General features: G+C 40.4%; 61 protein-coding genes and 1 other annotated feature (1 of these 62 running past the window's edge). Of the genes, 50 read left to right on the plus strand and 11 right to left on the minus strand.

The genetic code is table 11. The features are described from left to right. Positions 1-118: 118 nt before the first annotated feature. From AC1Q59_RS10325 to AC1Q59_RS10340, 4 genes are all read right to left on the minus strand, one after another. Positions 119-304 (minus strand): hypothetical protein, encoded by a 186-nt coding sequence (locus AC1Q59_RS10325; protein WP_492365747.1) that lies wholly within the window; start codon positions 302-304, stop codon positions 119-121. A 204-nt stretch (positions 305-508) separates the two neighbouring features. Next, complete coding sequence (locus tag AC1Q59_RS10330) at positions 509-1165, minus strand: DUF2642 domain-containing protein (RefSeq protein WP_492366077.1); 657 nt, start codon at positions 1163-1165, stop codon at positions 509-511. A 262-nt stretch (positions 1166-1427) separates the two neighbouring features. Further along, the gene (locus AC1Q59_RS10335) at positions 1428-1988 is read right to left on the minus strand and encodes a hypothetical protein (protein WP_492365748.1); all 561 of its coding nucleotides are present in this window, start codon (positions 1986-1988) and stop codon (positions 1428-1430) included. A 66-nt stretch (positions 1989-2054) separates the two neighbouring features. Then, positions 2055-2543, minus strand: a complete 489-nt coding sequence (locus tag AC1Q59_RS10340) for a hypothetical protein (protein WP_492365749.1) — start codon at positions 2541-2543, stop codon at positions 2055-2057. Positions 2544-2787: 244 nt separating this feature from the next. On the opposite strand from AC1Q59_RS10340, the gene sigK reads away from it, so the two are divergent. After that, on the plus strand, positions 2788-3504 hold the full coding sequence (sigK, locus tag AC1Q59_RS10345) for an RNA polymerase sporulation sigma factor SigK (RefSeq protein ID WP_492365750.1): 717 nt from the start codon (positions 2788-2790) through the stop codon (positions 3502-3504). Positions 3505-3639: 135 nt separating this feature from the next. Here the strand turns inward: sigK and AC1Q59_RS10350 are convergent, their stop codons facing one another. Then, positions 3640-4614, minus strand: coding sequence for a F510_1955 family glycosylhydrolase (locus tag AC1Q59_RS10350; protein WP_492365751.1), 975 nt, complete (start codon positions 4612-4614; stop codon positions 3640-3642). A gap of 187 nt (positions 4615-4801) precedes the next feature. Here AC1Q59_RS10350 and AC1Q59_RS10355 point away from each other — a divergent pair, with 187 nt between their 5' ends. Continuing rightward, complete coding sequence (locus tag AC1Q59_RS10355) at positions 4802-6604, plus strand: M3 family oligoendopeptidase (RefSeq protein WP_492365752.1); 1803 nt, start codon at positions 4802-4804, stop codon at positions 6602-6604. A gap of 273 nt (positions 6605-6877) precedes the next feature. Here AC1Q59_RS10355 and pssA read toward each other — a convergent pair whose 3' ends face one another. Beyond that, a complete protein-coding gene (gene pssA, locus AC1Q59_RS10360; protein ID WP_492366078.1) occupies positions 6878-7417 on the minus strand; it encodes a CDP-diacylglycerol--serine O-phosphatidyltransferase in 540 nt (179 codons plus the stop codon). 143 nt (positions 7418-7560) lie between these two features. Between pssA and AC1Q59_RS10365 the strand changes: the two genes are divergently transcribed. Then, on the plus strand, positions 7561-8346 hold the full coding sequence (locus AC1Q59_RS10365; RefSeq protein ID WP_492365753.1) for a phosphatidylserine decarboxylase: 786 nt from the start codon (positions 7561-7563) through the stop codon (positions 8344-8346). Between the two features lie 45 nt (positions 8347-8391). Here the strand turns inward: AC1Q59_RS10365 and AC1Q59_RS10370 are convergent, their stop codons facing one another. Next, positions 8392-8532, minus strand: a complete 141-nt coding sequence (locus tag AC1Q59_RS10370) for a sporulation histidine kinase inhibitor Sda (RefSeq protein ID WP_492365754.1) — start codon at positions 8530-8532, stop codon at positions 8392-8394. 393 nt (positions 8533-8925) lie between these two features. Between AC1Q59_RS10370 and AC1Q59_RS10375 the strand changes: the two genes are divergently transcribed. The 8 genes from AC1Q59_RS10375 to AC1Q59_RS10410 all read left to right on the plus strand — a co-directional run bounded on the left by AC1Q59_RS10375 (position 8926) and on the right by AC1Q59_RS10410 (position 14143). Further along, positions 8926-9441, plus strand: coding sequence for a YqeG family HAD IIIA-type phosphatase (locus tag AC1Q59_RS10375; RefSeq protein WP_492365755.1), 516 nt, complete (start codon positions 8926-8928; stop codon positions 9439-9441). A 2-nt stretch (positions 9442-9443) separates the two neighbouring features. Then, positions 9444-10547, plus strand: coding sequence for a ribosome biogenesis GTPase YqeH (gene yqeH / locus AC1Q59_RS10380; RefSeq protein WP_492365756.1), 1104 nt, complete (start codon positions 9444-9446; stop codon positions 10545-10547). Positions 10548-10571: 24 nt separating this feature from the next. Beyond that, positions 10572-11402 (plus strand): shikimate dehydrogenase, encoded by an 831-nt coding sequence (gene aroE, locus AC1Q59_RS10385; protein ID WP_492365757.1) that lies wholly within the window; start codon positions 10572-10574, stop codon positions 11400-11402. A 5-nt stretch (positions 11403-11407) separates the two neighbouring features. Further along, a complete protein-coding gene (yhbY, locus tag AC1Q59_RS10390; protein WP_492365758.1) occupies positions 11408-11698 on the plus strand; it encodes a ribosome assembly RNA-binding protein YhbY in 291 nt (96 codons plus the stop codon). Positions 11699-11916: 218 nt separating this feature from the next. Further along, positions 11917-12486 carry a nicotinate-nucleotide adenylyltransferase gene (locus tag AC1Q59_RS10395; protein ID WP_492365759.1) on the plus strand — a complete coding sequence of 190 codons (570 nt, stop codon included), beginning with the start codon at positions 11917-11919 and terminating at the stop codon, positions 12484-12486. After that, positions 12476-13042 carry a bis(5'-nucleosyl)-tetraphosphatase (symmetrical) YqeK gene (gene yqeK, locus AC1Q59_RS10400; RefSeq protein ID WP_492365760.1) on the plus strand — a complete coding sequence of 189 codons (567 nt, stop codon included), beginning with the start codon at positions 12476-12478 and terminating at the stop codon, positions 13040-13042. The genes AC1Q59_RS10395 and yqeK overlap by 11 nt, the downstream gene beginning before the upstream one ends. 4 nt (positions 13043-13046) lie before the next feature. Then, entirely contained in the window at positions 13047-13403 is a 357-nt protein-coding gene (gene rsfS, locus AC1Q59_RS10405) for a ribosome silencing factor (protein WP_492365761.1), read from the plus strand. Next, positions 13400-14143 (plus strand): class I SAM-dependent DNA methyltransferase, encoded by a 744-nt coding sequence (locus AC1Q59_RS10410; protein ID WP_492365762.1) that lies wholly within the window; start codon positions 13400-13402, stop codon positions 14141-14143. Before rsfS ends, AC1Q59_RS10410 begins: the two co-directional genes overlap by 4 nt. A 79-nt stretch (positions 14144-14222) precedes the next feature. Here AC1Q59_RS10410 and comER read toward each other — a convergent pair whose 3' ends face one another. Then, positions 14223-15053 (minus strand): late competence protein ComER, encoded by an 831-nt coding sequence (gene comER, locus AC1Q59_RS10415; protein ID WP_492365763.1) that lies wholly within the window; start codon positions 15051-15053, stop codon positions 14223-14225. A gap of 87 nt (positions 15054-15140) precedes the next feature. Between comER and AC1Q59_RS10420 the strand changes: the two genes are divergently transcribed. The 3 genes from AC1Q59_RS10420 to AC1Q59_RS10430 all read left to right on the plus strand — a co-directional run bounded on the left by AC1Q59_RS10420 (position 15141) and on the right by AC1Q59_RS10430 (position 18737). Beyond that, positions 15141-15788: a helix-hairpin-helix domain-containing protein gene (locus AC1Q59_RS10420; protein ID WP_492365764.1), complete on the plus strand. Its 648-nt coding sequence runs from the start codon at positions 15141-15143 to the stop codon at positions 15786-15788. 84 nt (positions 15789-15872) lie between these two features. Beyond that, on the plus strand, positions 15873-16328 hold the full coding sequence (locus tag AC1Q59_RS10425; protein WP_492365765.1) for a ComE operon protein 2: 456 nt from the start codon (positions 15873-15875) through the stop codon (positions 16326-16328). A gap of 81 nt (positions 16329-16409) precedes the next feature. After that, positions 16410-18737, plus strand: a complete 2328-nt coding sequence (locus tag AC1Q59_RS10430; protein ID WP_492365766.1) for a DNA internalization-related competence protein ComEC/Rec2 — start codon at positions 16410-16412, stop codon at positions 18735-18737. A 75-nt stretch (positions 18738-18812) separates the two neighbouring features. On the opposite strand, the gene AC1Q59_RS10435 is transcribed toward AC1Q59_RS10430, so the two are convergent. Then, positions 18813-18947 carry a YqzM family protein gene (locus tag AC1Q59_RS10435; RefSeq protein ID WP_492365767.1) on the minus strand — a complete coding sequence of 45 codons (135 nt, stop codon included), beginning with the start codon at positions 18945-18947 and terminating at the stop codon, positions 18813-18815. Positions 18948-19286: 339 nt separating this feature from the next. On the opposite strand from AC1Q59_RS10435, the gene holA reads away from it, so the two are divergent. Further along, positions 19287-20297, plus strand: coding sequence for a DNA polymerase III subunit delta (gene holA / locus AC1Q59_RS10440; protein WP_492365768.1), 1011 nt, complete (start codon positions 19287-19289; stop codon positions 20295-20297). Positions 20298-20389: 92 nt separating this feature from the next. On the opposite strand, the gene rpsT is transcribed toward holA, so the two are convergent. After that, positions 20390-20656, minus strand: a complete 267-nt coding sequence (rpsT, locus tag AC1Q59_RS10445) for a 30S ribosomal protein S20 (protein ID WP_492365769.1) — start codon at positions 20654-20656, stop codon at positions 20390-20392. Between the two features lie 268 nt (positions 20657-20924). On the opposite strand from rpsT, the gene gpr reads away from it, so the two are divergent. The 13 genes from gpr (at position 20925) to deoC (ending at position 36496) form a co-directional block, all read left to right on the plus strand. Further along, on the plus strand, positions 20925-22049 hold the full coding sequence (gene gpr, locus AC1Q59_RS10450; RefSeq protein WP_492365770.1) for a GPR endopeptidase: 1125 nt from the start codon (positions 20925-20927) through the stop codon (positions 22047-22049). A 121-nt stretch (positions 22050-22170) separates the two neighbouring features. Beyond that, complete coding sequence (gene spoIIP, locus AC1Q59_RS10455; protein ID WP_492365771.1) at positions 22171-23376, plus strand: stage II sporulation protein P; 1206 nt, start codon at positions 22171-22173, stop codon at positions 23374-23376. 167 nt (positions 23377-23543) lie between these two features. Further along, entirely contained in the window at positions 23544-23888 is a 345-nt protein-coding gene (locus AC1Q59_RS10460) for a YqxA family protein (RefSeq protein WP_492365772.1), read from the plus strand. 202 nt (positions 23889-24090) lie between these two features. Next, positions 24091-25926 carry a translation elongation factor 4 gene (lepA, locus tag AC1Q59_RS10465; protein WP_492365773.1) on the plus strand — a complete coding sequence of 612 codons (1836 nt, stop codon included), beginning with the start codon at positions 24091-24093 and terminating at the stop codon, positions 25924-25926. Between the two features lie 175 nt (positions 25927-26101). Then, positions 26102-27235 carry a radical SAM family heme chaperone HemW gene (gene hemW, locus AC1Q59_RS10470; RefSeq protein WP_492365774.1) on the plus strand — a complete coding sequence of 378 codons (1134 nt, stop codon included), beginning with the start codon at positions 26102-26104 and terminating at the stop codon, positions 27233-27235. Between the two features lie 94 nt (positions 27236-27329). After that, positions 27330-28361, plus strand: coding sequence for a heat-inducible transcriptional repressor HrcA (gene hrcA, locus AC1Q59_RS10475; protein WP_492365775.1), 1032 nt, complete (start codon positions 27330-27332; stop codon positions 28359-28361). Between the two features lie 91 nt (positions 28362-28452). Next, entirely contained in the window at positions 28453-29064 is a 612-nt protein-coding gene (gene grpE / locus AC1Q59_RS10480; RefSeq protein WP_492365776.1) for a nucleotide exchange factor GrpE, read from the plus strand. Between the two features lie 35 nt (positions 29065-29099). Beyond that, the gene (gene dnaK / locus AC1Q59_RS10485) at positions 29100-30935 is read left to right on the plus strand and encodes a molecular chaperone DnaK (protein ID WP_492365777.1); all 1836 of its coding nucleotides are present in this window, start codon (positions 29100-29102) and stop codon (positions 30933-30935) included. Positions 30936-31412: 477 nt separating this feature from the next. Continuing rightward, the gene (gene dnaJ, locus AC1Q59_RS10490) at positions 31413-32531 is read left to right on the plus strand and encodes a molecular chaperone DnaJ (protein ID WP_492365778.1); all 1119 of its coding nucleotides are present in this window, start codon (positions 31413-31415) and stop codon (positions 32529-32531) included. A gap of 20 nt (positions 32532-32551) precedes the next feature. After that, on the plus strand, positions 32552-33490 hold the full coding sequence (prmA, locus tag AC1Q59_RS10495; protein ID WP_492366079.1) for a 50S ribosomal protein L11 methyltransferase: 939 nt from the start codon (positions 32552-32554) through the stop codon (positions 33488-33490). Positions 33491-33577: 87 nt separating this feature from the next. Further along, positions 33578-34339, plus strand: coding sequence for a 16S rRNA (uracil(1498)-N(3))-methyltransferase (locus AC1Q59_RS10500; RefSeq protein WP_492365779.1), 762 nt, complete (start codon positions 33578-33580; stop codon positions 34337-34339). A gap of 8 nt (positions 34340-34347) precedes the next feature. Continuing rightward, on the plus strand, positions 34348-35703 hold the full coding sequence (mtaB, locus tag AC1Q59_RS10505; RefSeq protein WP_492365780.1) for a tRNA (N(6)-L-threonylcarbamoyladenosine(37)-C(2))-methylthiotransferase MtaB: 1356 nt from the start codon (positions 34348-34350) through the stop codon (positions 35701-35703). 121 nt (positions 35704-35824) lie between these two features. Continuing rightward, the gene (gene deoC / locus AC1Q59_RS10510) at positions 35825-36496 is read left to right on the plus strand and encodes a deoxyribose-phosphate aldolase (RefSeq protein WP_492365781.1); all 672 of its coding nucleotides are present in this window, start codon (positions 35825-35827) and stop codon (positions 36494-36496) included. A 107-nt stretch (positions 36497-36603) separates the two neighbouring features. Here deoC and AC1Q59_RS10515 read toward each other — a convergent pair whose 3' ends face one another. Continuing rightward, positions 36604-37524 (minus strand): Na/Pi symporter, encoded by a 921-nt coding sequence (locus AC1Q59_RS10515; protein ID WP_492365782.1) that lies wholly within the window; start codon positions 37522-37524, stop codon positions 36604-36606. A 189-nt stretch (positions 37525-37713) separates the two neighbouring features. Here AC1Q59_RS10515 and rpsU point away from each other — a divergent pair, with 189 nt between their 5' ends. The 22 genes from rpsU to rpoD all read left to right on the plus strand — a co-directional run. Further along, positions 37714-37887, plus strand: a complete 174-nt coding sequence (gene rpsU / locus AC1Q59_RS10520; RefSeq protein WP_019154564.1) for a 30S ribosomal protein S21 — start codon at positions 37714-37716, stop codon at positions 37885-37887. 15 nt (positions 37888-37902) lie between these two features. After that, positions 37903-38346 (plus strand): GatB/YqeY domain-containing protein, encoded by a 444-nt coding sequence (locus tag AC1Q59_RS10525; RefSeq protein ID WP_492365783.1) that lies wholly within the window; start codon positions 37903-37905, stop codon positions 38344-38346. A gap of 123 nt (positions 38347-38469) precedes the next feature. Continuing rightward, entirely contained in the window at positions 38470-39789 is a 1320-nt protein-coding gene (locus tag AC1Q59_RS10530; protein ID WP_492365784.1) for an NfeD family protein, read from the plus strand. Between the two features lie 14 nt (positions 39790-39803). Further along, positions 39804-40805, plus strand: a complete 1002-nt coding sequence (gene floA, locus AC1Q59_RS10535) for a flotillin-like protein FloA (protein ID WP_492365785.1) — start codon at positions 39804-39806, stop codon at positions 40803-40805. A 36-nt stretch (positions 40806-40841) separates the two neighbouring features. Further along, positions 40842-41345: a YqfB family membrane protein gene (locus AC1Q59_RS10540; RefSeq protein ID WP_492365786.1), complete on the plus strand. Its 504-nt coding sequence runs from the start codon at positions 40842-40844 to the stop codon at positions 41343-41345. An 80-nt stretch (positions 41346-41425) separates the two neighbouring features. Next, positions 41426-41710: a sporulation protein YqfC gene (yqfC, locus tag AC1Q59_RS10545; protein WP_492365787.1), complete on the plus strand. Its 285-nt coding sequence runs from the start codon at positions 41426-41428 to the stop codon at positions 41708-41710. An 81-nt stretch (positions 41711-41791) separates the two neighbouring features. Beyond that, positions 41792-42988, plus strand: a complete 1197-nt coding sequence (gene yqfD, locus AC1Q59_RS10550) for a sporulation protein YqfD (RefSeq protein WP_492365788.1) — start codon at positions 41792-41794, stop codon at positions 42986-42988. After that, positions 42981-43943 (plus strand): PhoH family protein, encoded by a 963-nt coding sequence (locus tag AC1Q59_RS10555; protein WP_492365789.1) that lies wholly within the window; start codon positions 42981-42983, stop codon positions 43941-43943. Before yqfD ends, AC1Q59_RS10555 begins: the two co-directional genes overlap by 8 nt. 191 nt (positions 43944-44134) lie before the next feature. After that, entirely contained in the window at positions 44135-46327 is a 2193-nt protein-coding gene (locus AC1Q59_RS10560) for an HD family phosphohydrolase (RefSeq protein ID WP_492365790.1), read from the plus strand. Further along, positions 46324-46794: an rRNA maturation RNase YbeY gene (gene ybeY / locus AC1Q59_RS10565; protein ID WP_492365791.1), complete on the plus strand. Its 471-nt coding sequence runs from the start codon at positions 46324-46326 to the stop codon at positions 46792-46794. Before AC1Q59_RS10560 ends, ybeY begins: the two co-directional genes overlap by 4 nt. Continuing rightward, on the plus strand, positions 46772-47143 hold the full coding sequence (locus tag AC1Q59_RS10570; protein ID WP_492365792.1) for a diacylglycerol kinase family protein: 372 nt from the start codon (positions 46772-46774) through the stop codon (positions 47141-47143). The genes ybeY and AC1Q59_RS10570 overlap by 23 nt, the downstream gene beginning before the upstream one ends. 241 nt (positions 47144-47384) lie before the next feature. Next, positions 47385-47786: a cytidine deaminase gene (locus AC1Q59_RS10575; protein WP_492365793.1), complete on the plus strand. Its 402-nt coding sequence runs from the start codon at positions 47385-47387 to the stop codon at positions 47784-47786. Next, a complete protein-coding gene (era, locus tag AC1Q59_RS10580; protein ID WP_492365794.1) occupies positions 47779-48693 on the plus strand; it encodes a GTPase Era in 915 nt (304 codons plus the stop codon). Before AC1Q59_RS10575 ends, era begins: the two co-directional genes overlap by 8 nt. A gap of 206 nt (positions 48694-48899) precedes the next feature. Next, positions 48900-49043 (plus strand): YqzL family protein, encoded by a 144-nt coding sequence (locus tag AC1Q59_RS10585; RefSeq protein ID WP_492365795.1) that lies wholly within the window; start codon positions 48900-48902, stop codon positions 49041-49043. Positions 49044-49073: 30 nt separating this feature from the next. Continuing rightward, positions 49074-49826, plus strand: coding sequence for a DNA repair protein RecO (gene recO, locus AC1Q59_RS10590; protein WP_492365796.1), 753 nt, complete (start codon positions 49074-49076; stop codon positions 49824-49826). A gap of 70 nt (positions 49827-49896) precedes the next feature. Beyond that, positions 49897-50064 (plus strand) — a binding site (T-box leader). 247 nt (positions 50065-50311) lie between these two features. Further along, on the plus strand, positions 50312-51193 hold the full coding sequence (gene glyQ, locus AC1Q59_RS10595) for a glycine--tRNA ligase subunit alpha (RefSeq protein WP_492365797.1): 882 nt from the start codon (positions 50312-50314) through the stop codon (positions 51191-51193). Between the two features lie 2 nt (positions 51194-51195). After that, complete coding sequence (gene glyS, locus AC1Q59_RS10600) at positions 51196-53268, plus strand: glycine--tRNA ligase subunit beta (RefSeq protein WP_492366080.1); 2073 nt, start codon at positions 51196-51198, stop codon at positions 53266-53268. Positions 53269-53460: 192 nt separating this feature from the next. Continuing rightward, complete coding sequence (ccpN, locus tag AC1Q59_RS10605) at positions 53461-54084, plus strand: transcriptional regulator CcpN (RefSeq protein WP_492365798.1); 624 nt, start codon at positions 53461-53463, stop codon at positions 54082-54084. Positions 54085-54107: 23 nt separating this feature from the next. Continuing rightward, complete coding sequence (locus tag AC1Q59_RS10610; RefSeq protein WP_492365799.1) at positions 54108-54926, plus strand: pyruvate, water dikinase regulatory protein; 819 nt, start codon at positions 54108-54110, stop codon at positions 54924-54926. 445 nt (positions 54927-55371) lie between these two features. Further along, complete coding sequence (locus AC1Q59_RS10615) at positions 55372-55512, plus strand: hypothetical protein (RefSeq protein ID WP_492365800.1); 141 nt, start codon at positions 55372-55374, stop codon at positions 55510-55512. 127 nt (positions 55513-55639) lie between these two features. Continuing rightward, complete coding sequence (gene dnaG, locus AC1Q59_RS10620) at positions 55640-57451, plus strand: DNA primase (RefSeq protein ID WP_492365801.1); 1812 nt, start codon at positions 55640-55642, stop codon at positions 57449-57451. A 33-nt stretch (positions 57452-57484) separates the two neighbouring features. Continuing rightward, a protein-coding gene (gene rpoD / locus AC1Q59_RS10625) for an RNA polymerase sigma factor RpoD (RefSeq protein WP_492365802.1) crosses the window boundary here: on the plus strand, positions 57485-57671 show its 5' portion. Its footprint extends 944 nt past the window's final position; the window shows 187 of its 1131 coding nt (coding positions 1-187); its start codon is at positions 57485-57487; the stop codon falls past the right edge of the window.

Below are 57671 nucleotides of genomic sequence, written 5' to 3' on the forward strand. Positions count from 1 at the left end.
TGTGGCTTTAGCCCACAACATACTGAAAGTAGCAGGCATCCGCCAGCTACTTTCAGAGAAAAATTCAAAAGATAAAATTAAGGGTGGAGAAAATTTGTTGATTTTCTTCCACCCTTATTTAATTTAGGGACTTATCAGACAGCCCCTTTTTTTGACCGCGATTCCATAAGAATAAAACCAGAACAGCAGATGCAATAAATAGCAAGATAGGTTTTAGAGAAAGACCGTTAAAAATTAATTCAACAATAGTTGAAATTAAAACAATCAGGAATACTAGCGCCAGAATAAATCGTTCAGGTGCCATACACACAGACCTGCCTTTTTAAGATAATACATTTATTTTAACATAAAATCTTCTGGCATATGAGCGCACTTTAGTGCTACTTCAAACAAAAAAGCCGTGTAAGACGGCTTTTAAAAGAATTAGCAGTGTTAAAGCATAATGTAGATGTAACCGCTTAGTTGATCTTCGCTGCAATCAACGGCCAAAATTAACAGAGCCAAAGAATTAAAGGTTGGTAAAGTGTACGGTTTGAACATGCTGCATATTTAGATACACCGTTTCTTCTCTTGCAGTAATTAGTTCTATGAAATTATTTTGCAAACTGTTTAACTTTCCGATAAAGTTTGGGTTTTCGCCAATATTTAAAATGACCAGCTCATTAGTCATTTTTTCGATTTGCACTTCTAACGTCCTGGCTAATGAAATATTTAAAGGATTGAGCGGGAGCTGCTGATTGGTTAAACTGTATGGCCTTTGGCTGGCAGTGTATGGAATAAGCCATTTAAGATGATTGAGGGAAACAAGCATTGTTTTATAAACAGGCGAATAGAATACAAAATAGTTATTCATGATGCTGGAAATATAGCCGGGAATTGGCTGATTCCCTGTAATGTAAATTTCTGTAAACATCCCTTTGCCTAAATTTAAAACTTTTCTTAATGAAAGCTCTTCGTCATGGTCAATATTAGGCGTACCGGTTGGAGCGGAGATTTCATCCTCGTTAGGATCTAGTTTAGTTGTTATATTTTGAATATGAACGATGGGAAGGTAAAGATAATCCTTCCCGTCGAACAGAACCAGCACATCACTTCCTACTTCAATGAGCATTCCGGCAAGAGTTTTTTTTCCAGGAAGCTGTAATTTGATTTTTTCACCGATCATTTTTTTCAGAATACTTTTCAAATATTATCCCTCCTTTCATCCTCCGAGACCTTGTTAGTCCATAAATTTATAGACTTGAAAGGATAATAGAGATTGTCTGAAAAATAACCGAATCTATTGGAGGTCTTCTTCTTTAATTGATTCAAATAAATGAAAAAGTAATGTTGAATTTGAAGTGATGGTAAAGATTTCTTTTGGTCAAGGTCATATTTGGCGGCAGCTGAGGTTAATAGAAGCATCTTATTTTACGGTATTGAACTTTTTAGCGTCCGCCGAAGATTGAATTAACGCCGATTGCTCTGATAGTGCTATAGCTGCCTGAGTCTTCCTCTTGGCTGTTATTGTTATTATTATTGTTGTTATTTGATTGCATACTGGCTTTGGCAATATTGTTAATGTGATCGATATTTAGATGAACTTGCATTTCTTTGCCGATGATAATCACGTAGTCATCTTCGATTTCAGCAAGGAATCCGCTATAACCATTATTATTTTGATTGTTCCCGTTATTTTGGCTGGTATCTACGTTGACAGTTACCCAAGAGGACCGAAGCCCTTCGAGAACCTCTCTTAATGTCATTCCTTCTAGTGAATAATCGTTATAGTAGTTTGTTTGTTTTTTCTTTGATTTCTTGTTCTTATTGGTGTATTTTAAAAATCCCTTTACATTTTGCAGACTGTGATAAATAACCGAATTATCTGACTCCATGATAAAATAATCATCTTTGATATCTGCAAGGAATCCTGTAAGTGAGTTCCCATCGGCCATCATAATATTAACTTCACTTCCAACTAAAGAAGCTAGATGCTGATTCATTTCCATATTGATAAACTCCTTTTCATTTTTATTAAACCAGTTTGGTGCAAGGCGGTTTCTTCCCTTTTAAGATTAAGACTCATTATCCTCTTCTTCTTCTTCTTCCAATTGAACACCATAGCTGATGCTGCGAATATGATACATGGATATACGAAGCATTTCATCATTGCCGAAAAGGGCTACAAATTCACCATTTGAATCGTGAAGAAATCCTTCAACCTTTTCAGGACCTCCGCGGTTAATGGTAACCCATTGATATTTTAAATCTGCAATTAACTCATCGAAATAGTCAGGGGCCACATAGTCTAGTGTGCTAAGCTGATCGAGGCTGTAATTCTGATTGTTTTTATTATTGTTTTTGTTATTGTTTTTTCCGTTATTAGAGCTTTCTGTTAAGCTCTTAATGTGCTGATTTTTGAAGTAGACCACTCCATCATCTTCGCTGTAAAGAATTAAATAATCTTTCCTTACGCCCAATAAGATGCCATAGCCCGATTCCGGCCCTCCCCGATTGATCTTGATGACTTTATTTACTAAAGATTCCATCATATCCATACTCATGAAACTACTCCTCCTTAGGATTTATAAGCTTATTCAATGCATATATATGTATCACGGGAGGACATTGTACTATGGAATACGCCTGTTTTCCTGCAAATATTGGAAAATAGGCAGATAAACTTAGGGTAAATATGGAAATACTTCCCTAACAAAAATATGGAGTGGACAGACAAAAACAACTTCTTTTACTCATAGGAATTAGTTAAGGCTAAAGTGTAACTACCGACTTAGGGGGTGTGCGAAAATGTCAGGAATATTAACAGCACTTGGCTACTTAGTGAAGGAAATTGTATTTCTCGTTTCATACGTCAAAAATAATGCTTTTCCGCAGCCGCTGTCTGCTGCAGATGAAAAAAAATACTTACGGAAGATGGCTGCAGGAGACACACATGCCCGTAATATGCTGATTGAGCATAATCTAAGACTTGTCGCGCATATTGTAAAAAAATTCGAAAATACCGGAGAAGATTCAGAGGATCTGATCTCTATTGGAACGATCGGGCTGATTAAGGCGATTGAAAGCTATTCTGAGGGAAAAGGAACGAAACTGGCAACCTATGCGGCCCGCTGTATAGAGAATGAAATTTTGATGCATTTGCGCGCATTAAAAAAGACACGAAAGGACGTTTCCCTTCATGACCCGATCGGCCAGGATAAAGAAGGAAACGAAATTTCCTTAATCGATGTCCTTAAATCTGATTCGGAAGACGTGATTAATACTATTCAGCTCAACATGGAGCTTGAAAAGGTGAAGGAATATATCGGTGTTCTCGATGAAAGAGAAAAAGAAGTTATTATCGGCCGCTTTGGCCTTGACCTGCAAAAGGAAAAAACCCAAAGAGAAATCGCCAAAGAACTTGGAATCTCCAGAAGCTACGTATCCCGCATAGAAAAACGAGCACTAATGAAAATGTTCCACGAATTCTACCGCGCCGAAAAAGAAAAAAGAAAAAACAGCTAAAGGAATAGAACTTCATTACACCAACGCTTTAAACTCATGGGGGCCTGACCCCCAGCGCGGTGACGCTTTAAAGGGGTGGGGGTCAGGCCCCCGGTGCGGGAAAGCTTTCCCGCACCGAAGGGCCAGATCCCCGTTTTATTCTTCGATTTTTCCGTTTTCCATGACGAGGTCCCATTTCCCGCCGTTATTAGCAGATTGGTAGACATCAAATAAATAGGTTGAAAAAGCGATGGTCTGCTGATTCTTTTGGTTAACGGTTATATAGGTGATAGGGTTGTCGTAATTTAAAAATGGAATGTCAATGCTCGCAGACTCCATTGTGTCTAAATTAATACTCCTGAAAAGGACATTGTTGTTTTCCACCGATGAATAGTAAAGGCTGTCATTTGAAAAGGCAATAGCTGTTACCATAATTGAATCAGTAATTTTCTTCATGTGATTTCCTTTATCTTCAGACAGATAGATACCGCTTCTTGTAGCCATGGCCATAAGATTATCATCTGTTGGATGAACAGCGATCATTCCCAATGAATCGGCATCAAAATCGTTAAGCTTTACGGGATTCCACGAAGCTCCCAGGTCATCTGAGGAATAAACTCCAGGATCTAAAGCGTCAGAATCGGCATTGTTAATAATGTACATAACATTTGATTGGTAGCCTGCAGATAAGAAGTGGAAATCTAATTCGCCATCAAAGGCAAGATGATCCAAAGTTGCCCCTTTATCTACGCTTTTTACAATACCAAGGGGGTCTTTTAAATCTGAGCCTTCTTGCGGGTGGCCGCTCGTAATGAATCCATCATGTACGGCCTGAAAACCTGTATACTCATGTTTTTGCGAGTTGCTCTCCAACCACTCGCCATTGGAGAAAATTTTTATACCGTCATCTGAGGCAATATAAAGACCTTCATCATTCCCTGGGTACCCAAGGCCATAAATTTGATCAATACGCTGTGGCGCTGCATGTTTGATTTCGTATGGAATGACCTCAGCTTTCTTTTCATCCTTTATAGGCTTTGCACTTTCTCCTTGTTCGCCATCTGCACAGCCTGCCATGGTTAAGACGAGGGCGATGGTTATTGGAAGAAATGCATTTTTTAAGATTTTCATTTTTTTCACTCCAGCTGCTTTATTCATAAATTGTCACCTTCCCAATAGTAACGGATAATCCATACCAGAAGCAAAGAAAACACATTATTCTCATCATTGCCATTACTGCATCTTCTATATAATAGAAACTTCGAAAAAATTGCCTTATAATAAGGCTGTAACAGATTTTGGCAGAGGAGGAAAACCCATGGCTGCGAGCGCTTACTATAATGTTTGGAACCTTGATGTCTTTTTTAAAGGCGGAAGCTCATCACCAGCTTTTGCCGAGCACCTAAAAAGTACAGAAAAGCAAATTGGGCAATTTAATTACAAAATACATAACTGGATACCAGCAAATACACTAGCAGACTGCGAAAGTCTATTAGATATCTTGAACGCCTTTGAAGCAGTTACGAAAAAGATTAGAGAAGCGGGAGCGTATGTTAGCTGCCTGCAGGCCCAGAACACCGCCGATAAAAAGGCAAGTGAGCACCGTTCGGTTGTGACAAATCTAAGTGCGTTATTTCAATCTGCACTTACAGTATTTGACCAAAAGCTGACAACAATAGACGATGCTGTGTGGGGAGAAATTTTAATAACAGCCCCTCTAAATGAATTATCTTTTGTACTAGCAGAGCGGCGAAAAGCTGCCTTAGAAAAATTATCTCAGGAAGAGGAAAGTTTAATAAATTCGCTTGCTGTCGATGGATACCATGGATGGGGCCAATTTTATGATCTTGTTGTCGGGAAAATGAAAATACCTTTTCAGGAAAACGGCAAGCAGCAGCAGCTTTCAGTTGGGCAAGCTGCCAATAAATTCTCAAGTTCTGACCGCGAGATTAGAAAGCAGATATTTGTTAATTGGGAGAAATCATGGAAAGAGCAGGAGGATTATTTAAGCAAGGTCTTAAATCATCTGGCGGGATTCAGGCTCAATGTGTATAAACAGCGGGGCTGGGATAAAGAAGTGCTGAAAGAACCTCTAGCCGTAAACCGCATGGAAAAGGAAACGCTTGATGCCATGTGGCAAGTCATTGCGAAAAATAAAGAACCATTTGTTAAGTTTTTAAAGCGAAAAGCAGAGCTGCTCGGTTTAGAAAAATTAAACTGGTATGACTTAGATGCCCCAATTGGAGAGGCTCAATCAAAGCTTTCCTATCAAGAGGGGGCAGCATTTATTATTGATCAATTTGCCCGCTTCGGCAAAGAGATGTCATCGTTTGCACAGATGGCCTTTGAAAATCAGTGGATTGAGGCTGAAGACCGTCCAGGAAAATCACCTGGCGGGTTTCATACGTATTTTCCTCAGTCCAAGCAATCAAGGATCTTTATGACTTATTCAGGAACACCTTCCAATGTATCAACATTGGCGCATGAGCTTGGGCACGGCTTCCATACGTATGCCATGAGAGATTTACATCTGCTGAACCGAAACTACGCAATGAACGTGGCTGAGACTGCTTCTACCTTTGCGGAAATGATCGTTTCTGACGCATCTTTAAAAAACGCTAAAAGCGAAGAGGAAAAGATCGCTCTGTTAGAAGATAAAATTCAGCGGTCGGTTGCCTTGCTGATGAATATTCATGCCCGTTTCTTATTTGAAACAAGATTCTATGAAATGAGGAAAACGGGAACGGTCAGCACAGAAGAGTTAAACAGGCTGATGGAAGATGCGCAGAAGGAAGCTTACGGCGATGCACTAGGGGAGTACCATCCTTTATTCTGGGCCTCCAAGCTTCATTTCTATATCACTAGCGTCCCGTTTTATAATTTCCCATACACCTTTGGGTATCTCTTCTCTCTAGGGATTTATGCACAGGCCCTTAAAGAAGGAAATGGCTATGAGGAAAAATACATTGCCCTGTTAAAGGACACCGCTTCGATGAAGGTCGAGGAACTAGCTTTGAAACACCTGAATGTGGACCTGACGAAGCCTGGCTTCTGGGAACAAGCCGTCCAGCTATGTATTGATGATGTGGAAGAGTTTTTATTATTAACAGAAAATAGGTAGATTAGTTTTTTGGTGGTTGCAGCAAAAATGCCTGGAGCAAAAATTATCTAGAAAGTGCAAAAAAATAGGGGTTCTGACGCTCGGGATGAATTTCCATACTGAGGTGTCAGGGCCCCTATTTTTATTGTTTAGCTCCAGGCGCCATCGGCTAGTGTACTTCGCTCTTCTCCCTACGATAAGTCAAGCACGGATCGCTCACGCTCTCCGTGTTTCCTTTAACTCAGTCAAAGCGCTCCAGTCCATACGCCGATAGGCGGGCGCCTTGCGCTTTTCTTATACTTTTTTTAATTTAAATGGGCTTATCATTAATAAAGAAAGGGTCACCATAACGAATAGGAAGAACGGTGGAGGAAAATAGGGAATGGCAAGGAAGCTGAGCGTTGCTAGACAGCCAGCCGCAGTAATCGGCAAACCTGTAAAGTAGCCATTATTCTCACTGATGTTAAACCGCGCAAGCCGAAAAGCCCCGCACCCAATATAAAAAATCGTGAAAAATGACCCAGGAGCACCAAAATCTGATAGAATACCTTGATATAATAATAGAGCTGGTGCAACCCCAAATGATATAATATCACTCATGGAATCAAGCTGCTTGCCTAATTCAGATTCAATGTTAAGCTTTCGTGCAGCCATACCGTCAAATCGGTCTGCTAAAGCGGCAACAAAAATTAGCAATAAACAAAGATTCAAATTGCCCTTTATGCAAAAAATAATAGCAAAACCGCCAAGCGACAGGTTTATTAATGTAAGCACATTGGCTGTCTGGCTTTTAATTCTTTTGATTGTTTGGTCAACAACATCTAATAACATAATCACACTCCTTTTTAAAAAGAACCATTGTTGTTAAAGATAAGGTTAACGCGCTATTTTTTTAATTGTTTTTATTATTAATATTTAATTTTAAGCTTTTTATGACCTATCGTAAAGGGTATATTTACATAATTGGAGGTTCTAAAGTGCTAAAACCTATTTACCGCCTGATGATTGAGTTAACGAATGGAAGATGGACATCAGGTTTGCTGAAAAAATATGCCCAATCAAAAGCAAGCAGGGCGGTTGTGCCTTCTTTTTCAAAAATTTATCAAATCAACACCGAAGAAATGGAAAAGGAATTGTCAGATTATGAAACCCTTCATGATTTTTTTACACGCAAGCTAAAAAAAGGTGCCCGTCCTTCTGATTTGGAGGAAAGTTCCGTCGTCAGCCCTGTGGATGCGGTGATTGAAGACATTGGAACCATTCAGCCGGATTCCGTGATTGTTGTCAAAGGCAAGGAATACTCCATTAAGGAAATGCTTGGGACGATAGAGAAGGCGGAAAAGTACACCGATGGACAGTACATCATTTTTTATCTCAGCCCAAGCCACTATCACCGGATTCACAGTCCGATATCCGGGACGGTAATCGACCAGTGGACACTTGGCAGAAAATCATATCCTGTGAACAAATATGGGCTCAAATACGGCCGCAGTGCATTATCTAAAAACTATCGGACGATCACAGAGGTCAGGCATCAGGGTGGCAGGATGTCAATCGTCAAGGTCGGGGCCATGTTTGTCAATTCCATTGAGGTCATTCATGAGGGAGAAAAGCTTGTCAAGGGTGAAGAAATGGCGTATTTTTCCTTTGGCTCAACCGTCATTCTTCTATTTGAAAAGAATAGTTTCGAGCCCCTGACATCTATTAAAACACCGCATGATATAAAGGCAGGGGAAAGGATTGGCTCCATCATTGGTTCATGATAATTTTAGCGCAAAAAAAAAGCCCAATAAAGGTTGGACTATGGATCATGATGATGCTTTTATTTTATTGGATAAAGAACGTCTATGAATTTCGGATTCAATAAGGCGGATGAAATCAGTGCTTAATTTTAATTCGATAGCTTTATAATAGGATTCAATTAATAATTCATCTGAAAGCTTTCGCATCTATTAATCACCTCCGGAAAAAATGGATGTTCTATTTCAAAGTTTTGATTCAAAATGAAATATTTATGCTGTAACTTTACTCTAGCAAAATTAGACAATTAGAACAACCGTTCTTGATATCCACAATTACCAGTGGATAACTTGTGGTTATGTTGTTAATAAAAGATAAAAAAGCAGGAAAATGAATGTGTGTTTTGTGTATAAAGTTATCCACAACTAAGGTATTGACAAAAAATGTCGAAAAATTTTTAGCATACTAAGGAAAAATACTTTTATCAGACCTTTTAGTAGAACGCCCTTTCTTGTTTCATTTGGTAAAATTGGGTATGATGATTACAAATTACAGGTCTTTAATATGGAATTGATTATTTGAAAACTTGAGGTGTTTAAATAGTGTTAAAGCATTTTATGCCAAACCAGCATGTAAAAAGTATTTTTGAAATAACACCAGAATCCTTACTTGATAATGGCATTAATGGGATTATTACTGATTTGGATAATACATTGGTTGAGTGGGACAGGCCGCACGCCACCCCAAAGCTAATAAGCTGGTTTGAAAATATGAAAAATAGTAATGTGAAAATTACTATTGTCTCAAATAATAATGAGGCACGTGTAAAGGAATTCGCGGACCCTTTACAAATTCCGTTTATTCCTGCTGCAAGGAAACCTCTTGGCCGTGCTTTTAACAAGGCTGTCAGGGATATGGGGTTGAAAAAAGAAGAAACGGTTGTCATCGGTGACCAATTGCTGACAGATGTTTTAGGCGGGAACCGGAGCGGATTTCAAACGATTCTTGTGGTCCCAGTTGCACAGACGGATGGCTGGATGACACAGCTAAATCGGAGGGTGGAAAGACGCATTTTAAATTGGTTTAGGAAAAAAGGGATGATTCAGTGGGAGGATTAAATGTGACAGAACCTAGTATTTGTATTGGGTGCGGTGTAAAAATACAAACCGAAGATCCCAATTTGATCGGATATGCACCAAAATCAGCGTTAGAAAAAGAAGTTATAACATGTCAGCGATGCTTTCGCCTCAAGCATTATAATGAAGTGCAGGATGTTGATCTGACAGATGACGATTTTCTAAGGATTTTAAATCAGCTTGGTGAAAAGGATGCTTTGATTGTAAAGATTGTTGATATTTTTGATTTCAATGGAAGCTGGCTCCCTGGACTTCATCGTTTTGTAGGGAAAAACCCAATCCTCTTAGTTGGCAATAAAGTTGATCTGCTGCCAAAGTCAGTCAAGCACAATAAGCTGATTAATTGGATGAAACATGAAGCAAAAGAACTTGGACTGAAGCCTGAAGATGTCTTTTTGATCAGTGCAGAAAAAGGCTTGAACATTAAGGAAACAGCAGAAGCGATTGATCATTACAGAAACGGCAAGGATGTATATGTGGTTGGCTGTACGAATGTCGGGAAATCAACATTTATTAATAGAATTATTAAGGAAGTAACAGGTGATGGCGATATCATTACGACCTCCCATTTCCCTGGAACAACCCTTGATATCATTGAAATACCTCTTTCCGATGGAAAAGCGCTTGTGGACACCCCGGGAATTATCAACCATCATCAGATGGCTCATTATGTAGATAAACGGGATTTAAAGGTCATCACACCGAAAAAGGAAATTAAACCAAAGGTCTTTCAGTTAAATGAAGGACAGTCCCTGTTTTTTGGAGGGTTAGCGCGATTTGATTATATTGCTGGAGGAAGGCGGTCCTTTGTCTGCCATTTTTCCAATGAGCTAACCATCCACAGGACAAAGCTTGAAAATGCCGATGAATTATATGAAAAGCATGTGGGAGAGATGCTGACTCCGCCAAGAAAAGATCAGATTGGCACATTCCCGGAATTAATCAAGCATGAATTTATGATTAAGGAAGGAAAAACGGATGTGGTTTTCTCAGGTCTGGGCTGGATTACGGTCAATGAACCAGGGACTATGGTTGCGGCCTATGTGCCTAAAGGGGTGCATGCCATAACAAGAAAATCACTCATTTAAATCCTAGGCTAAGGGGAGAGCAGGATGAAAAAGTTTTTTGCTGTAATTGGCGATCCAATCGCACATTCGATGTCGCCGGCCATGCATAATGATTTATTCCAAGCCAATGAGATTGACGCTCATTATTTGCCCCTTCATGTAAAAGGGGAGAATCTTGAAGCTGCAGTTAAAGGCTTTAAAGCGATTGAGATCGCTGGCTTTAATGTGACAGTTCCGCATAAAGAAGCGATTATCCCTCTTCTGGACCGAATCGACCCGCTTGCCAAAGCCATTGGCGCTGTCAACACGGTTGTTAATGAAAATGGGGAGCTTGTCGGCTACAATACGGATGGAAGCGGCTATGTTGAAGGGCTGAATAGAGAGTTGGATCTTATAGAGGATCAAAAGGTTTTAATGATTGGAGCGGGCGGGGCTGCAAGGGCGATTTATTTTACTATGTCCAAACAAGGAGTAAAGAGAATCGACATCTGCAACCGAACGGTATCCAAAGCAGAAGCCCTTATAAAGGAGTGCCCATATCCGGTGCCTTCACATGCCTTATCTATTCAGGAGGCTGAAGAAGCGTTAGGGGAGTATGACCTAATTATTCAGACGACACCAAAAGGAATGCTGCCTGCGATTGGGGAATTGCCAATATCCTTACATAATCTGAATTCAAACGCATTTGTCAGTGATATCATTTATAATCCGCTTGAAACAAAGATTTTGCGGGATGCTAAAAAGAAAGGCGCGCGTATCCAGAATGGATTGGACATGTTTGTTTTTCAGGGAGCACTTGCTTTTGAAAAATGGACAGGGATTTTTCCGGACACGAATCGCATGAAAGAAATTGTGCTTAAACAGCTGGGAGGATAACACATATGTTAACGGGAAAACAAAAACGGTTTTTACGCTCAAAAGCTCATCACCTGAATCCAATTTTTCAGGTGGGCAAAGGCGGCGTGAATGAAAATATGATTAAACAGGTAAGTGAGGCTCTTGAAGCTAGAGAATTAATGAAAATCTCTATTCTCCAAAATTGTGATGAGGATAAAAACACTGTAGCAGAGCAGCTGGTGGAAGGAACCAAGGCTGACCTTGTTCAACTCATTGGACATACAATTGTATTATATAAAGAGTCCAGGGAAAATAAACAAATCACTTTGCCCTAAAGCGCTTTTTATTGAAAAGCTATACTAAAGGCCGATGTTGATTTAGTAACTTAGTTGATTGGAGTGGGAGGTGCGTAGACTCCTAGGGGATCAGTGTTGAAGCGAGACGTGCGCAGGAGCGAAGGCGACGAGGAGGCTCGCAAAACGCCCCCCGGAAAGCGAAGCGCCTGGAACGGAGATCAACGATTAATTTTATCAAGTTTAAAGGAGGAAAGGGTTTGAAAAAAATCGGCATTCTTGGCGGCACATTTGATCCTCCGCATCTTGGCCATTTGATTATTGCCAATGAGGTCCTCGAATCGCAAAACCTGGATGAAATTTGGTTCATGCCTAATCAGGAGCCTCCGCACAAAAAGAAATCAAATGCAATTAGTGACGAAGACCGGATTCAATTAGTAAAGCTCGCCATAGCTGAACATCCTAGATTCCGCTTGGAGCTTCTGGAAATGGAAAGATCCGGGCCCTCCTTTACGTACGAGACAATGAAAATCTTGCAGGAAACCCACCCCGATAAAAAGTTTTATTTTATTATAGGGGCGGATATGATCGAATACCTGCCAAAGTGGAAACATATTGATGAATTGGTTAAGCTTGTCCAGTTTATTGGTGTAGATCGGCCTTCATACAGTCATGAAACACCATATCCGATCGTCTATGCAGAAGTGCCTGAAATGGAGATTTCTTCTAGTTTGATCCGCGCTAGGCTAATGGAAGGAAAAACGATACGCTATATAGTTCCAGAATCAGTCAGGAATTATATAAAGGAGAATAAGCTATATGGATCGTGAACAAGCATTAAAATTAGTTAAAGAACAGATCACAGACCATCGCTATCAGCATACTTTGGGTGTGGCAGAGTCAGCGATTACACTTGCAAGCCGATTTGGTGCAGACGTAAAAAAGGCTGAACTAGCCGCGATTTTTCACGATTATGCCAAGTTCCGTCCAAAAGAGGAAATGAAACAAATCATTATTGACCAAAATATGCCTGCAGAGCTGCTTGAATTCAACAGTGAATTATGGCATGCGCCGGTTGGAGCTTATCTTGTACAAAAGGAAGCTGGAATCAATGATGAAGAAGTGCTAAACGCTATCAAATATCATACATCAGGACGAATCGGCATGACATTGCTTGAAAAAGTCATATATCTTGCTGACTATATCGAACCTGGAAGACATTTTCCGGGAGTGGATGAAGTCCGGGAGATGGCCAAAGAGAGCTTGGAAAAGGCATTAATTCAATCCGTTCAAAACACGATTCAATTTTTATTAAGAAAGGGCCAGCCGATTTTCCCTGACACTTTCTTCACCTACAATGACCTTGTAATGCACCGGGAGGACTGATTCAATGAACGAAAAAGATATATTATTAACCGCTGCCAAAGCTGCAGATGATAAAAAAGCTGAGAATATTATTGTTCTTAATATGAAGGGGATTTCTCTTATTGCTGACTATTTCTTAATTTGTCATGGAAATTCCGACAAACAGGTTCAGGCGATAGCAAATGAAGTGAAAGATAAAGCTGAGGAACAAGGGATTACAGTCAAAAGAATGGAAGGCTTTGATGAAGCCAGATGGATCCTGGTCGACCTTGGTGATGTCGTTGCTCATATTTTTCACCGTGATGAGCGGGGCTATTACAACCTTGAACGGCTATGGGGCGATGCGCCGATTGAAAATATCCAAAGCGAGCTAAACCCATGAGCTATGAGCAGTTTGCCTATTTATACGATGAACTGATGAATGATGTTCCCTATCATAAATGGGCAGAGCTTGTGGGGGATTGTATAGAAAAATATCATCCACAGGCAAGGCAGCTGCTTGACCTTGCCTGTGGAACAGGACAGCTCTCCATTAGATTTGCTGAAAAAGGCTTGTCCGTTACAGGGGTTGATCTCTCAGAGGATATGCTGTCTGTAGCGCAAACAAAGTCCGCTGAAAAGGGATTGGATATCCGATATTATCAGCAGAACATGGCCGAGCTGGAAGGGCTTGGCCCCTTTGATGTGATAGGGATCTTCTGCGATTCTCTTAATTATTTGCAAAGCGAGGAAGAAGTAAGAGAAACCTTCCAGCGTGTCCGGGAACATCTGAATGATCAAGGTCTTTTTATATTTGATGTTCACTCCATTTACAAAGTTATGCAAATTTTTATGAACCAGACATTTGCGATTGCAGACGAGGAAATTAGCTACATATGGAATTGCTTCCAGGGTGAATTCCCAAACAGTATTGAACACGAGCTGAGCTTCTTCGTCCTTGACCAAAACACTGGAAAATATGACCGATACGACGAGCTTCATTTTCAAAGAACGTTCCCAGTAGAGACCTATAAAGAATGGCTGAGCCAAGCTGGCTTTGAGCTGCTGGCAGTTACGGCAGATTTTGAAGAAGTCCCGCCGCAGGCACAATCAGAACGTGTATTTTTTATTTGCAGAAAATAAAAAAATAGGGCCAGCTTTTAGGCTGGTCCGAAAAAATATTTTTTTAAAAAAGAGGAGATTTTTTCAATAAAAAGAATTATTATTTAGTATGAAGGGGATAGTGTTCCTTTACCTGTGCCAAATCTTCGTTAAACTTCGCATGTGTCGCCTGAAATAGATGTTCAAATACATCCCCAAGTCTTTCTTCAAGCACCTTAATTCCTTCTCCGGTAATCCCGCCTTTTACACACACCTTATCCTGCAATGTTGGCAATGTATAAAACCCTTTTTTCATTAAATCGCCCATTCCAATCAGCATCTGTTCAGCAAGAATAGTCGCTGTCTTCTCATCAATTTCAGTTTCTTTCACGGCTGCTTGGATAAATCTCTGGGTCAAATACGCGAAAAACGCAGGTCCGCAGCTGACAATATCGGAAGAAACCCTCGTAATATTTTCGTCAATATGAACAGGAGTCGAAATGGTTTCAAACAGATTCTGTAAGATATTCTTCCATTCCTCATCACACTTTTTTCCAAAAGAAAGTAACGAAACACCTGAAAGTGCCCGATTCGTTATGCTGGGAATCGCCCTCGCAACTGAACAAGGGGCAACAGATTCCAATTGATCAACACTAATTGGGCTTGTTATTGACACGATACATTTTTCTTTTGACAGAAAAGGAGATATATCTTTTATGACTTTATGAATATCGTGAGGCTTGACGCAAATAAAGATGAGTGATGAATTTTCGGCCACTTGCCTTCCGTTTTCTGCCACGTTTACATCTTTATATTCCTTCTTAATATCTAATGCTTTCGCAATCGTTCGATTGGTTATGGTCATAGAAGCAGGGGATACTGCCTTCCCATCCATCAAAGCCTCTGTGAGGATTCTCCCCATATTGCCTGTTCCAATGATTCCAATTTTCAATGCTCCAACCCTCCTTCACGAGCATGCTTTCTCATATACAATATGAATATCCTTAATAGAATATGCTAATTATGAAAGGAAGATTAGATGATTACCTTAATAAAAGAACACAAAATTGCTGTTATTTTAGGAATGGGTGCAGTAATTTCAGCTATTGTCTATATGTTTCACCCCTTTAATAACACAGATACTTCTCCAGTGGGTGCAAAAGAGGAATGGCTGGAAATGGAGGAAGTGCAGGAAGTGCAGCCAGTGGAAGAGAATGCTGAGGAGGCAGGTCCTGTGACGGTAATTGTGGATGTCAAGGGAGCCGTAAAGCATCCAGGGGTGTATGAGGCAAAAGATCAAGACCGTGTAATTGATATGATCAATAAAGCGGGGGGCCTGGCTGAAACAGCTGATGAAACTCAGATTAATTTTGCCTTAAGAGTCGAGGATGAAATGGTTATTTATATTCCAGCAAAAGGCGAACAAACGGAGGAATTAGCAGAAATAGAAATAGCCAATATCCCAGGGAGTCCAAATAAAGAAGATAATGACGGGAAGGTAAATATTAACATTGCAGATGAATCCAAGCTGCAGACATTAACTGGGATTGGCCCATCTAAAGCAGCCGCAATTATCGAATACCGTGAAACGAACGGACCTTTCCAGACAATAGAGGATTTGAAATCAATCAGCGGCATAGGTGAAAAAACCTTTGAAAAACTAAAAGATCAGATAAAAGTAAAATAGAGCAATGATTGACCTTGGACAAGCAGGTGCTTAAACTTGATAATAGGTAATAGGAAAAATTTCATCAAAGGGAGAGGCAAATAAATGGAGAGAATTTCTTGGGATCAGTATTTTATTGCACAAAGCCATTTGCTTGCGTTAAGAAGCACATGTACGAGGCTGACTGTCGGTGCTACGATTGTCAGGGACAAACGGATCATTGCCGGAGGATATAACGGATCGATTGCAGGTGGGGTTCATTGTATTGATGAAGGCTGCTATGTTGTGGATAATCATTGTATCCGGACAATTCATGCGGAAATGAATGCCATCATTCAATGTGCAAAATTTGGAGTGCCGACAAGCGGGGCAGACATCTATGTTACCCATTTTCCTTGCTTACAATGCTGCAAAGCTATTATTCAAGCTGGGATCAAAGCGGTATATTACTCAAAAGATTATAAAAACCATCCATATGCGATCGAGCTTTTTGAACAGGCGGGCGTCAAGGTTGAACAGGTCGAAAGCAAAGAAATCTCATTAGATACACTGCTTTCTTAATTTGTAAATTTTATGCTTTATCACTTTAAACCACTGGGGGCCTGACCCCCGGTGTATTAACGCAGTAAAGGGGGAGCGTTAATGAAAGGGAGATGGATTTATTTTGCTGTGGCGGGCTTAAGCGGTTTGTTAGCTGCTTTTTTTAGCATAGCCATTTTTCTTCCTGTTTTTATCGTCCTGATGGTTTTTCTTTATTATGGCAAGCGAGTTCCCTTCACCGGCCTAGTAATGTGCATAATGATTTTTTCTTCCTTTTTTATCAGGGCCCAGCTGGCAGAGGGAGCAAACCATACGAAGCTGCCCGCGGATTTAACTCATTTTGCTGTCCGCATTCAGGATGATTTGAAAATTGATGGAGATCTCCTTACTGTAAAAGCCTTAGAACTTACATTTAATGAAAATCTTATTATAAGGTACAAAATTAAATCAGAAAATGAAAAGATAATCCTCTCCAAAAGTCTCCAGCCAGGGCTCGCCTGCACACTTCTTGGAAGCCTTGATGTTCCTTCTGTGTCCACGAATCAAAATTCCTTTGACTATAAAAACTATTTGCAAAGTAAGCATATTTATTGGATTTTGAATGCGGATCAAATGCCTCTCTCAACATGCATGGACGATAAAAAAACTCCTCAAACTTATTTTCAATCAATCAGATGGAAAGGTATACAGTATATAATGGAGTATTTCCCCAAGGAAACGGGGCCATTAGCTGCTGCCCTCATTTTTGGAAGCCGAGATTTTATCCAAGAGGATGTATTGGTGTCCTATCAGAAGCTTGGCATTGTCCATCTTTTGGCCATTTCCGGGCTGCATGTGGGGATGCTTGCCGGCATGATTTATTATCTCGGTATCCGTTCGGGTGTGACAAGAGAACGAATGACAACCGTATTGCTGCTGTTTTTGCCGGTTTACGCTTTGCTTACTGGTGCAGCACCATCGATTATCAGAGCTGTGCTGATGATGGAGCTGTTTTTGCTTTTAAAAAAATGGAATCATTTGTATACTCTGCAGACACTGGATATATTTGCGATCGTTTTTATGGCTTATACCTTTTTATCTCCATTCATTTTATACGATGCAGGATTTCAGCTTTCCTTCACGGTGAGTATTTCACTGCTCCTGTCGGCTCCCATCCTGCTTGCTCGGTTCTCAAATCCAATCATTCTGCTTATCATCACATCGATAATCTGTCAGCTGGCAGCCGTTCCCATCATGCTATATTTTTTCTTTGAATTCTCTATTATCTCAATTTTAGCCAATCTCATTTATATACCAATATTCTCCTTTCTGCTGCTGCCTGGTCTTTTTATTCTATTCCTGCTGCATACAGCAGCGGGCCAATCAATCAATATTCTCATCTGGCCTATCGATTTTATCATCCATTCTATGGATACCTTTGCAGGTAAGCTGGCACAGTTTCCGCTGGCAACTATTACATTGGGGAGGCCGCCGTTCATATTCATGATGCTTTACCTGACAGCGATATGGATATTTTTTCATTTGTGGGAGAGCCATCCGGGGTTTAAAAGACTTTTGTTTGCCTTCTTTTTTCCACTGGGAATTTTTCTTTTTCATGGTCTCTTTAACACCTTTTCGCCACAGGGGGAAGTCACCTTTATTGACGTTGGACAGGGGGAAAGTATTTTTATCAGGCTCCCGTATGGCAAGGGAAATTACTTAATTGATACTGGAGGGACAATCAGCTTTACAAAAGAAGCTTGGAAGGAAAAAGTGAACCAGTATGAAGTTGGAAAGGATGTTGTTGTCCCATTTTTAAAAAGCAAAGGGGTCACGACGATACATAAGCTGATCTTGACACATGGAGATGCCGACCACATTGGCGGCGCATCAGCGGTCATTCGGAATATCAAGGTGAAACAAATCATTTTTCCAGCATACGAAGATCCTTCTGAACTGGAAAAAGAGCTCATTGTGCTTGCTAATGCGAAAAGAATCCCCTATTTGTTCACAAGCGCAGGAATGGGCTGGACAGCTGGCGGAACAACATTCAATATTTTATCGCCAATGAAAGGAATGTCCACAGAGCGAAACGATTCTTCCATCGTCCTATGGACAAGACTAGGCGGATTGACATGGCTGTTTACTGGCGATCTTGAAAAAACTGGTGAAGAGAAACTGCTTGCTCGATATAAAAGTCTGCAAGTGGATGTCCTCAAGGCAGGCCATCATGGGAGCAAGACCTCCACTTCAGAAGCATTTCTGAAAAAGGTTAGAGCAAAAATAACGATTATTTCAGCTGGAAAAAATAATCGTTTTGGCCATCCCAATAAGGAGGTTCTAAATGCGCTGGAGGAAAGAAAAATAAAGATTTTTCGAACAGATCAGCATGGGGGAATTACCTATCTTTTTAAAGGAAATCGAGGAACCTTTTTTACCCAGATGCCATAAGATAATGTAAATTGAAAAGAGGCTGCTTTGAACGGCAGCCTCCAAAAATTCATTTCCTATGTAGCCACTTGGACATTAAGCTCCTACAAATTTAATGACTGTAGCAATAATAAATAAAGTTGCAAAGAAACCGAAAGAAACGATGAAACCTACACCTGAGTCGATCGCATCATTACGCTTGCTCTGGACATCTTTTTCAAATTCGTTCACAGTCTACCCCTCCTATTTCCCTTATAGTATAAGCGATTGTCGGAAAAAAATCTACCGTTCCTCAGCGCTTTTCCTTTAATGACAAGAGTTGTCACAAATAAGTTGTATTTGTAAGGCCAAAATAATAACTACAGAGATTCACCGCCGTTCATATGAGTATCCTAGGCCTCATAAAACGGCGTTCAATATAGATAAGGAATTGGCTTAGAACATGGATCTTAAGTCAATTCCTTTTGCTTGTTAACGTGGACAACCATTTACTATCTTAGCCTTGTCAAGGTGCTGTGGCTTCATATAGGATTAAAAGTGTGAAAACCTATATGGATCGGAGCGTAACATATGGTATTTGATATATGGAAGCAAATAAAGGCAAAAAAGTTTGCGCCTATTTATTTATTATACGGAGCGGAGTCATTTCTTATTAATGAGACAAAACAACTATTAGTGAACAATCTCTTACACGAAGAAGAATTGGACTTTAATCTTTCCTCCTATGATTTAGCGGAGACACCGATAGAAGCGGCTCTTGAGGATGCAGAGACATTGCCATTCATGGGAGAAAGACGTTTAATTTTATTACATAATCCAGTGTTTCTTACAGCCGAAAAAACTAGGGAAAAGACAGAGCACAATCTTTCAAAGCTTGAAGCGTATATAAAAGAACCTGCACCATATTCAGTTCTTGTCTTTATTGCTCCTTATGAAAAATTAGATGAACGGAAAAAATTAACAAAGGAATTAAAAAAGGCTGCTTCTATTCTTGAAGCGAAGAAACTGAATGAGAGTGAGCTAAAGTCCTGGATGAAGGAAAGGGCTTCCTATAATGGTGTACAGATAGAGGGGAAAGCTGCTGAGTTGATGCTGACTCTTGCCGGACCCAATTTATTTATGCTCACAAGTGAAATAGATAAGATGGCTATGTATTTAGGCAACAGCGGATCAATTGATATTAAAACCGTCGAAATGCTTGTATCAAGATCACTTGAACAAAATATTTTTACACTTGTCGATAAAGTAGTTAATCGGAAAATTGATGAAGCGTTAAGGATATACTATGATCTTCTAAAGCTCAATGAAGAGCCAATTAAAATCTTGTCTATTTTAACCGGTCAGTTTAGGCTGATTTATCAGGTTAAGGAACTTGCTGCAAGAGGCTACGGCCAGCAGCAAATCGCAAGCTTTCTAAAAGTCCATCCATTCCGTATAAAGCTAGCAGCCGGACAAGCCCATCAATTCAAAGAAGAAGAGCTAAAAAAAATCATTGCCATGCTAGCTGACGCAGATTACCAGATGAAAACCGGCGGAATGAACAAAGAACTGATTATTGAATTGTTTTTGTTGAAATTGTAATATTTGGATTGATTGAAGCGAAGCGCCCGGAGCGGAAATTAGCGGATCCAACAGACAAAAATAAAAAGGCTATCGATTGATAGCCTTTTTTATTACGCATTCATTGTGTTCATTTTTTTCATTAAGCGAGATTTTTTACGAGCAGCAGCATTTTTGTGGATTAGACCTTTTGCAGCAGCTTTATCTAATTTACGGGCAGCATCAGCGAAAGTTTCTTTAGCTTGAGCAGCATCGTTTACAACGATTGCTGATTCAACCTTCTTAACAGCTGTACGCATTGCAGATTTAGCAGTAGCGTTGTGAGCTTTACGAACTTCATTTGTTTTAACACGCTTGATAGCAGATTTAATGTTTGGCATCCCATTCACCTCCTACAAAAAAAAGCATCGAGATTATATGAACTCGATTTTCACATTCATTAACAATCAATATTAAGAACAAGTGCTATTTTATCAAAATCACCATTGTTTTGCAAGACTATCCTCTTAAATTCTCTTCTAGGACAATTGGGCATTCCTTTGCTACTTTAGCTTTAAATGAATGTTTCTGCTAAGAAAAGGAAAAGCTAGAACATAGTCTAGTTAATATTGGAAAATTTGGCAAAACAGTTCATTTGGGGGGATTAGGATGGAAGAATCATTAGACTTAAGCAAATACGCTTTACGGACAGACCTTGCCGTTGAGGCCAGAGAAATGGTGATTAATGATCGGCAAAAAAACATTCACCAGGAAGAGGACCTTTCGAAAATTGAAGGGGTAATTATTAAGGAAAAAGAGGAAAACGATATAAAGATCTCTTATGTGGAAGTGACAAAAGAAGGGGCCAAGGCACTGGGGAAAAAAGAAGGCAGGTATTTAACATTGGAAGCCATCGGTATCCGTCAGCAGGATACCCAAATGCAGAAAAAGGTTGTGGATATCTTCTCTTCTGAGCTAGCACAATTTTTAAAACAGCTAGGAGTCACAAAAGAGGCATCCTGTTTAGTCGTTGGTCTTGGCAATTGGAATGTGACTCCAGATGCATTAGGGCCGATTGTCTGTGAAAACATTCTTGTCACCAGCCATCTTTTTAAGCTTCAGCCAGAAAATGTCCAGGAAGGCTACCGGCCAGTAAGCGCGGTTGCTCCAGGTGTTATGGGACTGACTGGAATTGAAACAAGCGATATCATCTACGGGATCGTTGAAAAAACCAAACCGGATTTTGTCATTGCCATTGATGCGCTTGCTTCCCGGTCTATCCAAAGGGTAAATTCGACCATCCAGATCTCGGACACCGGGATTCATCCGGGTTCAGGAGTTGGAAACAAACGCAAAGAATTAAGCAAGGAAACATTGGGAATTCCGGTGGTGGCTATAGGTGTTCCGACCGTGGTCGACGCTGTATCGATTGCCAGTGATTCCATTGATTTTATCCTTAAGCATTTTGGCAGGGAGATGAAAGAAGGAGACCGTCCATCAAGAGCTCTAGCTCCTGCCGGCATGACATTCGGGGAGAGAAAAAAGCTGACAGAAGAAGATTTGCCTGAGGAGGCTGAGCGTCAGACATTTCTTGGCATTGTCGGTACACTCCCTGAAGAGGAAAAAAGGAAACTTATACATGAAGTATTATCTCCGCTTGGTCATAATTTGATGGTTACACCAAAAGAGGTTGATGTGTTCATTGAGGATATGGCTAATCTTATAGCAAATGGGCTAAACGCTGCTCTGCATTCGAATGTTGATCAGGGAAATACTGGTTTTTATACACGTTAAGAAAATCTTTAAGTCCAAAATCCGCAGGCTCCTTTCAAAATTTTTGAAGTGAAATCTTTTGTTCTATCTTCTCTAGCAATGTCATATGAATTAATAGACTTGCAAAAGAGAGGGTGGAGTGATGAGGCCGAAAAAAACGAACGGAGTCTTTTTTACAATACAGGGTACGAATCTTTTAAAAATATTCGGCGGATTTCTGTTATTTCTGTTTATGATTTTTTCTATTAGCGGAGCAATCACATCATTAAAGCCGGAATTCCGAATCAGCTCATCATCAGTAAATCAAGCGACAAACAAAATAACAGGAGAAATGCTCTATCATTTGCTTGGATGGGAAAACCACCATTTTATGAATGGAATCATTGATAAAGCCAGTTCTCCAACATTAATGAATATTGTTTTTAAGCTGTCAACGAATATTAGTTTGGATGATCCGAGAAGCCTGCTAGGAAGAGAACTGCCGGCATTCTCGCTGTATGACAGTAAAATTCTCGTAGCCAGTGAAGGTACGGATTATACAAATATGCCAATGGAATCCTCGCCGCCGCTAGAAGTATTGAGGGCAGAGCAGGAGGCAACGTTGCAGAATACAGAAAATCTTGATCTGGCTGAGGGTGAAAAGAGTCCTAGCGGGTCGGGATTGTCCACAGGGGACAGGCAGGTAGTTTATCTTTATTTTACACATACACGTGAATCGTACCTTCCATATTTAAAAGGGATTGACAATCCGGATCTTGCTTATCATTCTCAGCTAAATGTGACAAAGATCGGAGATAAGCTAAAAGAAGAGCTAGAAAGCAGAGGAATCGGCACTTTCTTGGATAAGACCGATGTCATGGCAAACTTAAATCAAAAGGGGCTTCCTTACGGGGCCGCCTATCAGGAATCAAGGCCAGTTGTGGAAGCTGCCATTACTGGTAACAGGGATTTGCAATATGTAATTGATATCCATCGCGATGCCAAAAGAAAAAAGGATACAACTCTTACAATTAATGGAAAGAATTATGCAAAAATCGCCTTTGTTGTCGGAGCGGAGCATGCTAATTACGAAAAAAATCTTCATTTAGCCAAGGAAATGCATCGGCTGATTAATGAAAAATATCCTGGATTAAGCCGGGCTGTCATTCAAAAGCAAGGAAAAGGCACAAATGGAAAGTTCAATCAGGATCTTTCGTCTAATGCCATGCTGATTGAATTTGGCGGTGTTGATAACACGTTTGAAGAACTGTTCCTATCGGCAGAAGCGCTTGCTGATGTATTCAGCGAATTCTACTGGCAGGCCGAAAAAGTGAACAAGCCAGTTGACACAGGAGAAAATAAGCAATAATAGATAATCAGTCTTAACTGATTAAAGCATTAACGCAGTGGGGGGCTATCCCCCGATGGAGTAAAGCATTAACGCACTGGGGGACAGGCCCCCAACAAGGTAAAGCGTTAATGCGGCGGGGGTCAGTCCCCCGGTAGTTTAAAGTGCTACAGCGGAGGTAATCGGTTATGAAGTGGTTTATGTTAAAAGCGTTCCTTTTAGTTTCATTGATGTTTATGGCCGTTCTTTTTGGGATGCAGCAGGCCAACGAGGGAATTCGCAGTATGAGAGGATATGAAGATGCGGATTTAAAAGGAGCCTTTTCCCTGCAGGAAAACGCAGATGGCCAGCTGCATGCATCCATCCTCGGAAAGAATGTCTCGAGCCATGACCTTGAACAAAAAAAAGCAAAGCTCGAAGAAATGAAAGCCTATAATTTCTTTTCCTCCATGGGCAAAAAGCTTTCAGAAGGACTCACTGATGCAACAGAAAATACCATTGACATCATAACCGATTTAATAAAGGAAAAATAACGGCTGCAGCAAGCGGCCGTTTTTTTTTCGCATTGAATCTTGACATGGGTACTGCTATAATCTAAAAATAGTGCAATGTGTCGAATTTTAACTTCGAGAATTGTCTAGCTGCAGCGCTCCCTTGGGACTTGTTCATATTATCGGTAAGGGCAAGGCTAAAGGTAAGCAAGGCGCTTAAGCTTTTCTTAGTAGGAGTGAAACAATGAACAGAGAAGATAGACTTAACAGACAATCTAAGATACGGAACTTTTCCATTATTGCTCACATTGACCATGGAAAATCTACACTGGCTGACCGCATTTTGGAAAAAACGAATACGCTGACTGCACGTGAAATGAAGGATCAGCTGCTGGATTCTATGGACCTGGAAAGAGAACGCGGAATTACGATTAAACTGAATTCCGTTCAATTAAAGTATAAAGCTAAAGATGGCGAAACTTATATTTTTCACTTAATTGATACTCCAGGACATGTGGACTTTACCTATGAGGTATCACGCAGCTTGGCTGCTTGTGAAGGTGCCATCCTGGTTGTAGATGCTGCACAGGGAATTGAGGCGCAAACACTTGCTAATGTTTATCTTGCGCTTGACAATGATCTCGAAATTGTACCGGTAATCAACAAAATTGATTTGCCGAGTGCTGACCCTGAGCGTGTCAGAACAGAAATTGAAGATGTTATCGGACTAGATGCATCTGAGGCTGTTCTAGCTTCAGCAAAGGCCGGGATTGGAATAGAAGATATTTTGGAGCAGATTGTTGAAAAGGTGCCGGCACCCGCAGGGGATCCTGATGCTCCATTAAAAGCGCTTATTTTTGACTCGTTATTCGATGCTTACCGGGGCGTTATTGCTTATATTCGTGTTATGGATGGTACGGTCAAAGCAGGCGATAAAATTAAAATGATGGCTACCGGAAAAGAATTCGAGGTAGTGGAAGTCGGCGTATTTTCTCCAAAAGCTCAAGTTCGTGATGAGCTGACTGTGGGTGATGTAGGTTTCTTAACTGCATCGATCAAGCATGTAGGAGATACGCGTGTCGGTGACACCATCACAAACGCAAAAAATGGTGCAACAGAGCCGCTTCCAGGTTACCGCCGCTTAAATCCTATGGTCTATTGTGGGCTTTATCCAATAGACAGTGCGAAATTTAATGATCTTCGGGATGCCCTTGAAAAGCTGGAACTAAATGATTCTGCTTTGCAATTTGAGCCGGAAACCTCACAGGCTCTTGGCTTTGGGTTCCGCTGCGGATTTTTAGGCCTGCTTCACATGGAAATTATCCAGGAGCGGATTGAACGCGAATTTAAGATTGACCTAATCACGACGGCTCCAAGTGTTATTTATCACATCGTTTTAACGGATGGATCAGAGGTTAAAGTAGACAACCCATCCAATATGCCGGATCCGCAAAAGATTGACCGAGTTGAAGAACCTTACGTAAAGGCAACCATGATGGCACCAAATGATTATGTTGGAGCGATTATGGAGCTATGTCAAGGAAAACGCGGCATCTTCGTTGATATGCAATATTTAGATGAATCACGCGTAAACATTGTGTATGAGATCCCGCTTTCTGAAATTGTCTATGATTTCTTTGATCAGCTGAAATCAAATACAAAAGGCTATGCTTCCTTTGACTATGAATTAATTGGCTATAAACCATCAAAGCTTGTTAAAATGGATATTCTTCTTAACGGGGACAAAGTAGATGCCCTAAGCTTTATTGTTCATAGGGACTTTGCCTATGAACGCGGAAAAGTTATTGTTGAAAAGTTAAAAGAATTAATTCCACGCCAGCAATTTGAAGTGCCTGTTCAGGCCGCTATTGGACAAAAAATTGTTGCCCGTTCAACGATTAAATCGATGGGTAAGAACGTCCTTGCCAAATGTTACGGCGGTGACATTTCCCGTAAAAGAAAGCTTCTTGAAAAGCAAAAAGAAGGGAAAAAGCGCATGAAACAAGTCGGATCCGTTGAAGTACCGCAAGAAGCCTTCATGGCCGTACTAAAAATGGACGACACCGGCTCAAAGAAATAAAAATATTTGATTTGTCAAATGAGGTTGGATATGCTTTCATAATAAAGCAATCTAGCCTCTTTTTATTTGAGAAAAAGGACACGGGGACAGGCACCTTGTCCTTAAGTGCGGACACGGTGCCTGTCCCCGTGTCCGCATATGAGTAATAGACTTGATAGTTAAGGTCGTGAAATAAATGATAAAAGCAGCATATATTCATATTCCTTTTTGCCAGCATATTTGCCATTATTGTGATTTTAATAAGTTTTTTCTAAAGGGTCAGCCGGTTGATGAGTACCTGGATTCTCTGAAAAAAGAAATGCAGATCACACTTCAACAGTCACCGACAGAGTATTTGCAATCCATTTTTATCGGAGGCGGCACACCGACTGCATTAAACGAACAGCAGCTTGAAAAGCTTTGCCGGGATATATTGGACATCCTTCCATATAACAGCCAAACAGAATACACGTTTGAAGCGAATCCTGGCGACCTGTCAAAGGAAAAACTGGAAATCCTCCGGGAAGCCGGCGTCAACCGTCTCAGCATTGGCGTCCAAACCTTTAACAATGATTTATTGCAGAAAATTGGCCGCACCCACCAAGCAGAGGATGTTTTTCACACGGTTGCAGAAGCTAAGAACCTAGGCTTTAAAAATATTAGCGTTGATCTTATTTATAGCCTTCCCGGTCAAACTTTGGAGGATTTTCGCGAAACATTAAAAACAGCTTTTACCTTGGATATTCAGCACTACTCAGGTTACTCGCTAATCATCGAGCCAAAGACCGTTTTTTATAATTTAATGCGAAAAGGCCGCCTGCCAACGCCAGGTGAAGATGTTGAAGCTCAAATGTATGATTTGCTGATGAATGAAATGGAAGCCAACGGTTTTGAGCAATATGAGATTAGCAATTTTTCCAAGCCAGGCTTTGAGAGCAGACATAATCTGACGTATTGGGACAATGACTGGTACTATGGATTCGGTGCTGGAGCCCACAGCTATGTAAATGGTCAGCGAATATCCAATCATGGTCCGCTAAAAAAATACTTGGGTGCATTGGATGAAGGAAGACTGCCTATTTTAGAAAATCATGAAGTTACTTTAACTGAACAAATGGAAGAGGAAATGTTTCTTGGGTTACGAAAAAATAAAGGAGTTTCAATTCCTAAATTTACTGAGAAATTTAATGTAGACCTTATGAAACTTTTTGCAGAAGAACTAGAAAAATTAACAGGACAGGGACTAATTTCCTTTGAAGAAAATCATGTTAAATTAACGAGAAGAGGCCGTTTTCTAGGGAATGAAGTTTTTCAGTCGTTTTTAAGATGAATCGGTCCAAATGATTGACACCAAACGTTTGATTTGATAATTTAATAATAGAATTAGCACTCAAGAGTCAAGAGTGCTAACAGAGGTGAGAACTGTGTTGACTGATCGCCAATTATTGATTTTTCAAGTCATTGTTGATGATTTTATTCAATCTGCGCAGCCAGTCGGATCAAGAAGTTTGTCGAAAAAGGATAAGATTACCTTCAGTTCTGCGACGATACGAAATGAAATGGCTGATTTAGAAGAGCTGGGGTTTATTGAAAAGACACACACCTCATCCGGAAGAATTCCTTCTGAGAGAGGGTATAGGTACTATGTGGACCATTTATTGTCTCCGCAGCAATTAACCCTGCAAGATGTTCAGCAGCTTAAATCGGTATTTGCCGAAAAGATCTTTGAACTTGAAAAAATTGTTCAAAAGTCAGCTAAAATCCTTTCAGATCTGACAAATTACACATCAATTGTGTTGGGTCCGGCTGTAAAAGAAAACAGGTTAAAGAGAATTCAAATTGTTCCTTTAAACCAGCAAACAGCTATTGCCATCATAGTCACAGACACTGGTCATGTTGAGAATCGGATGTTTCACCTGCCCGAATCTATGGATGCCAGTGACCTGGAGAAGCTGGTTAACATTTTAAATGAACGTCTGACTGGCGTTCCAATTGAAAGGTTAAATAATAAAATTTATAAAGAAGTAGCCATTCTTCTTCGGCAGCATATCAATAATTTTGACAGCATTATGCTTTCTATTGCTGACATACTTAAAATTCCTGCCCATGAAAAGCTATTCTTTGGCGGAAAGTCGAACATGCTTGCCCAGCCGGAGTTTCATGATCTGGATAAGATTAAAATCTTAATGGATATGATTGAAGAAGAAGACCGAATCTATGAGCTGATACCAAAAGATGAGTTAGGCATTAATATCAAGATAGGCAAAGAAAATAAGAATGCTGCGATGGAAAATTGCAGCTTGATTACCGCAAGCTACTCCATTGGATCTGAACAGCTTGGTACGATTGCTGTTTTAGGGCCTACAAGAATGGAGTACTCTAGGGTAATCAGCCTATTGAAATATATAAGCTCTGACTTATCAAATGTGTTAACCAGACTGTATCAAAGCCATTAACGTTGGAAATATTGTTAAGGGTGGAGGCATATGCATTCCATCCCTTTCCTTGTGCCAACTATAAAGGACTGGGACTTTAAGGGAGGTGAAAATGTTGGCTGAAGAAAAGAACTTAGTAGAAGAAGAACTGGAAAATGCAAATCAAACAGAAGCGGCAGATGAAGCTAGTGAAAATTCATCTGAAGCAAATAGCGGTGCAGTAAATAACACCGGCACAGATGAGACAGACAGCAATGCTGAATTAAAAGCAGCGCATGAAAAAATTGCTGAGCTTCAAGCAAAGCTTGATGAATCTGAAAATCGCATCTACCGGCTTCAGGCAGATTTTGAAAATTCCCGGCGCCGTGCAAGATTAGATCTTGAAGCGTCTGAAAAATATAGAGCACAAAAATTAATCACTGATTTATTGCCTGCAATCGATAACTTTGAAAGAGCGCTGCAAATGGAATCAGATAATGAACAAGTAAAATCCGTTCTGCAGGGAATAGAAATGGTTTACCGCGGCCTATTGGATGCATTGAAAAATGAAGGGGCTGTTCAGATAGAATCTGTAGGTAAAGAATTTGACCCGCAAATCCACCATGCTGTGATGCAGGTTCAAGAAGATGGAATCCAATCAAATACCGTTGTTGAGGAATTCCAAAAAGGGTATATGCTTAAGGACCGTGTGATCCGTCCGGCAATGGTAAAAGTAAATCAATAATTACAATTACATATTTTTTTAGGGAGGTAGGAAACATGAGCAAAATCATCGGGATTGATTTAGGTACAACTAACTCATGTGTCGCTGTATTAGAAGGCGGAGAAGCAAAGGTTATTCCAAATCCGGAAGGCAACCGTACCACTCCATCTGTTGTAGCATTTAAAAATGGTGAACGCCAGGTTGGTGAAGTAGCAAAACGCCAATCAATCACAAACCCAAATACAGTAATGTCTGTCAAACGTCATATGGGTACTGACTTTAAAGTTGAAATTGAAGGAAAAGATTACACACCACAAGAAGTTTCAGCTATTATTCTTCAATATCTAAAATCCTATGCAGAAGAATATCTTGGCGAAACAGTATCCAAAGCGGTTATTACAGTTCCAGCCTATTTTAACGATGCTGAACGTCAAGCTACTAAGGATGCAGGTAAAATTGCCGGTTTAGAAGTTGAGCGTATCATTAACGAACCGACAGCTGCCGCATTAGCATATGGAATGGATAAGACTGATGAAGACCAAACCATTCTAGTTTATGACCTTGGCGGCGGTACATTTGACGTTTCCATCCTTGAGCTTGGCGACGGTGTTTTTGAGGTTAAATCGACTGCTGGGGATAATCGCCTTGGCGGGGATGACTTTGACCAGGTAATCATCGACTACTTAGTTGAACAATTTAAGAAAGAAAATGGCATTGACCTTTCTAAAGATAAAATGGCTGCCCAGCGCCTAAAAGATGCAGCTGAAAAAGCGAAGAAGGACCTTTCAGGTGTGACATCAACACAAATTTCTCTTCCATTTATTACAGCCGGAGAAGCTGGTCCATTGCATCTTGAAGTTTCATTAACCAGAGCAAAATTTGATGAGCTTTCAGCACATTTAGTTGAGCGTACAATGGGCCCAACGCGCCAAGCGCTTAAGGATGCTGGATTATCATCTTCTGAGATTGACAAGGTTATTCTTGTCGGCGGATCTACTCGTATCCCAGCTGTTCAGGAGGCAATTAAAAAGGAAACAGGCAAAGATCCTCATAAAGGAGTTAACCCGGATGAAGTAGTTGCTATGGGTGCAGCTATTCAGGGCGGTGTTATTTCCGGCGACGTTAAGGATGTTGTTCTATTAGACGTTACTCCGCTTTCTTTAGGTATTGAAACAATGGGCGGCGTATTTACAAAGCTAATTGAAAGAAATACAACAATCCCTACATCGAAGTCACAGGTGTTCTCAACAGCTGCAGATAATCAATCTGCTGTAGATATCCATGTTCTTCAAGGAGAGCGCCCAATGGCAGCTGATAATAAAACATTAGGCCGCTTCCAGCTTGGCGATATTCCTCCGGCACCAAGAGGAGTACCGCAAATCGAAGTTAGCTTCGATATCGACAAGAACGGTATTGTGAATGTACGTGCAAAAGACCTTGGAACAAATAAAGAGCAGGCCATTACGATTAAATCATCAACAGGCTTATCTGATGAAGAAATTGAAAAAATGGTAAAAGAAGCAGAAATGAATGCCGAAGCTGATAAGCAGCGTAAAGAAGAAGCTGAGCTTCGCAACGAGGCAGACCAGCTTGTCTTCACTACTGAAAAAACGCTTAAAGACTTAGAAGGCAAAGTTGACGAAGCCGAGGTACAAAAAGCAACTGAAGCAAAAGACGCATTAAAAGCTGCGATCGAAAAGAATGATTTAACTGAAATGAAAGCGAAGAAAGATGAACTTCAGGAAATCGTTCAAGCTCTAACAGTTAAGCTTTACGAAGAAGCTTCCAAGCAAGCACAGGCAGCCCAAGGCGCACAAGCCCAAGACGCCGGAAAAGACGGCGACGACAATGTAGTTGACGCAGAATTTGAAGAGGTAAAAGACGATAAATAAGTCTAATCCTTAAACAAAAAGTCAAAGTCAGGATTTCTTGGCTTTGGCTTTTCTTTTTGCCCCAAATAAAGGGCGTATTTGCATGCAACATTGATATTTTTGTATTTTACAGACAAAGCTGATTGGAGCGGAGGGCACGTAGACTCCTTGGGGATCAGCGTTGAAGCGAGACCCCGCAGGAGCGAAAGCGACGAGGAGGCTCGCAAAACGCCCCCAGGAAAGCGAAGTGCCCGGAGCGGAAATCAGCGGTAATCATTAGAAAATAGTTGATTGGCGGAAGGCACGTAGACTCCTTGGGGATCAGCGTTGAAGCGAGACCCCGCAGGAACGCAGTGACGAGGAGGCTCGCAAAACGCCCCCGGAAAGCGAAGTACCTGGAACGGAAAACAACGGTTATTACAGCGAAAACAACTTTTATTTATAAATAGACAATGTTACAATAAATTTTATGTGAAATGGATTCGGGGAGTGGTAATCATGGACAAAAGGGATTACTATGAAGTCCTTGGCGTCAGCAAAAGCGCAACCAAGGACGAAATAAAAAAAGCATATCGTAAGCTATCAAAAAAATACCACCCAGACATAAACAAAGAACCGGGTGCGGATGAAAAATTCAAAGAAGTAAAAGAAGCCTATGAAGTCTTAAGCGACGACCAGAAAAAGGCGCACTATGATCAGTTTGGCCATACAGATCCAAACCAGGGATTTGGCGGCGGCGGTTTCGATGGCTTCGGCGGCTTCGAAGATATTTTCAGCACGTTTTTCGGCGGAGGTTCACGCAGACGTGATCCAAATGCCCCAAGACAAGGAGCCGACCTGCAATATACAATGAACATTTCCTTTGAGGACGCGGTTTTTGGCAAAGAAACAGAAATTGAAATTCCTCGTGAGGAAACATGTGAAACATGCAGCGGCTCAGGAGCAAAACCTGGCACAAAGCCGGAAACATGCGGCCACTGTCATGGTACAGGGCAAGTCAGCGTAGAACAGAACACGCCATTTGGCCGAATTGTGAACCGCAGAACTTGTAATTATTGTAATGGTACGGGCAAGCAAATTAAAAACAAATGTTCAACATGCGGCGGTACAGGCAAAGTGAATAAGCGCCGGAAAATTTCTGTTAAGGTCCCTGCAGGAATTGACGATGGCCAGCAGCTGCGTTTAGCTGGACAAGGGGAACCTGGAATAAACGGCGGACCTTCAGGAGACCTTTATGTAGTCTTCTATGTTCAATCACATGAATTTTTCGAACGTGACGGCGACGATGTTTACTGTGAAATGCCGATCACATTTGTGCAGGCAGCCCTTGGGGATGAAGTAGAGGTCCCAACTCTTTACGGAAAAGTAAAGCTCAAGATTCCGGCTGGAACACAGACAGGTACAAAGTTCCGCTTAAAGGAAAAGGGCATTCAGAATGTAAGAGGTTATGGAAAAGGTGATCAGCATATTATCGTCCGCATCGTTACACCAACAAAGCTCAACGAAAAACAGAAGCAGCTTTTGCAGGAGTTTGCAGAAATAAGCGGAAAAGTACCGCAAGGCGGTCATGAGGAAAGCTTTTTTGATAAAGTGAAACGCGCATTTAAGGGTGACTAATGGAAATGGAGTTGGAAACCGTGAAATGGTCAGAAATTAGTATTCATACGACAAACGAGGCAATTGAACCGATTTCAAACATATTGCATGAAGCCGGTGCAAGCGGAGTTGTCATTGAAGATCCATTTGAGCTGATAAAGGAAAGAGCCGATCAATACGGGGAAATCTACCAGCTAGATCCATCCGATTACCCAGAAGAAGGCGTGATTATAAAGGCATACTTGCCAGTGAACAGCTTTCTTGCTGAATCGATTGATGAAATCAAGGAAGAGATCAATAACCTGAGCTCCTATAACATCGATATAGGAAAAAATCAGGTGACCGTAAGTGAAGTAAATGAAGAGGATTGGGCAACAGCCTGGAAAAAATATTATCACCCAGTCAAAATTTCTGAGCGATTTACGATTGTTCCGACTTGGGAAGAATACACCCCGGTAAAAAGTGATGAGTTAATTATTGAACTGGATCCAGGAATGGCCTTTGGTACTGGGACCCATCCAACAACTGTCATGTGTATTCAAGCTCTTGAAAGGACAGTGAAAAAGGGAGATACGATTGTTGATGTTGGCACTGGTTCTGGTGTTTTAAGCATTGCTGCTGCCATGCTTGGTGCAGAAAAGGTGACAGCCTTGGATTTAGATGAAGTAGCAGTGAACTCTGCCAAGCAGAATATTGAATGGAACAAGGTTCAGGAAATTGTTTCAGTCAGGAAAAATAATTTGCTTGATGGAGTAAAATCGGAAGCTGACATCGTGGTAGCTAATATACTTGCAGAGATTATTCTTCGATTTACTAATGAGGCAGCATCTGTTGTAAAAAAGGGCGGTTATTTTATTACTTCTGGAATTATTCAGACAAAAAAGCAGGAAGTAAAGGATGCCTTGAGAGAAGCTGGGTTTAAAATCGAAGAAACGATTCAAATGGAGGATTGGGTGGCAATTATGGGCAAAAAAATGTAGCCGAAAAGGCCAAACTTCATAGGTGAGGGGGAGCGTTTTGTTCCCTCTCTTTCTATTGGCAAAGTCTATGAAAAGAAGGTGTGATATTTGCAGCGTTATTTTGTTAACCAGCAGGCTTCAAACAATGTATTTACTATCACGGGGGACGACTGCCATCATATTGCACGTGTGATGCGAATGAAAGCTGGGGACCATATCATTTGTGTGGATCCAGATGGCAAGTGTGCGGAATGTTCAATTGAAGAAATTACCGATGAAAAAGTCATAGCTGGCGTAGTAAAATGGGTAGATGGAGAAGGAGCCTCCCGCTCAGAGCTGCCTGTCAGCGTGACAATTGTGAGCGGTCTGCCTAAAGGGGATAAGCTTGAGTGGATTATCCAAAAGGGAACAGAGCTTGGAGCCTGTGACTTTATCCCTTTTATTTCAGCACGCTCAGTAGTAAAATGGGATGAGAAGAAAGCCGCTAAAAAGATTGAACGCTGGCAAAAAATCGCAAAAGAAGCTGCTGAACAGTCTCATCGGACAAGCCTCCCAACGGTAAAAGTCCCTTTAAATATCAAGTTATTAGTGAAAGAAAGCACAAGCTATGATTATAAATTAATTGCTTTTGAAGAAGAGGCGAAGATTGGGGAAAAGTCTGTTTTATCACAGACATTATTCCAAATGAAGGCCGGACAATCATTAATGATTGTTTTTGGCCCTGAAGGCGGTCTGACAGACCAGGAAGTTTCCTTTTTGAAAGAAAACGGGTTTCAATCTTGCGGATTAGGTCCAAGGATTTTAAGAACAGAAACAGCGCCATTATACGCACTATCAGCTGTTTCCTATCATTTTGAATTAATGGAGTGAATATAGTTATGCCAACAGTTGCATTTCATACACTTGGCTGTAAGGTCAACCACTACGAAACAGAGGCCATCTGGCAGTTATTTAAAGATAAAGGCTATGAAAGGATAGATTTTGAATCTGCCTCTGATGTTTATGTTATTAACACTTGTACTGTAACAAATACTGGTGATAAGAAAAGCCGGCAGGTCATTCGCCGGGCAATTAGAAAAAATCCTGATGCGGTTATTTGTGTAACAGGATGCTATGCACAGACATCTCCTGCTGAAATCATGGCTATTCCAGGGGTAGATATTGTTGTCGGTACCCAGGACCGTGTTAAAATGCTTGATTATATCGAACAGTATAAGCAAGAACGCCAGCCTATCAATGGGGTAGGAAATATTATGAAGAACCGTGTTTACGAGGAGCTGGATGTTCCAGCGTTTACAGACCGTACAAGGGCTTCGTTAAAAATCCAGGAGGGCTGCAATAATTTCTGTACCTTCTGCATTATTCCGTGGGCTCGTGGGCTTATGCGTTCCAGGGATCCAAAAGAAGTCATCCGCCAAGCACAGCAATTAGTTGATGCCGGCTATAAGGAAATAGTATTAACAGGTATTCATACAGGCGGATATGGCGAGGATATGAAAGACTATAATCTAGCCATGCTATTAAAAGATCTTGAGTCACAAGTTCGCGGCCTAAAGCGCATCAGAATCTCTTCAATTGAAGCAAGCCAGATTTCTGATGAAGTTATCGAGGTCATTAAACATTCTAAATTAGTTGTCAGACATCTTCATATACCGCTTCAATCTGGCTCAAACACTGTGCTTAAAAGAATGCGCAGAAAATATACAATGGAATTTTTTGCTGAGCGCCTAGAACGTTTGCGGGAAGTTTTGCCGGGTCTTGCAGTTACATCTGATGTGATTGTCGGCTTCCCTGGTGAAACGGAAGAAGAATTCATGGAAACTTATAATTTTATTAAGGAAAATAAATTCTCTGAGCTTCATGTATTCCCATATTCTAAGCGTACAGGCACACCAGCAGCAAGAATGGAAGATCAAATCGATGAAGAAGTTAAAAATGACCGCGTTCACCGGCTAATAAGCCTATCTGATCAGCTGGCAAAAGAATATGCTTCACAGTTTGAGGGAGAAGTGCTTGAAGTCATTCCAGAAGAAGAATATAAGGAAGAGCCAAATAGCGGCCTTTATGTCGGTTACACAGACAACTACATGAAGGTAGTCTTCCCGGCAACTGAGGATATGATTGGGAAAATTGTTCGAGTTAAAATCGAAAAAGCAGGATATCCTTATAACGAGGGCAAGTTTGTTCGCGTGATCGAAGACAAGATTGAAGATCATAAAGAAGAAGCCGTTTAAATAAAAGGGGAATTTGCCTTTAGGTAAATTCCCTTTTTTATCTTTTAATGGTATTATTTTTGGGCAAGGGATCGATATTTTTATCCTATGCAGTTAATTTTTTCGAAAGGGAGTTATCCATTTGACAGCAAATATAGCAAAAATGATTGATCATACATTACTAAAAGCAGATGCAGCAAAAGATCAGATTGAAAAGCTTTGTGCAGAAGCAAAGGAATATCAGTTTGCTTCTGTCTGTGTAAATCCAGCTTGGGTTAAGCTTGCAAGTGAAAAGTTATCTGGCACAGATGTAAAAGTATGTACAGTGATCGGCTTTCCATTGGGAGCTTCTACACCTGAAACAAAGGCATTTGAAACGAAAAATGCAATCGAAAATGGTGCAGCAGAAGTAGATATGGTTATCAATATCGGTGCTCTAAAAAGCGGAGATGACGAATTAGTTGAAAGAGATATTGCAGCAGTCGTCTCTGAAGCAAAAGGAAAAGCCTTAACAAAGGTCATCATTGAAACCTCATTGCTTTCAGACGATGAAAAGGTTAGGGCATGCGAATTAGCAGTGAAAGCCGGTACAGACTATGTTAAGACATCTACAGGGTTCTCCACTGGCGGGGCAACACCAGAGGATGTAGCCTTAATGAGAAAAACTGTCGGACCAGATATCGGCGTCAAAGCTTCGGGCGGTGTCAGAAGCGCAGAGGATGCCAAAAAAATGATCGAGGCGGGGGCCACAAGAATCGGTGCCAGCTCAGGCGCAGCTATCGTTAACGGACTTACAGGAACTTCTGATTATTAATCGGAACATTTCTATCGAAAATTTGGTTCAGGATGACCTTCATACCTTTATGAAGGTCATTTTTTGTGAAAAATAAAGCTCCAAAGCCCCTTATCCGCTAACCTGATCTATCTATCATGCATCCATAAAATAAATCTTCCAAATCTGCTAGCAAATGGCAGGACTAAGAGAGAAGAGATCACATTAAAAATGACACTAACATGTGCAAGCTGCACATCGGCTTGAAATGCAAGCTGTGTACCAAGATCAGTGAGCATGCCGATAAACGGATAAAACACAATAACCCCAAGGATATTCAGCCAAATATGGGCATAAGCAGAAAGTCTCGCTTCTCTCCCAGCTCCGACAGCTGCCAAAAAGGCGGTCACACACGTGCCAATATTGGATCCAAGCATAATCGAAATTCCTGTATCAAGTTCAATAGCTTCGCCTGTTAACAGCCCCATAATGATACCGGTTGTGGCCGTGCTCGACTGAATAATGGCAGTTATGCCGGCACCAGCTAATATGCTATAGAAATAGCTTCCATCCAAGGTTATTAAAAGTTGATCAACCCATGCCACTTCTTTTAAGGGACCTGCCATAAATTCAAATCCGCCCATTGCGGCAAAAACAGCAGAAATTCCCAGTAAAATTAGGCCAATGCTTTTAAGCTTATATTTTCCTATCAGCATTAATGCTGCTCCAAGAACAGCTAATGGGATGATAAAAGATTCAATATCAAATGTAATCAGTTCTGTTGTTAAGGTTGTGCCAATGTTTGTTCCCAAAATAATACCGATGGATTGTCCAAATGTAAGCAGTCTTGCTGAGATCAGCCCAATAGTTATCACCATAACTGCTGAGCTGCTTTGCAGCAAACAGGTAATCCCAACCCCGGCAAGTAATCCTTTCCATGGTGAGTCTGTCATTTTTGTCAGCCAAATTTTCAAAGAATCAGCTGATAAGTTAAAAAGACCTGACCTAAGCAGTGTCATTCCATAAATAAAAACCCCAATAAATAGTAGAAATAGCAATAAGTTGGCCAAGCCTTCACCCCCTGCATCTATTTATATGGGCATATATGAGAGCACATTCCACAATTGGAAGAATAAAATATCGGCAATAATGCACTCTAGTAATAGTTGACCTCTTTTCGCGGTTATATTATAATTGCAAGGTACATGGAAAAAACCATGTTGGTGTAAGTGTGTTGTGCTCGGAGGGAGGGAAAGAGAATGTCTAAAACCGTCGTTCGTAAAAACGAATCGCTTGAAGATGCTCTTCGTCGCTTTAAACGTACTGTATCTAAATCAGGTACTATACAAGAAGCTAGAAAGCGCGAATTCTACGAAAAACCTAGTGTAAAACGTAAGAAAAAGTCAGAGGCTGCAAGAAAACGTAAGTGGTAAGAGAGGGTGGATTTTATGAGTCTTCTCGAGCGTTTAAATGAGGATATGAAACAAGCGATGAGGAATAAGGAAAAGGATAAACTCACTGTGATTCGCATGGTTAAAGCTTCCTTGCAAAATGAAGCAATTAAGCTTGGAACAGAGCTGAATGAAGAACAGGAGCTAACTGTCCTCTCTCGCGAAGTTAAGCAACGCAAGGATTCCCTCCATGAATTTGAAAAAGCAGGTCGTGAAGATCTTGTTGAAAAAATTCGTACTGAATTAAAGTACGTCGATTTATATATGCCTGAGCAGCTTTCTGAAGAAGAACTTTCAAAAATCGTTCAAACAACGATTGCAGAAATTGGGGCTTCATCTAAAGCCGAGATGGGTAAGGTAATGGGTGCTCTGATGCCAAAGATTAAAGGAAAAGCAGATGGCACACTTGTAAATAAACTTGTACAACAACACCTTTCATAAAGCAAATGAATATTAAAGACCGTGAACAATTGCGTTTGCGGTCTTTTTTAATATGCAATTTTTGAAACCTTTTTAAGGGAAAAACGTATAGAAGGTAAGACTTTTATGAGGGGAGGGGAAGTTTTGCGGGTAAGACGTTCAATGATTATTTTTTCCTTTCTTTTTGCATTTATATTAATGCTTATCCCGATAAAAGGAAACGCTGATAGGGAAGTTGTGTATATTGTCCCCATTCAAGAAACAGTAGAGAAGGGTCTCTATGCGTTTTTAAATCGTGCAGTAAATCAGGCAGAAGAAGAAAAGGCATCGGCTATCATCTTTGAAATGGATACGCCTGGAGGAGCGGTTGATGCGGCGGGGAAAATAGGTAAGTTATTATCTGCTGCAGATATAAAAACGATCACTTATGTAAATAAACAGGCGTTATCCGCAGGCGCGTACATTGCGTTAAATACAGATCAGATATATATGGCACCTGGCTCAACAATGGGAGCTGCAGCCATCATTGATGCTCAGGGAAATACAGCTGACAAAAAGGCTCAATCGTATTGGCATTCAGCTATGACAGAGGCTGCCAAGCAAAATGGCAGGGAGCCAATATATGCGCTCGCAATGGCTGATGAGTCCGTCGATTTGCCGGAAGCTCCAAAGGGCAAACTGCTTACTTTAGGAGCCGAACGTGCGAAAGAAGTTGGATATTCACAAGGGACATACAGTGACCTTGATCAATTATTGGAGCATCTGGGATTTGCTGATGCAGAGGTAAAGAAGATTGAAGAAAGTTTTGCGGAAAAAATTGCCCGTTTCATTACGAACCCTTTAGTGATCCCTATTCTTCTGACAATAGGCAGCCTTGGGCTTGTACTGGAGCTGTATTCGCCTGGATTCGGCCTCCCGGGTATCATGGGTCTATCCTCGCTCCTTCTATTCTTTTATGGCCATATGGTTGCAGGATTAGCTGGATTTGAAACACTTATTTTATTTGTTTTAGGAATAGGCTTAATGATAGCAGAGTTTTTCCTTCCTGGAGGAATTGCAGGGATTCTTGGCCTTGGAGCAGTGCTTGGAAGTTTATTTTTAGCTGCAGATAATGTGATTCACATGGGGATATCCATCCTCATTGCAATTGGCATCACCATCTTAGTATCCATTTTAATGGTAAAGGTGTTTGGTAAAAGGATGAAAATATTTAGGAAGCTCATTTTAAACGACGCAACAACCACAGAAGAAGGCTATGTTTCAAATCAAAACCGGCTTGAACTTATTGGCCTTGAAGGAACTGCCATTACAGCTCTTCGGCCTTCAGGTACAATGATAATTGAAGATGAACGGATCGACGTTGTGAGCGAGGGAGCGTTCATCCAGAAAGGTGCTGCAGTAAGAGTCGTAAAAGCTGAGGGCTCTCGTATTGTAGTTAGAGAAGTAACTAAATCTGATAAATAAAGGGAGGAAGTCAAATGAGTCTAATGGGAACGAGTACAATATTTATTTTGGTCGTTGTTGTCTTTGCAATTATCCTGCTGGGGATTCTATTTTCATTTGTACCAGTAATGCTTTGGATTTCCGCATTAGCTGCCGGAGTCAAGGTTGGAATATTTACGTTAGTTGGGATGAGGCTTCGCCGTGTTATCCCAAGCCGTGTTATCAATCCGTTAATTAAGGCAAGAAAAGCAGGCTTGGATGTAACAACAAATCAGCTGGAAAGCCATTACTTGGCAGGAGGAAATGTCGACCGGGTTGTTAATGCGCTAATTGCGGCACATCGGGCAAATATTGAGCTTACCTTTGAGCGCAGTGCGGCTATCGACTTAGCTGGACGTGATGTTTTAGAAGCAGTACAAATGAGTGTTAACCCGAAGGTCATTGAAACACCTTTTATTGCTGGTGTGGCAATGGACGGGATTGAAGTAAAGGCAAAAGCAAGAATTACTGTTCGGGCAAATATTGACCGTCTAGTTGGCGGAGCTGGCGAGGACACGATTGTAGCCCGTGTCGGAGAAGGAATTGTTTCAACTATAGGTTCTTCAGATAACCACAAAAAGGTGCTGGAAAATCCCGACATGATCTCACAGACGGTTCTTTCCAAGGGATTAGATGCGGGAACAGCTTTTGAGATCCTCTCTATTGATATTGCAGATGTTGATATCGGCAAAAATATTGGAGCTGAACTTCAGACTGAACAGGCTGAAGCAGATAAAAAAATTGCCCAGGCAAAGGCGGAAGAACGCCGGGCAATGGCTGTTGCTTTAGAACAAGAAATGAAGGCAAGAGTCGAAGAAATGAAAGCAAAGGTTGTCGAGGCAGAGGCAGAGGTACCACTTGCTATGTCAGAAGCGCTTAAAACAGGAAATATTGGTGTTATGGACTATATGAACATTAAAAATATTAACGCTGATACAGACATGAGAGATTCTATCGGGAAAATTAATATTCGCAAGGATGAAAATAAAAACGGTTAACCACTGCTCCATTGAAGGGAGGGAATGTGACCAGCCATGGAATTCTTATTTCAAAATCCATTTTTAATTTTGATATTGCTTGCTTATCTTTTTTCCCTGTTTGGAAAAAGAAAAAAGCAGCAGACCCAGCAGCAAAGAAATTCACAGCCGCGGCATGTTCAAACGAAAAGAGCCCCAGCAGAAAGGGGATCGGAGCTGAAACGGCAGCTGGATGCGGCCATACGCGAGTTTAAAAATCTCACTGAAAACCGACAATTTACAGAACAAGCCGAATCGGTTCAGCCCGTAGAACAAGACAAAAATGAGCACAAAGAACAAGCTGAAAACCATAAGACAAAAGCACAGGCTGTAAAAAAGGATGCAGAACAACAAAAGGGATCTGTCAGTCCATCTAAGCCTGTAAAAATGGCTAGCGAAAAAGAGGAGCATGTTTCCCTTGCTCCTACAGATAAACAGCTTGTAGAGGGCATTATTTGGTCAGAAATCCTTGGACCGCCAAGGTCATTGAACCCTCATCGTTCAGTGAGAAACCATAAATAGACGAAATGGAACAAAATAAAAATAGTGCTAGAACCCCCCTTTTTTTCATACATATGAGATGAAGGGGGGTTCTTTTTTTTATGGCACAAAAGTGGGGACAATTCGTCCGAAAATGGATGACAAAGAATATGGAGCTTCCTCAAGACGTCATGATGGATTTACCCCGCATAACAATGATCGGTCAAATACACATCTATATAGAAAATCATCGGGGGTTGATCGCATTCACTGATAAAGAACTGAGACTCCTTCTAAAGCAAGGTCAGCTATTAATAAAAGGGAATTCCTTTGTAATAAAGACGATATTGCCAGAAGAAATTTTGCTTGAAGGAAAAATTGATCAGGTTCTTTATTTAAATGAATAGAAGTCAGCGAAGGATACGGCTGCCAAAAAAGCAGCCGGTCCCAAAACCTGCATATCACGATGAATTTTCAGGGGGAAGAAAATGAAAAATCTATGGACAGAGTTTTTTGGGGGCATTGTAACAGTAAAAACTTCCGGTAAAGGCATTGAAAGGCTTATAAATAAATTAACAAGGAATGGTATTCATATTTGGAATGTAAAGCGTCATGGTCCTGATGCTGTAACCTTTAAAATGAGACTAAAAGATGTAAAAGAAATGCGCAAGGCTGTCAGGGACAGTGATTGCAAAATTGTCTTTTTGCATCGGACAGGCTTGCCTTTTTTGCAAAAAAGGATTCTAAAAAACAGTGGCTTTGTCATCGGCTCAGTGTTTTTCTTAGCCGTTATTATGCTTTTATCCAATATGGTATGGGGTGTGGAAATAAAGGGTGCAGAGCCTGCAACCGAGCATAAAATCCGCAAAGAGCTCAATGAAATGGGTGTTAAAAGAGGAAAGCTTCAGATTTTCATGGATAATGCCGAAACCATCCAAAGAAAGTTATCGGATAATATTTCGGAAATTACATGGGTCGGTGTGGAATTAAAGGGGACAACCTACCATTTCCAAGTTGTGGAGAAAAATGAACCGGAAAAACCAGAAATCCTGAGCCCCAGACATCTAGTTGCAAAAAAGAAGGCCGTCATAGTGGACATGTTTGTCGAAGAAGGTCAGCCTATGGTCAGTGTGCATGATCATGTAAAACCAGGCCAGCTGCTGGTGTCAGGAATTATTGGCAAAGAGGGCCAAACAAAAGAAGTACCGGCAAAAGGAGAAATTTTTGGTGAGACATGGTATAAAACAGACGTGGAGCTTCCGTTAAAAAATACGTTAAAAGTCTTTAGCGGAAATGAAAAACAAAAACACTACCTAAAAATTGGCAACTTAAAAATCCCGATTTGGGGTTTCGGGAAAGTGGAGTATAGTGAGTATGAAACAGAAGTGAATGAAAAGCAGATAAGATTTCTTTTATGGGAGCTTCCTGTTTCATATATAAACAAAACTATCCGGGAAAGCGAGCAGGTGACAAGGATTTATGATCATGAAGAGGCATTCGAGGCTGCAAAAAAGTTAGCAAGAAATGATATAAAAAGCAGCCTATCTGATAAAGCTACAATCAAAGGGGAAAAAATTTTACACAAGTCCATTGACAATGGTAAAGTTAACTTATCAATACATTTTCAAATTATAGAGAATATTGCAGAAGGACAACCAATCGTCAAGGAGATAAAGAATGACTGAAGAGCTAAAAACCATTAATGTACAGCTTGAAAATCCAAATGAAGCTATATCACTAATCGGAAATTCAGACGCACATCTTAAATTAATCGAGGATGAATTGCATGTATCGATTGTAACAAGAGGAGAATCTGTCTACGTCTCCGGGGAAGCGGAGGCTGCCGAAACAGCAGGCAGATTAATATCAGAATTAATCCTCGTTGTTAGAAAAGGGATCAATATTAACCAAAGGGATATTGTGTATGGCATACAAATGGCGAAAAAGGGAACGCTGGAGTATTTTAGCGATCTGTATGACGAAGAAATAACCAGAAACGCTAAAGGGAAAGTTATCAGGGTTAAAACAATCGGGCAAAGCCAGTATATCCGCGAAATAAGAAAAAATGATCTAGTCTTTGGCATCGGTCCTGCTGGAACAGGAAAAACTTATCTCGCTGTGGTTATGGCAGTCAATGCCCTTAAAAATGGCCAGGTAAAGCGTATTATATTAACACGTCCGGCAGTTGAGGCGGGTGAAAGTCTTGGCTTTTTGCCAGGGGATTTAAAGGAGAAAGTAGACCCGTATCTTCGTCCATTATATGATGCGCTCAATGACATTCTAGGAGCTGAACATACGCAAAGAATGATTGAAAGAGGGACGATTGAAATTGCCCCGCTTGCCTACATGAGAGGACGTACGCTTGATGATGCTTTTGTTATCTTGGATGAGGCACAAAACACCACCTTTGCACAGATGAAAATGTTCCTTACCCGCCTCGGATTTGGTTCAAAAATGGTGATCACTGGCGATAAAACACAGGTCGATCTTCCAAAAGGGAACCAATCAGGCTTGATTGCTGCGGAAAAAGTTATACAGGGTGTAAAGGGAATTTCGTTCGTTTACCTTGAAGAAAGCGATGTTGTCCGCCATCCACTCGTTGCTAGAATCATCCATGCATATGAAAAACACACAGATTAAGCCGTTCGGACATTCCGTACGGTTTTCTTTTGGCTAACAATCCTGCCTCACTGGTAATATTCACAATTCTTTTATTATTCAAAGGTGCAACTCGCGGAAAAAACTGTTATGATTTTAGAAAGTAAATAGATGGGTTCTTTTGCCTTTTGCTGTTCCTTTATTTAAAATTTAATTGGATAGGAGGGAGAGAGTTGGAAAAGCTTCAGCAATATCTAACAAAGGTTAAAAAGCTGCTGGAACTAACCTTTTTTAGAATCCTTTTGTTTATTTTTCTTGGAATTGTCATGTTCATTGCCATGTTCAGTAATGTGAAGCCGGAAAAAATGGACCTAAGCTTATTCTCAGTTGCTGAACAAACAATCCGATCCCCCATCACCATTGAAGATAAGGCAAGTACGGAGAAGAAGAAAAAAGAAGCAGCTGACCATGTTCAAGATGTCTATGTTGTTAAAAAAGAAATTGCTCAAAACCGGGTTGACCTAATTACATCTATATTTGATTCAGCAACCGAGGTCAATGATGAAATTCAAGATGAAATTGATGCAAAACAAAAAGAAGCTGAACAAAGAGATGGCGAGAAGAGTGAGATCCCGAATATTACAGAACCCTCTCCTTCGCAAAAGTCAGCAAAAATGAAGGAAAAATTAACAGAGGATGTCACAAGGGAAATTTCAGATCAGACGCTCCAGGCACTAGTACAGGCATCTAAAGAGGACCTAACAATTGCCAAAGATCTAACGGTTACAGCCGTTCACAATGTGATGAACAGAAGAATTCCCGCAGATGAAGTGGAAAATTCAAAGCGGCGTCTGGAAGAAGAGCTAAGGTATACAAGTCTTGGTTCGGGATTAAAAGCAGCGGCGATTGAATTGGGAAGATACGCCATTTATCAGAATGAATTTTATGATCCGACTGCTACAGAAGAAATGCGCCAGCAGGCTGTAGAAAGTGTAGAGCCTGTAAAGATTCTTCAGGGGCAAATAATCGTTGAAGAGGAACAATTAATCAGCCGTGAAATATACAGGCAGCTGGAGCTTGTCGGTCTTCTCGATAATAATAATTCCATTCAGCCTTTTGTTGGATTAACATTAATCATATTCATTATTCTGTCTGCGCTGTACTATTATTTTAACGAGCTAAGGGCAAAGCCTGAGTTAAAGCAGAGCTTCATGCTTTTATTTAGTTTAATTTTTGCTATATCGATACTGATTATGAAAGGTGTCAGCCTATTTCCGGACTATCGGTTCCTGGATGCAAGCTACATATTCCCTGCTGCCATGGGCGGAATATTAATTCGAATCTTGATTAATGAGAGAATTGCCGTCTTGTTTACCATTATCATGGCCATTTGCGGAAGTGTAGTGTTCAATGAAGGGATTACAGGATCCTTTAACGTCTCTTCTGCCATTTATATCATGTGCAGCGGCCTTTCGGGCATTATCTTTTTAACAAAGCAGAAGTACCGTTCAAAAATCCTGCAGGCAGGAATGTTTATTTCCGGAGTGAATGTAATTGTCATCTTTGCACTTGTTCTATTAACAAATGGTCAATATGATGGGCTTGAATATAGCATCTACTTTGTAACTGGCATTGGATCAGGTATTTTGTCAGCTGTTCTCGCTGTGGGACTTCTGCCATTTTTTGAGGGAGGCTTCGGTATTCTCTCGACAATGAGACTGATTGAGCTGTCAAATCCAAATCATCCATTATTAAGAAAAATCCTGACGGAGGCTCCCGGCACGTATCATCATAGTGTTATGGTTGCCAATCTGTCAGAATCTGCCTGTGAGGCAATCGGGGCAAATGGCCTTTTAGCCAGAGTGGGCTGCTATTACCATGATATTGGAAAGACAAGGCGTCCGCATTTCTTTATAGAAAATCAGATGAACATTGAAAATCCGCATGACAGGCTTCCGCCGCAGACAAGTAAAAATATTATTATAGCTCATGCGGCAGATGGGGTGGAAATGCTCAAGAAACATAAAATGCCAAAGGAAATTGTTGATATCACTGAACAGCATCATGGAACAACACTCCTTAAATTTTTCTATCATAAGGCCCAACAGAACGGCCTGGATGTAAAAGAAGCAGACTATCGCTACCCAGGGCCAAAGGCACAGTCCAGAGAATCTGCTGTTGTTGGCATTGCAGACAGTGTCGAAGCAGCCGTAAGGTCTATGTCGAACCCGACACCGGATCAAATTGAAAAACTGGTCCGCAATATTATTGCAGACCGGCTTCAGGATGGACAGCTGAATGAATGTGATTTAACACTTAAGGAATTAGAGACTGTGGCTAACTCTTTTTGTGAGACATTGAACGGTATCTTCCATTCCAGAATTGAATACCCAGAAATGACAAAACAGAAGGTGAAACAAGCATGAGTTTAAGTATTGACTTTACTGATGAAACAAGTGAATTAACAGAAGAGCAAATTTCCTTTGTTGAAAAACTGCTTATTTTTGCAGCGGAAAGTGAAAGGATTGAGGAAGAAAGCGAGCTCTCCGTCACTTTTGTCACTAGTGAAAAAATAAGGGATATTAATAGAGAATACCGTAATAAAGACAGTGAGACCGACGTCATTTCTTTTGCATTGGAGGAGATGGGAGAAGGGGAAATGGAGCTGGTTGGTTTAGATATGCCAAGAGTGCTGGGTGATATTATCATATCTGTGGCAAGAACCCGCGAGCAGGCTGAGGAATATGGACATTCCTTTATGCGTGAACTTGGGTTTTTGGCTGTGCATGGGTTTTTGCATCTCCTTGGCTATGATCATATGGAACCTGAAGAGGAAAAAGTCATGTTTTCCCGCCAGAAGGAAATATTAGATGAATTTGGACTCTCGCGATAAAAAGTATCCGCTCATTTCATCCTTTAAATTTGCCTTTGCAGGAATAAAAAAAGCCGTTCTCGAAGAACGAAACATAAGAATCCATTTAACTGTATCTATTCTTGTGATTTTTGCAGGAGTCTGGTTTTCTATTTCTGCTATTGAATGGATACTAATTCTTTTTGCTATTGGCGGCATGCTGTCTTTAGAAATGCTTAATTCAGCGATTGAGCGTGTGGTGGATCTTGCTTCAAAGGAAATTCACCCGCTTGCCAAAGCGGCTAAGGACATGGCAGCAGGAGCCGTGCTCATCTACGCCATCATGTCTGTGATTATTGGCTTAATTATTTTTTTGCCAAAGCTGTTTTAAAAAAATTCAACAGTACCTGCTAACTGGGTCTGACAAGGTCAGACCTTTTCTATTTGTTTTTTTAGTCAATCATTGTTAAAATGACTAAACAAATTTAATCTGCTAAGGAAGATTAAGGAATTCTAAATTTATTTTTAGAAAATTCAAATATTTATATTACATTTTTGCAACAATGACTGTATTTTGTGACAGAATGAGGTAAAATAAATGTAAGCGGTACCCATATCGGAAAGGAAGACAAATGTTGAAAGTACAAGAACTAATTGATGAAGCAAAAAAAGCAAGAGAACGGGCATATGTCCCTTACTCAAAATTTCCGGTCGGAGCGGCATTGTTAACAGATGATGGAAAGATTTATCATGGTTGCAATATTGAAAATGCTGCTTATAGCGTTTGTAATTGTGCCGAAAGAACAGCCATTTTTAAAGCTTATTCTGAAGGGGATCGGCAGTTCACTGCCATGGCTGTTGTTGCGGACACCGATCGGCCTTGTTCTCCGTGCGGAGCCTGCCGGCAAGTGATTGCTGAATTGTGCCCGAAGGATATGAAAGTAGTCCTAACAAACCTAAAAGGAAATATTCTTGAATTAACGATAGAAGAATTGCTGCCAGGAGCTTTTTCACCGGAGGACTTAAATGAATAAGACAACACAAGGATACAAATCAGGGTTTATCTCAATTATTGGACGCCCTAATGTAGGAAAATCCACTTTTTTAAATCGTGTAATCGGACAAAAGATTGCTATTATGAGCGATAAGCCGCAAACAACACGAAACAAGGTGCAAGGTGTACTAACAACGGATGATGCTCAATTGATTTTTATTGATACACCAGGCATTCATAAGCCAAAACATAAACTTGGCGATTTCATGATGAAGGTTGCGCAGAATACCCTAAAGGAAGTCGACTTAATTTTGTTTATGGTAAATGCAGCCGAGGGATTTGGCCGCGGAGAAGAATTTATTTTAGAAAAATTCCAATCAGTCAAAACGCCTATTTTTCTAGTTATTAATAAAATTGACCAGATTCATCCTGATGAACTGCTCAATGTCATTGAATCTTATAAAGAAAAATACAGCTTTAGTGAAATCATTCCTATTTCTGCCTTAGAAGGAAATAACGTGGAGCGATTGCTGGAGCAAATAAAGACCTATATTCCGGAGGGACCGCAATATTATCCTCCAGACCAAGTAACTGATCATCCTGAACGGTTCATAGTATCTGAGCTGATTAGAGAAAAAGCATTGCATTTGACCAGAGAGGAAATCCCCCATTCTCTTGCTGTTCTGATTGATAAAATGGAACGCCGCGATGATAAAGATATGATACATGTTATGGCAACCATCATCGTTGAGCGTGATTCGCAAAAGGGAATTGTTATTGGGAAACAAGGCAAAATGCTGAAGGAAATTGGAAAGCGGGCACGGCTCGATATTGAAAATCTCCTGGGATCAAAAGTGTTTTTAGAGCTTTGGGTAAAGGTACAAAAGGATTGGCGCAACAAAATGTCTCAATTAAGAGATTTTGGCTTTAGGGAAGACGAATATTAAAAATAGCCTATATGGTTATTGTCCCGCACTATCTACTGTATTTAAAATGCCAATAAATTATGTCCAATTTTTATTGACAATATTTTCTCTAATGAATTTTATAATGACAGGCCATGATAATGTTAAGGATTTGGGATAAGTAAGTGTTTTAGCACCAGATGTTGCTATAAAAGAATTGCGTTTAAAAACGGAAAGGTGGGGTTTCAATGATTGATTTTACCTGGAAGGTATTTTCGCAGACAGGTAATATTGACACATATCTTCTTTTAAAGGAGTTAGAAAAGGAAACTCAAGATTTAACCGGAAGTCATGACGCAGAATCAGCAGAGGTAGACTTTCCCATCTCATAGGTTTGTCACAGTATAGGGATGGTGGCATGGATGCTTGAAAAATGTGAAGGCATCGTTATTAGAACAACAAACTATGGTGAAACAAATAAAATCGTTACTCTATATACCCGCGAATGGGGGAAAGTTGGTGTGATGGCGCGAGGGGCTAAGAAGCCAAACAGCAGACTCGCTGCTGTCACCCAGCTTTTTACATATGGCTACTTTTTAGTACAGAAAAGCAATGGGCTTGGGGGAATGCAGCAGGGGGAAATGATCACCCCAATGCGTTCAATCAAAGAAGATATTTTTCTTACTGCATACGCTAGCTACATCATAGATCTTCTTGACAAGAGTACAGATGAAAGAAAACCTAATCCTTTTTTATTTGAACTTCTTTACCAAACGCTAAATTTAATTAATGAAGGCTATGATGCAGAAATCATTGTTCATATATTTGAAATGAAGATGCTTAATACATTAGGCCTATATCCTGTTTTAAATCAATGTTCCGTTTGTGGAAACACAGAGGGACATTTTTCATTTTCCATTCGCGAAGGTGGCCTAATCTGTCATCAATGTCTGGAAAAGGACCCCTATCATATCAAAATTTCTGAGGCAGCCGTAAAGCTTCTTAGGCTGTTTTATTACTTTGATCTATCAAGAATCGGAAATATATCTGTAAAGCCCGAGACAAGAGCAGATCTTAAAAAAGTTATTGATGCATATTATGAGGAATACTCCGGTCTAAATTTAAAAACCAAGAGGTTTCTAAATCAAATGGGGAAGTTCGGAGAAATGCTGTAATAGCTGTTATATCGCTTAATATTGACAATTGATTTTATTTCCGCTATGATTCAAACTATCAATGAAGTAAATAGCTGCAAAGATGGAGAGGAGTACTTAGCCCACTCAATGGTAGCGACCCTGGGGCGGTGAAAGCCGGGGATTGAACGTTAAGGAAGGCGCTCTTGAGCAGTATAGTAATAAAGTGGCTGCATATGCAGCAAATAGGGTGGAACCGCGGGTAACTCTCGTCCCTATGCTTTCAGGCATAGGGATGGGAGTTTTTTTGTTTTTATTTTTAATTGTGTTAAATGATTTTATTGTTTAACAACTCAGTTGATTGGAGTGGAGGGCGCGAAGACTCCTGTGGGAGTACGGGACAGGGGAGACCCCGCAGGAGCAAAGCGACGAGGAGGCTCCCCGGGCCGCCCACGGAAAGCGAAGCGCCCGGAACGGAAATCAACGGCCAAGTTTTACAAACCTTTAAACATGAAAGGAAGGGTACAATGAACATTCAAAACATGATTTTAACCCTGCAAAAGCATTGGTCAGATTACGGCTGTATTTTAATGCAGGCCTATGACGTCGAAAAAGGTGCCGGCACAATGAGCCCGTACACATTTCTAAGGGCTATTGGACCAGAGCCGTGGAACGTGGCTTATGTCGAGCCATCACGCCGCCCAGCCGACGGACGTTATGGTGAAAACCCGAACCGCCTGTATCAGCACCACCAGTTTCAAGTCATTATGAAGCCATCACCGGATAACATCCAAGAATTGTACTTAGATTCTCTTCGCGCTCTCGGTATCGATCCGCTTGAACATGATATCCGTTTTGTTGAGGATAACTGGGAGAATCCATCTTTAGGGTGTGCCGGTTTAGGATGGGAAGTTTGGCTTGATGGAATGGAAATTACTCAGTTTACATACTTCCAGCAAGTTGGAGGAATTGAGTGTAAGCCAGTTTCAGTAGAAATCACATATGGAATCGAACGATTAGCTTCCTATATTCAGGATAAGGAAAATGTCTTTGATCTTGAATGGACAAATGGTTTTACGGTTCGTGATATCTTTGGCCAGCCTGAATATGAACATTCAAAATATACTTTTGAAACCTCTGATACAGAAATGCTGTTTAATTTATTTAATGTTTACGAAAAAGAAGCACATAGACAAATGGAAGAGGGACTTGTGCATCCTGCCTATGATTATGTCTTAAAGTGCTCCCATACCTTTAACCTTTTAGATGCGAAAGGCGCAATCTCTGTGACTGAAAGAACAGGATACATTGCGAGATGCCGGAATCTGGCGAGAAAAATCGCCAAAACTTTCTACGAGGAGCGGGAAAAGCTTGGATTCCCTATTTTAAAAGCAAAGGAGGAGAAGTAATGATGGCAGCAAAAGATCTTTTATTAGAAATTGGCCTGGAAGAAATGCCGGCAAGATTTGTTACAAGTTCAATGGAGCAGCTGTCAGACAGAATACGTGCATGGCTGACTGAACACAAAATTTCATTTGAAAGCATTTATGCTTTTTCATCGCCAAGACGCTTAACCGTGCTTGTTGAAAGTGTAAATGAAGTTCAAGAGGATATTCACGAAGAGGCTAAAGGTCCTGCAAGGAAAATTGCTCTTGATGAAAATGGTGAATGGACAAAGGCAGCAATCGGCTTTTGCCGCGGCCAGGGGGCAAGTGTAGAGGATATCTTTTTTAAGGAAATTAACGGCGTTGAATATGTTCATGTAAATAAATTTATTCAAGGCAAAGAGACCTTTGGTTTGCTGCCTGAACTTGAGAGTATTATCACATCCATGACCTTCCCGAAAAATATGCGCTGGGCTGATTCTGAACTAAGATATATCCGCCCGATTAAATGGATCATTGCATTGTATGGCAAAGAGGTTATTCCATTTTCGGTTGCTGGTGTTGAAACCTCTAACTGGACTATGGGCCACCGATTCCTCGGCGGAAAAATCGAGATCAATGAGCCAAAGGACTATGAGAAAGCACTTCTAGAGCAATATGTAATTGTTGATCCGGCAGAAAGAAAGAGCGGCATTCGTTCTCAGCTCGAAAAAATTGAAGAAGAAAATAATTGGGTGATCCCAGTTGACGAGGATCTTTTAGAGGAAGTAACGAACCTTGTTGAGTATCCAACAGCACTTTATGGGCGTTTTGAGGAGGAATTTTTAGAGATTCCTGACGAGGTTCTCATCACATCCATGAAAGAACATCAAAGATATTTCCCGGTTAAGGCAGCTGATGGCAAGCTTCTTCCATTCTTTGTCACTGTACGCAATGGCGGCCATGAACATCTAGAAACAGTTGCAAGAGGAAATGAAAAGGTGTTGCGTGCAAGATTATCTGATGCGGACTTTTTCTATAAGGAAGATCAAAAGATCGCCATTGAAACATCACTGAAAAAGTTAGAGTCAATTGTCTATCATGAAGAAATTGGAACACTTGCTCAAAAGGTTGAAAGAGTAAGAGGGCTGAATAATAAATTGGCAGAGATGCTTGCTTTTTCAAGTACAGAAAAAGAAGATGCAAATCGCGCAGCAGAAATTTGCAAATTTGACCTTGTGACAAATATGGTATATGAGTTTCCTGAGCTGCAAGGCTTTATGGGAGAAAAATATGCACTGCAAAAAGGTGAAAGCAAGGCTGCTGCTGCTGCAATCAATGAGCATTACATGCCAAGAAATGCTGAAGACCACACACCAGAAAGCAATGTAGGGGCGGCACTGTCAATTGCCGATAAAATGGATACAATTGCCTCCTTCTTTGCTATTGGAATTATTCCTAGCGGTTCACAGGATCCATATGCATTGCGGCGTCAGGCAACAGGAATTGTACAAACCCTGTTAAATAAAGATTGGAGCATTGCTTTAGAAGATATTATGGCGGAATCATTAGCTCTAATTGAAGACGCTGGGATTCTTAAAAAAGACAAAGCTGAAATAGAGCAGGAAATAATAACCTTCTTTAAATTAAGAATTAAACACATTTTACAGGAAAAGCATATTAGACATGACCTGATTGAAGCTGTTTTAGCAAATCAAATTGGCTCTTTGCCATCACTTGTGAACAAAGCCGAGATCCTTGAATTAAGCAAAGACGAAGAGGGATTTAAGGAAAATATTGAAGCGCTCAGCCGTGTCTTAAATATATCCTCTAAAGCGGAAAAAGCAGAAGAGGTGAATCCTGATCTGTTTGAAAATGAATTTGAACAGCAGTTATACAAACAATTTTTGGCAGTTAAAGACCAAATGGTACAGAAAGTGTCAGATAAAGAAATGTTTGATCTTCTCATTTCGCTTAAGCCAGCAATCAGCCTGTATTTTGACAACACAATGGTTATGGCTGAAAATGAAGATGTCCGCAAAAATAGGCTGAGTCAAATGGCTGCATTGGCAGACATTATTAAGACATTTGCAAACGTAAATGAAATTTTAGTGAAATGATTTTAGGCAAGGCAAGGGTCCAAAAGCTTGTGGCTCTTGCCCATCTTTTTTAGCGGTAAGCAGTTCGTCAAGGGTCTCTCCTAAGCAATTATTCTTTTCATTTTTTTGAATTAGTATATAATAATAAATATAATAGTATGTCACTTATATGTTTATTTATTTATAAACATTATTTGCTTAGGTGGTGAGACGATGGAACTCAATAAAAGACAGGAAAAAATCTTAGAAATTGTGAAGGAAAATGGCCCAATAACAGGGGAACACATTGCAGACAGATTAAATTTAACAAGAGCAACGTTAAGACCTGACCTGGCTATTTTAACGATGGCCGGCTTTTTAGACGCAAGGCCGCGGGTTGGCTATTTCTATACAGGAAAATCTGGTACTGAGCTTTTATCTGAAAAACTAAATAAATTGTTTGTAAAGGATTACCAATCCATTCCGGTAGTAGTGAACGAAAATGTCTCTGTTTATGATGCGATTGTGACGATGTTTCTTGAGGATGTAGGGACGCTTTTTGTTGTGGACGAGATTTCATCCCTTGTTGGCGTTCTTTCGCGAAAGGATTTGCTTCGAGCAAGCATTGGCAAGCAGGAATTGACGACAATTCCCGTCAATATTATTATGACTAGGATGCCTAATATTGCCATGTGTGAAAAGGACGACCTCTTAACAGATGTCGCCAGGAAGCTAATTGAGAAACAAATAGATGCGCTTCCTGTAGTAAAAGAGACTAAAGCGGGATTTGAGGTAACTGGGAGGATTACAAAGACCAATCTTACTAAGGCATTTCTTGCGCTTGCAGAAAATGAATAGGATCCGAGAGGATGGTGTGAAAATTGCAAAATAAACCAATCATCTACGTTGTTTCTGATTCTGTTGGGGAAACGGCAGAGCTTGTCACAAAGGCAGCGGTAAGCCAATTTAATGGGAGCGGAATGACGCTAAAAAGATATCCATACGTAGAGGATAAATCACATATTGATGAAGTTATTTCGCTTGTTAAAATGGACAATGGCATGATTGTCTATACACTTGTTAAACCGGATATGAGGAAATATATGGATGAGCAGGCTGAAAAGGAAGGTATTTATGCATGCGATATCATCGGACCATTAATGGACAAGATGCAGTCCTTATATGGGAAAACGCCTCTATTTGAACCGGGGCTTGTCAGAAAATTAGATGATGATTATTTTAAGAAAATAGAAGCAATAGAATTTGCCGTTAAGTATGATGACGGCAGGGATCCGAGAGGGATTCTTAAGGCTGATATTGTTCTTGTCGGGGTATCAAGAACTTCTAAAACTCCGCTATCGCAATACCTTGCCCACAAACGGATTAAAGTTGCCAATGTTCCGCTTGTGCCGGAAGTAGATCCGCCAGAGGAACTGTATCTTGTTCCGCCTGACAAATGCATCGGCTTAAAAATAAGTCCGGAAAAGCTGAACCAAATTCGCAGAGAGCGCTTAATTTCACTAGGTCTAAGCGACAGTGCAAGCTATGCCAGCATTAACCGGATTAAAAATGAACTTGATTATTTTGAGAAAGTCGTAAATAAAATTAAATGTCCGGTTATCGATGTAACAAACAAAGCAGTCGAAGAAACAGCAAACCTAATATTAAGCCAATACTATAAAAGATTGCCGAAAAGATAGCACATAATTATTTATGTGCCTTTTTTTTCTATATTCAATTTAAGGCTCGTAAAGGCCCCCCAGAAAGTAAAGCGCCAGTGGCGGAAACCAGCAGTTTTTTTTGAGTATCAAAAGTTCATAAATAATTTATTTTTAGCAGATATATTTTTCCCTCTTTTGCGTAAAACAGTAAAGGAGGATTTTTTCTGCACTAAAAAAGCAAAAAATAAGGTAAAAGTAATAGAAAAACGCTATTTTTTATACTATAATAAAAAATTGTGATAAAAATGTTATAGATTAGGTTTAGAGTTCAATGTGAACGAATAAACTATTTATTGTGAGAAGTCAAGGTTATGTCCTAAAAAAAATTCGACAAAAACATTTTATGATAGGAAAAAGAACTATTGAAAAGAAGGAATATGCGGAGTGATGTAGAATAATTACAACATCGGGCAGGACGAGAATTATGGTTATGGTTGTTGCAGGTTCATGTCCAGTAAAAGATGAAATTGTCGAAATCGCTTCAAAATATCAAGATGAAGCACTAGATATGAGATTTTTATCTGCTAAAGAAAGGCGGAGAGGGAAATATGGAAAAGGCCCTTAGCCGTACAGCCGAAAAGATCTTGAAAGATTTATAAAGGAATTAACAAAGATTTTGTCGAATTTTGAAGGAGTTTGACGGTTTATATCGAATATGTCATGTGTAAATTTTAGTGAAGGAGATTACGCGCATGGCAGAGCGCATCGCAGATGAGAAAATAAACGAAATCCGGCAGGCTGTCGATATTGTCGATGTGGTTGGCGATTATGTCCAATTGAAAAAGCAAGGCCGCAATTATTTTGGACTTTGTCCCTTTCACGGAGAGAACACACCCTCATTTTCAGTCTCGCCAGATAAACAAATCTACCATTGTTTTGGATGCGGTGCTGGTGGAAATGCCTTTTCATTTTTAATGGATATAGAAGGCTGCTCTTTCCAGGAAGCAGCAGTAAAGCTAGCTGAAAAAGGCCATATAAAGCTTGAAATCAGTTCGCCTTCTATAAATAATCCTTCATCTGTTTCTCCAGAAATTAAGCAAATGATCGAGGCTCATGAGCTATTACGTAAATTTTACCACCATTTGCTAATTAATACAAAGGATGGTCAGAATGCTTTGGACTATTTGCTTAATCGCGGATTTACAATGGAGTCGATTGAGAAGTTCCAAATTGGCTATTCCCTTAATTCTTGGGATTTTGTGTATAAATTTCTGGAAAAAAGGAAATTCCCTTTAAATGTAATGGAAAAGGCCGGGTTAATCATAAGGCGCGATGATGGAGGATATTTTGACCGTTTTCGCGACCGCATCATGTTCCCGATAGTTGACCGAAATGGCAATACGATAGCTTTTTCAGGGAGGGCAATGGGCGATAATGAACCCAAATATTTAAATAGTCCTGAATCAGCCATCTTTAATAAAAGTAAAATTTTATATAATTTCCATTTAGCAAGACCGCTTATAAAAAAGAAACAGCATGCTGTTCTTTTCGAAGGTTTTGCAGATGTAATATCTGCTGACCGCGCCGGAATTGATAATGGTGTTGCGACAATGGGCACATCATTAACCGACGATCATGTGGCTGTTCTAAGAAGGAATGTTCAGTCAATAACAATTTGCTATGACTCTGATAATGCTGGGATTGAGGCAGCGTTTAGAGCAGGCAATTTGCTTTCAAATGCTGGATGCCAGGTTAGAGTTGCAATAATGTCAGATGGCTTGGATCCTGATGAATACATTAAGCAGTATGGAGAAGATAAGTTTCGCCATGAAGTGATTGAGGAAAGCTTAACATTAATGTCCTTTAAGCTTCTTTTTTATCGGAGAGGAAAAAGACTTCAGGATGAAGGAGATCGGCTCCTCTATATCGAAGAAGTATTACAGGAAATAAGCAAGCTGGATAATGCGGTTGAAAAAGACCACTACATCAGGCAATTAGCTTCCGAATTTTCGCTGTCATTGGAAGCATTAAAAGAACAGCTCCAGCAATTTTCCCAAGCGGAAAAAAGGAAGAATCGAGGAGAGGCACAAAGGGCTCCCGTCAATGCCAATCTGCTGAGGGCAAAGCAGCCGAAACAGCTGAAGCCAGCCTATTTTACAGCAGAAAGAATGCTGATCGCGCATATGCTAAAAAGCAGTGATATCGCCTTTAGGATTCAGGAAAGCTTAGATGGCAACACATTTAACATAGATGAACATCAGGCCATTATTACCTATTTGCTAGGCTATTATGAAGCTGGCCACCCCCCTGATGCGAGTGCATTTATCAATTATCTCAATGATGAACGGCTCAAAAAAATCGTGGCTGATATCGAAATGATGAGCGTAAATGATGAGATAAGCGGGCAGGAATTAGCGGATTATTTGAAACAGGTGTTTAATCATCAAAAAATGTTAAAGATAAAAGAAAAAATAGCAGAACAAAAGGAAGCAGAGAGGAATAAGGATTTCGAAAAAGCTGCCTTAATCGCAATGGAAATTATCCAATTGCGAAAGTCTTTGTAAGGATTGTGTGTGACTTTGGAAGGAGGGGTACATATGGCTGAAAAATCAGCTCGATCAAAAGAAGTTGATTCAGAACTAACCCTAGAGCAAGTGAAGGAACAATTGATAGAAACAGGAAAAAAGACAGGTGTTCTCGCCTATGATGATATAGCAGAAAAAATGAGCCATTTTGAACTTGACTCTCATCAAATGGATGAATTTTATGAGTTTCTAGGTGATC

It is taken from the genome of Cytobacillus sp. MT66, assembly GCF_058792595.1.

Coding starts and splice junctions, on each gene's coding strand:
- AC1Q59_RS10425 (WP_492365765.1), top strand. CDS start 15,873: ATGGAGAGAATTTCTTGGGATCAGTATTTTATTGCACAAAGCCATTTG.
- yqeK (WP_492365760.1), top strand. CDS start 12,476: ATGGATCGTGAACAAGCATTAAAATTAGTTAAAGAACAGATCACAGAC.
- gpr (WP_492365770.1), top strand. CDS start 20,925: ATGGAAGAATCATTAGACTTAAGCAAATACGCTTTACGGACAGACCTT.
- AC1Q59_RS10330 (WP_492366077.1), bottom strand. CDS start 1,165: ATGATCGGTGAAAAAATCAAATTACAGCTTCCTGGAAAAAAAACTCTT.
- dnaJ (WP_492365778.1), top strand. CDS start 31,413: ATGGACAAAAGGGATTACTATGAAGTCCTTGGCGTCAGCAAAAGCGCA.
- spoIIP (WP_492365771.1), top strand. CDS start 22,171: ATGAGGCCGAAAAAAACGAACGGAGTCTTTTTTACAATACAGGGTACG.
- AC1Q59_RS10575 (WP_492365793.1), top strand. CDS start 47,385: ATGTTGAAAGTACAAGAACTAATTGATGAAGCAAAAAAAGCAAGAGAA.
- yqfD (WP_492365788.1), top strand. CDS start 41,792: ATGAAAAATCTATGGACAGAGTTTTTTGGGGGCATTGTAACAGTAAAA.
- AC1Q59_RS10420 (WP_492365764.1), top strand. CDS start 15,141: ATGATTACCTTAATAAAAGAACACAAAATTGCTGTTATTTTAGGAATG.
- AC1Q59_RS10570 (WP_492365792.1), top strand. CDS start 46,772: ATGAATTTGGACTCTCGCGATAAAAAGTATCCGCTCATTTCATCCTTT.
- mtaB (WP_492365780.1), top strand. CDS start 34,348: ATGCCAACAGTTGCATTTCATACACTTGGCTGTAAGGTCAACCACTAC.
- lepA (WP_492365773.1), top strand. CDS start 24,091: ATGAACAGAGAAGATAGACTTAACAGACAATCTAAGATACGGAACTTT.
- ybeY (WP_492365791.1), top strand. CDS start 46,324: ATGAGTTTAAGTATTGACTTTACTGATGAAACAAGTGAATTAACAGAA.
- AC1Q59_RS10430 (WP_492365766.1), top strand. CDS start 16,410: ATGAAAGGGAGATGGATTTATTTTGCTGTGGCGGGCTTAAGCGGTTTG.
- grpE (WP_492365776.1), top strand. CDS start 28,453: ATGTTGGCTGAAGAAAAGAACTTAGTAGAAGAAGAACTGGAAAATGCA.
- AC1Q59_RS10410 (WP_492365762.1), top strand. CDS start 13,400: ATGAGCTATGAGCAGTTTGCCTATTTATACGATGAACTGATGAATGAT.
- AC1Q59_RS10325 (WP_492365747.1), bottom strand. CDS start 304: ATGGCACCTGAACGATTTATTCTGGCGCTAGTATTCCTGATTGTTTTA.
- AC1Q59_RS10460 (WP_492365772.1), top strand. CDS start 23,544: ATGAAGTGGTTTATGTTAAAAGCGTTCCTTTTAGTTTCATTGATGTTT.
- AC1Q59_RS10370 (WP_492365754.1), bottom strand. CDS start 8,532: ATGCGAAAGCTTTCAGATGAATTATTAATTGAATCCTATTATAAAGCT.
- recO (WP_492365796.1), top strand. CDS start 49,074: ATGCTTGAAAAATGTGAAGGCATCGTTATTAGAACAACAAACTATGGT.
- AC1Q59_RS10340 (WP_492365749.1), bottom strand. CDS start 2,543: ATGAGTATGGATATGATGGAATCTTTAGTAAATAAAGTCATCAAGATC.
- AC1Q59_RS10350 (WP_492365751.1), bottom strand. CDS start 4,614: ATGAAAATCTTAAAAAATGCATTTCTTCCAATAACCATCGCCCTCGTC.
- AC1Q59_RS10335 (WP_492365748.1), bottom strand. CDS start 1,988: ATGGAAATGAATCAGCATCTAGCTTCTTTAGTTGGAAGTGAAGTTAAT.
- AC1Q59_RS10555 (WP_492365789.1), top strand. CDS start 42,981: ATGACTGAAGAGCTAAAAACCATTAATGTACAGCTTGAAAATCCAAAT.
- rpsT (WP_492365769.1), bottom strand. CDS start 20,656: ATGCCAAACATTAAATCTGCTATCAAGCGTGTTAAAACAAATGAAGTT.
- yhbY (WP_492365758.1), top strand. CDS start 11,408: ATGTTAACGGGAAAACAAAAACGGTTTTTACGCTCAAAAGCTCATCAC.
- era (WP_492365794.1), top strand. CDS start 47,779: ATGAATAAGACAACACAAGGATACAAATCAGGGTTTATCTCAATTATT.
- glyS (WP_492366080.1), top strand. CDS start 51,196: ATGGCAGCAAAAGATCTTTTATTAGAAATTGGCCTGGAAGAAATGCCG.
- AC1Q59_RS10540 (WP_492365786.1), top strand. CDS start 40,842: ATGGAATTCTTATTTCAAAATCCATTTTTAATTTTGATATTGCTTGCT.
- sigK (WP_492365750.1), top strand. CDS start 2,788: ATGTCAGGAATATTAACAGCACTTGGCTACTTAGTGAAGGAAATTGTA.
- aroE (WP_492365757.1), top strand. CDS start 10,572: ATGAAAAAGTTTTTTGCTGTAATTGGCGATCCAATCGCACATTCGATG.
- floA (WP_492365785.1), top strand. CDS start 39,804: ATGAGTCTAATGGGAACGAGTACAATATTTATTTTGGTCGTTGTTGTC.
- glyQ (WP_492365797.1), top strand. CDS start 50,312: ATGAACATTCAAAACATGATTTTAACCCTGCAAAAGCATTGGTCAGAT.
- hemW (WP_492365774.1), top strand. CDS start 26,102: ATGATAAAAGCAGCATATATTCATATTCCTTTTTGCCAGCATATTTGC.
- yqfC (WP_492365787.1), top strand. CDS start 41,426: ATGGCACAAAAGTGGGGACAATTCGTCCGAAAATGGATGACAAAGAAT.
- holA (WP_492365768.1), top strand. CDS start 19,287: ATGGTATTTGATATATGGAAGCAAATAAAGGCAAAAAAGTTTGCGCCT.
- dnaK (WP_492365777.1), top strand. CDS start 29,100: ATGAGCAAAATCATCGGGATTGATTTAGGTACAACTAACTCATGTGTC.
- AC1Q59_RS10585 (WP_492365795.1), top strand. CDS start 48,900: ATGATTGATTTTACCTGGAAGGTATTTTCGCAGACAGGTAATATTGAC.
- dnaG (WP_492365801.1), top strand. CDS start 55,640: ATGGCAGAGCGCATCGCAGATGAGAAAATAAACGAAATCCGGCAGGCT.
- AC1Q59_RS10525 (WP_492365783.1), top strand. CDS start 37,903: ATGAGTCTTCTCGAGCGTTTAAATGAGGATATGAAACAAGCGATGAGG.
- ccpN (WP_492365798.1), top strand. CDS start 53,461: ATGGAACTCAATAAAAGACAGGAAAAAATCTTAGAAATTGTGAAGGAA.
- AC1Q59_RS10615 (WP_492365800.1), top strand. CDS start 55,372: ATGGTTATGGTTGTTGCAGGTTCATGTCCAGTAAAAGATGAAATTGTC.
- rpsU (WP_019154564.1), top strand. CDS start 37,714: ATGTCTAAAACCGTCGTTCGTAAAAACGAATCGCTTGAAGATGCTCTT.
- AC1Q59_RS10355 (WP_492365752.1), top strand. CDS start 4,802: ATGGCTGCGAGCGCTTACTATAATGTTTGGAACCTTGATGTCTTTTTT.
- rsfS (WP_492365761.1), top strand. CDS start 13,047: ATGAACGAAAAAGATATATTATTAACCGCTGCCAAAGCTGCAGATGAT.